This window comes from Leisingera coralii (genome assembly GCF_049056525.1).
Classification (GTDB): domain Bacteria; phylum Pseudomonadota; class Alphaproteobacteria; order Rhodobacterales; family Rhodobacteraceae; genus Leisingera; species Leisingera coralii.
This window is the reverse complement of the sequence record NZ_JBHUPT010000001.1, coordinates 1-55,580: the sequence shown is the minus strand read 5'-3', so window position 1 is coordinate 55,580 and position 55,580 is coordinate 1. Positions and strand designations below refer to the sequence as shown.

The following is a 55,580-nucleotide window of genomic DNA, read 5'->3' as shown; positions in this document are numbered from 1 at the left end:
CACTTCGGTGTTTGTCAGATCCGAAGCGGTAGAGACCTGAATCGGGACACCATTGCAGGCGGCGCCGCGGCCCTTGGCGGCGGTGTACATCAGATCCCGCTGCGGCAGGTAGATCACCGCCGCCGTCACCACGCCGTTTTCCGCGACGGCGATGGAATGCGCCCAGGTGCGGGAGCCTTCGGCAAAGCTGCGGGTGCCGTCGATCGGGTCGATGATGAACACCCGCTCCCGCGACAGCCGCGCGGCGCTGTCCTCGGTTTCCTCCGACAGCCAGCCGTAACCGGGCCGCGCCTTTTGCAGCATGTCTTCGAGCATCGCATTCACGGCCAGGTCTGCTTCGGTCACCGGGCCTGCACCGCCCGGCTTGTCCCAGCTTTTGGCTTCGGGACCTGTGAAGCGGCATGCGATGTCTCCGGCCAGTTCCGCCGCTTTTACAAGCAGGGAAAGGTCAGTTGCCGGCAAGTGTCATCCCCTCGACCAGCAGCGACGGCACCACGGTGGACAGGTGCTGTCGCGCGTCATTGGCGGGCACGATACGGCGCAGCATGTCGTGCAGGTTGCCCGCGATGGTGCATTCGTTCACCGGATAGGCGATTTCGCCGTTTTCCACCCAGAAGCCGGATGCGCCGCGGGAATAGTCGCCGGTGTTCGGATTGATGGTGGAGCCGATCATCGAGGTGACCAGCAGGCCGGTGCCCATCTGTGCGATCAGGTCTTCGCGGCTGGCCTCGCCCTGGGTCAGCGCGATGTTCCAGGTCGAGGGTGAGGGCACCCCGCCGATGCCGCGGGCGGCGTTGCCGGTGCTTTCCAGCCCCAGCTTGCGTGCGGAGGCAAGGTCCAGTGTCCAGCCGGTCAGCATACCGTTGTCCACCACGGTGCGGCGGCGGGTCGGCAGCCCCTCGCCGTCAAAGGGGCGGGAGCCGGAAATGCGCGGGCGGTGCGGGTCCTCGATGACCGAGAGCGTTTCGGGCAGCACCTGCTGACCCAGCGAATCCTTCAGCCAGGAGGAGCCGCGGGCAATTGCAGCGCCATTGGCGGCAGACAGCAGATGCCCGATCAGCGAGGAGGAGATGCGTTCGTCAAACAGCACCGGGAAGCTGCCGGTCTTGGGCTTGCGCGCCCCCAGCCGGGCAACGGCCCGTTCGCCTGCGGTCTGGCCGATGTCCTGAGCGCTGCGCAGATCGGCCTGGAAGGTGCGCGAGTCGCCATCGTGGTCCCGCTCCATGCCGGTGCCGGTGCCCGCGATCCCGGTGCAGGACAGCGACCGGCCGGTGCGCTGGTAGCCGCCGGAAAAACCGTTGGTGGCAGCCATATGAACCGCGTGACGGCCATAGCCCGCGGCGGCGGACTGCACTTGGGTGATGCCGCCGATTTCCTGGCAGGCGGCCTCGGCGGCCAGGGCATCCGCCTGCAGCGCAGCCGGTTCCGGCTCGCCGCTGGGGTCTTCCAGCTCCAGCGCGGCCAGGTCCCAGTTTTGGGCCAGCTGCGACGGATCTGCGAGGCCGGCATAGGGATCCTCAGGCGCTTCCTTGGCCATCGCCACGGCGCGTTCGGCCATCGCGGCAATGGTTTCCGGGCGCATGTCCGACGACGACACCAGCGCCTGCCGCTTGCCCACAAACACCCGCAGGCCCAGGTCCGTGCCCTCGGAGCGTTCCGCGTGCTCCAGCTTGCCCTCGCGCACTTCGATGCTGAGGGAGCTGCCCTCGGCAGCCATGGCATCAGCGGCATCCGCGCCAGCCTTGCGGGCGGCATCGATCAGGGCGTGGCAAAGCGCTTCGGGGGACTGGGTCATGGGCACCTTCTGTTCTGCTCTATAAAAGAGCTATCCAGTGAGGCGGCTTGCCGCAAGTGCGGGCTGCAAAAAAGGGGCCGCGCATGGCAGCCCCCTTAAGTAACGCGTCAGGGAATTGACGGTTATTTGATACGCTGGCCGTTGGCGTGGATCTGGCCGTCCTCGGAGATTTCGATCTTCGAAGTCAGGGTGTCCTCACCCTCGCCCGGCACTGCCAGCATGCCCATCATCATCCGCGCGCCCATGGCGTCGTTGTCAGACATCAGGCCCATCTGGATCAGCTTGTCGATCAAGGTGTTGGCGCCGGTCAGCTTGAGGTTGGCCTCACCCGAGGGGGCCGGCATGCCGTCAAAGCTGGTCAGGTCCTCGTTGTTGAAGGTGAAATCGCCGGTGCCGGTCAGCTCGGCGCCGGCAGCGGAGACCTGCAGCTGCTTCACGGTCAGCGCGTTCAGTTCGCCGGGCTGGGCCTCGCCTGCTTCCACCGATTCCATTGCTTCCGGGTCGAACATGTCGAACAGCACCTTGCCCTTGCCGACCAGATCCAGAACCACGGTGGCCGGATCGTGCGGCAGCTGGCCGGTCGGATCGACCATGCCCCACAGCATTTCCGGAACCGCAAAGTCGCGCAGGGTAACGCCCAGGGCGAAATCCTGCTCTTCCTCGGACTTGGCAAGCGGCATCATCAGCTTGAACCCGGTCTCCGCCATGCTGAGCGCCAGCGGGAAGGGGATCTCGGACCCGGTGATGTTCACGTTGGTGCCGGTCTGCGACACGTCATAGGTCAGGTGCTGCTTGTCCATCGCCACGGCGATCGAGCCGCCCTGGGAGCTGCTCTCCATGGCAAAGCTTTCGCTGCCGTCGACGCCGGAAATGGACCCGTTGCCGCCGGTGAAGGTAAAGGTGCCGTCAAAGGCAAAACCGGCTTCCAGCAGCGCTGCCATGTCGGGGCCTTCGAGGCCGGAGGGAACCGTGCTGGTGCCCTTGAAGCTGAGCCCCTGCAGCGCGCCCTTGAAGGAGCCGGTGCCGTTGCTCTCCGGGTCGTTGAAACCCATGTCGTAGCTGAGGCTGGAGGCGGAGAGCGACTGTTTGTAGCTGCGCGAGTCCGCGATCGTCATATCGGTTTTGGTGGTCACGTCGTTCAGGGTGACCAGCACACTCGCCACGCCCTCCGGCACGGCCTCGCCATCGGCGGTCAGCTCATCCAGTGTCATGGTGACCTTGGAGGAGCGGTAATCATAGCTCATGCTTTCGGCATCGCCGGCCACCTTCATCGGGGTGCCGTCATGGGCGTAGATCAGCTTGCCCGAGAAAGTCTCGCCGTCGCCCGAGAACTCAAACCCCATCGGAAATTCCGCGGGCAGCAGCACGTTGACGGTGCCATCGCCGTTTTCCACGAACTGGATTTCCGGGAAGCTCACGGTACCGGAGCCGTCCTCTTCGGGGATCGGCATGACCATCGATACATCGGAGACGGTCAGGGTGCTGCCGGAAACAGATTCAGTGCCGGACACGGTATAGCCGGTGCTGGTCAGATAGGCCTTCCAGTCGGCCCAGACATCCTGAGCGCTGAGATCGGCCAGGGCGCCCTGGGCTGAAACAACCAAAATTGCCGCTGCGGCACCGCCGCGCGCAAAAAATCGGGACATTAGAGAACCTTTCTCTGTGAGATAATTGAAATCATCGTCGGCCCGGCGGGCGGTGCCGTCAAGGGGGCCTTGGGCTGGACCGTTCCCCGTAACCGCTTTACCACTTGGGTCAGCAGCCAATTGGAGGGACAGCGGATGGATTTCAATGGAAAAACAGTTGCAATTACAGGGGCCAGCCGCGGCATTGGCGCGGATGCAGCCCGGGTGTTTGCTGCTGCCGGGGCCAACCTGGCCTTGCTGGCGAGGAGCGGGGAGGCGCTGCAGGAACTGGCGGCGGAGATTGGCGGAAACGTGCTGACCTTTGCCTGTGACGTGGCTGACTATGCCGCGGTCGAGGCGGCGCTGTCCGAGGCGCACCGGAAATTCGGCAGCCTGGATGTCCTGATCAACAATGCCGGGGTGATCGAGCCGATTGCCCGGCTTGAAGAGGCGCAGCCTGAAGACTGGGGTAAGCTGATCGATATCAACGTCAAAGGCGTTTTTAACGGGATGCGGGCGGCGCTGCCGCTGATGAAACCCGCGGGCGGCGGCACCATCATCACCGTCAGCTCCGGCGCGGCGCACCGGCCGCTGGAGGGCTGGAGCGCCTATTGCACCTCCAAGGCGGGGGCGGCGATGCTGACCAGCGCGCTGGACCTGGAGGAGCGCGGCAACGGTATCCGCGCCATGGGCTTGTCGCCGGGCACGGTGGCAACCCAGATGCAGCGGGAGATCAAGGCCAGCGGCATCAACCCGGTGAGCGAGCTGGAGTGGGAAGACCACATCCCCGCCGAATGGCCCGCGCGGACGCTCTTGTGGATGTGCACGGCCGACGCGGACGATTATGTTGGCGCGGAAGTCTCCCTGCGCGAGGACAGCATCCGTCAGCGGGTCGGGCTGGCATGATCGGGCTGGATATTGCGGACAATGGTCTGTGGACCATCACGATCAACCGTCCGGACAAGGCCAATTCGCTGACTGAGGCGATGCTGACCGAGCTGGCAGAGATCGCCGAACGTGCGCAGGAGGCACGCGGGCTGATCCTGACCGGGACCGGCAAGGTCTTCAGCGCCGGTGCCGATCTGGACGAGGCGCGGGCGGGGCTGGCGACCTCACCTGTGTGGGAGCGGCTGTCGGCGGCAATGGCTGCTGTTCCCTGCCTCAAAGTGGCTGCTCTCAACGGCACCTTGGCGGGCGGAGCCAACGGCATGGTACTGGCCTGCGATATCCGCATTGCGGTGCCGTCTGCCAAGTTCTTCTATCCGGTGATGAAGCTCGGTTACCTGCCGCAGCCCTCGGACGCTGGCCGCATGGCGGCGCTGATCGGGCCTGCACGCACCAAGATGATCCTGGCGGCGGGGCAGAAGATCACCGCGCAGGAGGCCTATGATTACGGTCTCGTGGACCGTATCGTGGAGCCGGAGGAGCTGATGGGCACCGCACAGGAACTGCTGGCGCATGCACTGGCGGCCAAGCCGGAGATCGCCGCCGGGATCCTGAGGATGTGCCGGTGAAGCGGCTGTCCGGTGTGCAGCTGCAGGTGGAAGATCCCGAACGGCTCGCCCGGTTCTATTCGGATGTGCTGGGGATGGAAGTGCGGTCCGATGACGGGACCTGGCGTGCAGGCTATGCAGGGCAGGACGCAGATCTTGTCCTGCAGCCGGGCGGCCGCCTGGTTCAGCACTCACGGGACGAGCGCTATTGGAAGATCGGTATCTGCCTGCCCAACCTGGACATCGCTTGCGAACAGCTGCGGCAGAAGGGCGTGGAAATCTCTGCCCCGCACCAGTTCCGCGACATCGGCTATATGGCGCATCTGCACGACCCCGAAGGTTTTGCCATCGAACTGCTGCAGCATGACTTCCAGGGCGACCGGCCGGATGGGACAGGCGATCCAGCGCTGCCGCTGGGCGGCGGGGCGCATCTGGGGCAGATCACCTTGCGCACCGGCGACATCGCGGCGGAGCTTGCCATGCGCGCCGACATGTCGCTGCTGTCGGTTCAGGATGTGGCGGAGTTCGGTTTTGACCTGCATTTCCTGGCCTATACGGACGAAACCCCACCGGATCCGGACTTGCAGGCCGTAGCGAACCGTAAATGGTTGTGGCAGCGCCCGTACACGACGCTGGAATTCCAGCATGTTGCCGGGGCGGACCTGCGCGACAGCCCGGCCTTCCTGGGGCTGGAGATCAGCTAACGCTTGCGCCGCTTGCCGGGCACGCGGGAGCGGAACTCCGGCGGGCGTTTCTGCACCCAGGCAATGAACTTGGCCAGCCGCGGGTGCGTTTTCAGCGCCTCAGGGGTGCTGTATTCGCGGGCCAGTTCCGCCTCGGTCAGCGTTGCGTGGATCTCGCGGTGGCAGATGTCATGCAGCAGCACGGTCGGCCCGCCCTTGCCTCCTTTCAGTTTTGGGATCAGATGGTGCAGGCTTTGCGGGGCGCCGTCCGGAATGGGACGGCCGCAAAGCGGGCAGACCGGATCGGACATGTGCGGGCCTCTTGCGGTTTCGTGCGGTGAATAGAAACGCTGGCGGCAGGCGCTGGCAAGGGGATGGCATGACGGAAACTTGGGACGCAGTGGTGATCGGTGCCGGGCCTGCCGGGCTGATGGCCGCGGAGGAGCTGGGCCGTGCCGGGCACCGGGTGCTGGTGATTGAGGCCAAGCCATCGGTGGCGCGCAAGTTCCTGATGGCGGGCAAGTCCGGCCTGAATCTGACCAAGGATGAACCGTTTGAGCAGCTGATCACGCACTATGGCGGGGCGGCGGATTGGCTGGCCCCGATGATCCGCGCCTTTGATGCACAGGCCGTGCAGGACTGGGCACGGGGGTTGGGGAGTGAGTTGTTCACCGGCTCGACAGGCCGGGTGTTCCCCACGGTGATGAAGGCCTCGCCGCTGCTGCGCGCCTGGCTGGCGCGGCTGGATGGGTACGGAGTTCAGATCCGCACCCGCTGGCGCTGGACCGGCTGGGAAGGCGCGGCGCTTGCGTTTGATAAACCCGAAGGGCCGCAGCGGATTGAGGCCGGGGCCGTGGTTCTGGCGCTGGGCGGCGCCAGCTGGGCGCGGCTGGGTTCCGACGGGGCCTGGGCGCCGTTTTTACGTGAAAGGGGTTTGGACCTCTCGCCATTCCAGCCGGCCAATGCGGGTCTGCTGGTGGAATGGTCCGATCATATGGCGCCTCAGTTCGGGCAACCATTGAAGGGCATTGCGCTGCACGCTGGCAGCCTGGCGACGCGCGGAGAAGCGGTCATTTCGGAACGCGGGCTTGAGGGCGGCGGCATCTATACTGTTTGTGCGGCGGTACGGGATGGAGCCGTTTTGCACATGGACCTGCTGCCGGACCTTGAGGCGGCGGAGATTGCCCGCCGCCTGTCGCGTCCGCGCGGCAAGGCGAGTTTTTCCAACCATCTGCGAAAGGTGCTGAAACTGGGCCCTGCGCGGACGGCGGTGTTGCAGGAATTCGGACGCCCGCTGCCGCAGGATGCGCAGGCCCTGGCGCAGCTGATCAAGGCGCTGCCGGTGAACCACGCGGGGCTGCGCCCGATGGATGAGGCGATCTCCACCGCAGGCGGCGTCTGCCGGGATGCGCTGAATGCAGACCTGATGCTGAAACAGCTCCCCGGAACGTTCTGCGCCGGGGAAATGCTGGATTGGGAAGCGCCGACGGGCGGCTATCTACTGACGGCCTGCCTTGCCACCGGGCGCTGGGCCGGGCGGGCGGCGGCGGATTACTTGGCGAGTTCTGCAACCCGCTGATAAGCCGGGCGTTCCCGCATCCGCTTGCCGTAATCCTGAATTTTCTCGCCCTCGACCGGGAACTTTGCACTGCGGGCCCAGTTCAGGCAATGGGTACAAATGATATCAGCAATGGTGAACTCTTCCCCCATCAGGAAGGGGCCGGCCATCTTGCTTTCGAGACGCGCCAGATTGTGGCCAAATTCCCATTTCAGGCTGCCTTTCACCTCCGGCACCCGCTGCTCTTCGGGCAGGATGAAGCTGTGGCGGGCCGCAGCCCACAGGACGGCGTCGATCTCGTCCAGCAGCAGATGGGTGATCGCGTCCTGCTTGGCGCGGGCCACTGTCCCGGCAGGCGCGGTCAGCGCGCCGTGCTTGTCAGCCAGATAGGTGAGGATGGCGGTCGAATCGGTGATGACCTCGCCCTCCACCTGCAGCACCGGCACCTTGCCCGAGACATTCAGCGCCTGAACTTCCGGGCTGCGGGGGCCGTGCTGGTTGAGCTCGTAAGGCTGCCCAAGCTCTTCTAGCGCCCAGAGCACCCGGAAGGTGCGGGTCAGCGGGATGCCGGTGACGGTATACATCGTCTCTCTCCTGTTCTTGTGCTGTAAAGATGGGCAGCCAGCGGAGGCGGATCAAGCGGGACGGTGCGTAGCCAGTTCAGCGGGCGCGGCCCAGCATGGCCAGCCGGATCAGGGCGCGCTCCATCAGCGCCAGTGCCGGTGCTGTCTGGCCGGCAGAGCGCAATGCCAGATCGGTGTCTGTGATGATGGTCAGCGCGGTTTCCAGCCGGTTCGCACCCCAGTTCTGCGCCTGCCGCAGCATCCGGTCGCGGCGCTTGCCGTACAGAGGCGGGCGCAATTGGCTGATGCCCTGGGCCGGGCCGCCGGGGGCACCGGCGATGGTATAAAGCGTGCGGAAATGCCGTGTCGCACCGATGCACAGCGTCACCGCATTGGTGCCTTGTGCCTGCAGGCGGCGGATCAGCGGGCCGATTTCGGCACTGCGCCCCTCGGCCACCACGTTCAGAACGTCATCCAGCGCGGCTTCGGTCGATTGCGGGGCAACGGCGCCGATGTCCTCCAGCGACAGCGGGCTGCTGTCGCCGTGCTTATATAGCGCCAGCTTCTCGATCATGCGGGAGAAGTCGCCGGGGCCGATGTCGTTGGCGATATCCGTCAGAGCTGACATGCTGTCGCCGGGCACGTCGCGGATGCCGGCCTCGCTTAGGATGCGTTCGATCTCGGCGCGCGACGGCGGGTCGTCGTAGATGCCCACGGCATAGGCGTTGCTGTGGCCTTCAAACGCCTTGCGCAGTTTGGAGGAGGCCTTGAGCTGCCCGGCAGTGACAACGATCTGAGCGTCGCCCGGCTGCCATTCTTCCAGCGCTGTTGTGATGGCGGGCGTTGCGGTGTCATTGGCGCCCTCGACAAAGACCGCCCGCACGCCGGGGAAAAACCCCACCGCCTTGACTGCGTCCAACAGCTGCGCCGGATCCTTGCGCAGGTCGCCGCCGGGCAGGCGGCTCAGGCGCATCTCTTCCTCGGCGCCGGGACCAAGCAGGGCTGCCAGAACTTGCTGCCGCTTGAGCGATACGCGCATCGCATCGGCGCCATAGATAAGGATACCGGTCTTTCCCGGATCGGGCTTGGCGAAATAGCCGTCAGCTTCGCGCGGGGAGAGCTTCATTCTGCCGGAGCGGAGAGGTCCGCAGTTGCCAGGATCTGTGCGGTGATCTGGTCCGCGAGAATCACCATCAGCCGCTCATGCGCGTCACGCTCGCCTGCCAGTGTTTCAACGGTGGAGCCGGTGGCGGAATAGCCGGTGAAGTTCCGCACGGTGCCGCTGGAGGCGATATTGCCATCTGACAATCTCGTAAGGGAATAGCTGGCGGTTCCAATCACCGAATAGCGGGTGATCTCGTTGCCTGCGGTGATCGCCTGGCCTTCTTCCTGGGTGTTGAGCGTCAAGTCCAGCTTGTAGGCCGCACTGCCGCCGCGGCCCAGCCGCTGTTCCAGGTTCTGCACCAGGAAATAGGCGTCGGTGCCAGAGGCTCCCTTGATCTCCTCCGGCGCCTGGACCTCGATCCGCCCATACAGAGCGGACCCGGTGCCGCCAGGAGCGTACACCGGGGTAAAGCCGCAGGCCGCTGCCAGCAGGGGCAGGGCCAGAAGCAGAGTTCTGCGGTTAAGCAACGACATTCACAATCCGGCCCGGAACCACGATCACCTTTTTCGGAGCGCCGCCATTCAGCGCCTTCTGCACAGCTTCATGCGCAAGGGCGAGTTTTTCAACCTCTGCCTTGTCCAGATCCTTGGCGACCTCGATTTCGCCGCGGCGCTTGCCGTTGATCTGGATCGGCAGGGTTACAGTGTCCTCGACCAGCATCGAGTCGTCGGCAACCGGCCAGGGCGCGGTGGCCACCAGGCCCTCACCGCCCTGATGGTTCCAGATGTCCTCGGCCAGGTGCGGGGTCATCGGGGACATCAGCTGTGCCAGCGTCATGATCGCCTGCTTCTGCACCTTGGCGCTGGCCTTGGATTTGGCGAGCGTGTTGGTGAAGGCGTAAAGCTTGGCAATCGCGGCGTTGAAGCCGAAGGAATCGATGCCCAGCGTCACGTCGCGGATGCATTTGTGCATCTCGCGCAGCAGCTCCTCGTCGCCTTCACCCGCTGCATCCGGATCCATTTCGCCGATCCGGTCGCACAGGTTCCAGACCCGGTTCAGGTGCTTGTAGGCCGCTTCGGCGCCGGCCGCGGTCCATTCCACATCGCGCTCGGGCGGCGAATCGGACAGCACGAACCAGCGCGCAGTGTCGGCGCCGAAGGACGAGATGATGTGCAGCGGGTCCACCACGTTGTTCTTGGACTTCGACATCTTGGCGGAGGGGATGATCTCCACCTCGGTGCCGTCCTTGAGGAAGCCCTTGCCATCGCGCAGCGCCACTTCCTCGGGGTAGTGGTAAACCGGGCGGTGATTTTCACCTGTGGTCTTGTAGATCGCGTGGGTCACCATGCCCTGGGTGAACAGCGCATCAAACGGCTCGATGGATTTCTCCGGTAGGTGGCCGCAGATCTGCATCGCGCGGGCAAAGAAGCGCGAATAGAGCAGGTGCAGAATCGCGTGCTCGATGCCGCCGATATACTGGTCGACGTTCATCCAGTATTCGGCCTCGGCCATGTCGGTCGGGGTTTCGGCGCGCGGCGCGGTGAAACGCGCGAAGTACCAGGACGAATCGACGAAGGTATCCATGGTGTCGGTTTCGCGCTGGGCTGGCTTGCCGCAGGACGGGCACGCGCAGTCGCGCCAGGTCGGGTGGCGGTCCAGCGGGTTGCCCGGCACCGAGAAGTCGATCGGCTTGCCGCCCTCATCGTAGGGCAGCGCAATCGGCAGATTCTCTTTCTTCTCCGGCACCACACCGCAGTCTTCGCAGTGGACCACAGGGATAGGGCAGCCCCAGTAGCGCTGGCGGCTCAGCCCCCAGTCGCGCAGGCGGTATTTGGTAACGCCCTGACCCCAGCCGGCCTTTTCCGCGAAGTCGACGGTAGCGTTGATCGCTTCCTCGCCGGTGGCCTCGGTCAGCCCGGCAAAGTGGTCGACCCAGCGGACCTTTTCGGTTTTCGGGGGCACAAAGGCTTCGTTGGTAACAGGGGTGTCATTGTCCAGCGCAAAGAACGTGTCGATGACCGGCAGATCATACTTGCGGCAGAAGTCGAGGTCGCGCTGGTCATGCGCCGGGCAGGCAAAGATCGCGCCGGTGCCGTAATCCATCAGGATGAAGTTGGCGATCCAGACCGGCAGTTCCCATTCCGGATTCAGCGGATGCTTCACGCGGATGCCGGTGTCGTAACCCAGCTTCTCGGCGGTCTCGATGGCTTCTTCAGTGGTGCCGCCCTTGCGGCATTCAGCGACAAACGCGGCAACCTCTTCCGATTCGGCTTCCAGCGCCTTGGCAACCGGGTGATCGGGCGAAATGCCGACAAAAGACGCGCCCATCAGCGTGTCGGGTCGGGTGGTGTAGACCTCGATCGGCTCGCCGCCGTCGGTGCGTTCAAAGGAGAACTGCAGGCCGCGCGACTTGCCGATCCAGTTTTCCTGCATGAGGCGGACCTTGGCGGGCCAGTTTTCCAGCGTGTCCAGCGCCGACAGCAGCTCTTCGGAGAAATCGGAGATCTTGAAGAACCACTGGGTCAGCTCGCGCCGCTCCACCAGCGCGCCAGAGCGCCAGCCGCGGCCGTTCTCGACCTGCTCGTTGGCCAGCACGGTCATGTCGATGGGGTCCCAGTTCACCACCGCGTTCTTGCGGTAGACCAGGCCTTTTTCGAGGAAGTCCAGGAACAGCGCCTGCTGCTGGCCGTAATATTCCGGGTCGCAGGTGGCGAACATGCGCGACCAGTCCAGCGACAGGCCCAGCGGCTTCATCTGCTCAACCATCGTGTCGATGTTCGAGTAAGTCCAGTCCTTGGGGTGCCCGCCAGAGGCCATCGCGGCGTTTTCGGCCGGCATGCCAAAGGCGTCAAAACCCATGGGGTGCAGCACGTTATGGCCGGTCGACAGCTTGTAGCGCGCGATCACGTCGCCCATCGTATAGTTGCGCACGTGGCCCATGTGCAGCTTGCCCGACGGGTAGGGGAACATCTCCAGCACATAATACTTGGGCTTGTCGCCGGTACGCTTGGCCTGGAAAATTCCGGCCTCGTCCCAGGCCTTCTGCCATCGTGCTTCGATTTCAGGAGCTATGTAACGCGGCATCAGAGCGGTCCTTTGCATGAAAACGCCGGGCAGGTGGCCCGGCGCATCTGATAATGGGGTTTGGCAGGTGATTCCAGTGCGCAGCGGGTCAGAGTCTCTTGTCCGCGATGCGTAGCTGCCGCGCGCGGGAGAGAATCGCGTCTTCGACTGCCCGGGTGGTGCTGGCGCTGACCGGGCCGCCCTTGGACTGCAGTGCTACGTTCAGGGAACGCGCGTCCAGTGCCGGGTCCTTGATATGGATGGTGGCCCGGTAGGAACGGCCGCCGCCCGGCGGGGTGCCGTAGCCGGTGACGATTACACCGGTGAAGGGATCGACAGACTGCACCGGCAGGAAGGACAGTACATCCAGGCTTGCGGTCCACAGGTACCGGTTCACCTGAACGGTCTGGTCCGGCTTGGCGTTCAGGAAGTCAAAGACGGAGGACTTGGTCGCGGCCCCTTGAATCTCTTCTTTGTGGCTGATTGTCCGGGCCGTGCTGGCTGGCGCGTCGCCGCCTCTGTTGCCGCCGCCGCACGCCGCGAGGCTGAGACAGACCGCGCCGACCAAAGTTACCCGCAGGGGTTTTCCGTATTCCATAACCGCTCCCGGAGCCATTTTCTGCGCGAACACCTAACGCAAGCCAAGCCGGCGGAGCAAGGGCTTTGGCTTCTGTAATACTGCTATAGTACTGCGCGCCCGGGCGTTTCCGCTGATAGCCGGAGCTTGTCCGGTGGAGCCGTGCACCCGGGACGGGCAGACTGTGGCAAAGCTGCACCATCCCGGCCCGCATCGTTTCGCCCGACTTTCCCAAGGCTTGCCAAAATGGGGCCGAAAGAGCGAAACCCCTTGGCATACCCACGCCGGATTCCCCGGTTTGGGCTGAGGAATAGAAAACCGAGGGAAAAACATGAAAAAGGTTCTCTTCGCGACTACCGCGCTGATCGCCACCGCAGGCATGGCCGCGGCGGAAGTCAAGATCTCCGGCTACGGCCGTTTTGGTCTGGACTGGAACGAAGCCAACGACGTTGCTGGCGCTCTGGACAACACCGATGCAACCAACATCACCAGCCGTTTCCGTCTGACCTTTGACGTGTCGACCGAAACCGACGGCGGCGTGACCGTTGGCGGCCGTATCCGCGCTCAGGCTGAAAACCGTGACGGCGCACAGGGCGCAGCCACCTTCTCCAGCCCGCAGTTCCACGTCGCATACGGCGGCCTGCGTGTGAACGTCGGCAACATCTGGGGCGCGATCGACTCCGCACCGGGCCTGTACCTGAACACCACTTCGGTTGGCACCGGCATCGACGGCATGGGCTTCAACTCCCTGGCCATCAAAGGCGCTGGCTTTGACACCTTCACCTCCGCAGGCGTTGGCCGTGGCGGCATCGAAGCCATCTACTCCGCTGGCGGCTTCACCGGCCACGTTTCCTACTCGAAGCAGAACGGTACCGCAGGCACCTCCACCGACGCGAACGGTGAAGAGCGTACCGCAATCATGCTGAACTACTCGTTCGGCGACTACTTCGTGACCGGTGCTTACCAGTCCTCGGACAACGGCCCGACCATCACCAAGAACGGCGCAACCGTTGACGCAAACGACGACGTGATCTTCGTTGCTGGCGGCGCAGACTTCGGTCAGTATGGCGCAACCCTGCAGTACGCTCAGACCGAGCGTGCGGACAGCTTCACTCTGGCAGGCGAAGCCGAAATCGGCGCAGCCTCCACCCTGATCGGCTGGGTGAACTCCACCGACATCGACACCGGCGTGACCGTTGGTCAGACCGTGACCGACGGCACCGCCTTCGGCATCAACTACGAGTACGACCTGGGCGGCGGCGTGACCTTCGTTGCTGGCTATGTTCAGACCGCAGCTGCTTCCGACGAAAACTCGGTTCAGGCAGGTCTGCACTTCAGCTTCTAAGCTGAAGCACGCCTAGCGTGACTTTCGGGGCGGGTTCCTTCGGGGCCCGCCCTTTTCTTTTGGGTCTTAACATTTGCAGGCAAACAGTGTTTTTTGCGGCCAAACAGAAATGAGGCCCAACACATGCCGCTAGACGAGATCAAATCCAGGATTGCCAAGGCTGAGGCGAAAGCAGGCCGCGCGCCGGGCAGCGTAAAGCTGATTGCGGTCTCCAAGGTGCAGCCGAACGAGCGGGTCGAAGCGGTGCTGCAGGAAGGCCACCGCTGTTTCGGCGAGAACAAGGTGCAGGAAGCGGCGGGCAAATGGCCTGCCTTTGCCGAGCGGTTCGGCGGAATCGACCTTCACCTGATCGGCCCGTTGCAGACCAACAAGGCGCGTCAGGCGATGGAGCTGTTTGACAGTATCCACTCGGTGGACCGTCCCAAGCTGGCCAAGACCCTGGCCCGGCTGGCGCAGGAACTGGGCAAATGCCCGGATCTGTTCATCCAGGTGAACACCGGCGAAGAAGAGCAGAAGGCAGGCGTGATGCCGGCGGAGGCGGATGCTTTCATCGCTGAATGCCGGGGGCTGGACCTGCCGGTCCAGGGGCTGATGTGTATTCCGCCGGTGGATGAAGAGCCAAGCCTGCATTTCGCGCTTTTGGCGAACCTCGCTGAACGCAACGGGCTGCAGGGCCTGTCGATGGGCATGAGCGGGGATTTTGAGACCGCCATTGCGCTTGGCGCCACTCATGTCCGCGTCGGCTCTGCCATCTTTGGTGCCCGGACTTACTGAAGCGCAAGAGTTTGCAAAAACTTTTGCCAAGACTTTTTTGAAAAGTCTTGGTTGCGTCAGCTTCCCGCCAATTGAGGCACAATGACCCGGGTGCCCGGCTGAATCCTGGCGGCCAGCCAGTGGAGGTGGGCGCGGGAAAAGGCGATGCAGCCTTCGGTGGGGAACCCGGGACGCCGCCATTGGTGCAGGAAGATGGCCGATCCTTTGCCGGGAACGGCGTCCGGCCAGTTCCAATCCGTGATCAGCACCAGGTCATAAAGCGGATCTGCCCGGCGCAGCCTTTCGTGGCTGAACGCATAAGGCGCCCGGACATGATGGTTGTAGCCGCTGTGCCCTGGATCATCCGACCAGAGATCGCCGGGGCCGATCGGCTCTGCCCACGGAGCGGGCCGGGGGAGGCGGTCCGGGCGGTAGAGCATGCCCGCAATGCGGTGAACGCCGGTGGGGCTGGCCCCATCGCCTTCGCGTTTGCTGCTGGAAAGCCCGCCTTTACCGATGGAGCAGGGCAGAACCCGGCCCAGGAAACGCACACCGCGCGGGGTCAGCACCAGATCTGCCGGGGACATTACAGCATGTGCCCGGACTTGCGCGCCTTGGTGGCCAGGTAATGCTGGTTGTGAGCGTTTTCACCGACTTTCAGAGCCACCCGCTCCGCAACATGCACGCCGGTTTTTTCCATCATCGCGATCTTGTTCGGATTGTTGGTCAGCAGCCGCACCTGGGAAAAGCCCATCTTCTGCAAAATGGCGGCCCCCAGGCGGAAATCGCGCTCGTCATCCTCGAAGCCGAGCCGGTGGTTGGCCTCAACCGTGTCAAAGCCCTGGTCCTGCAAGGAATAGGCGCGCATCTTGTTGGCCAGGCCGATGCCGCGGCCCTCCTGGTTGAGGTACAGTAGCACACCTGCGCCTTCCTCGCCCATTTGTGCCAGCGCGCCGCTCAGCTGCGGGCCGCAATCGCATTTGAGCGAGCCGAGCACGTCACCGGTGAAGCAGGCGGAATGTAGCCGTGCCAGCACCGGCCTGGAGCGGTCGGGGCGGCCGATTTCCACCGCGTAATGCTCCTCGGCGCCATCCTCGGGCCGGAAGATGTGCAGGCGCCCGGCCTCGGCGGCGTCCATGGGCAGACGTGCCGCGGCGACCGGGTGCAAGGGGGAGCTTTCGCTGAGCAGCGGAGCTGCGGCGGCCCGCGAAATCGTGGTCAGCCCGTGATCCGTGGCAAAGGCTGCTGCGCTGCTAAGCGGTACCAGCGCAGCGGCCGGCAGCAGGCGCGCGGACTTCACCAGTGCAATCGCCAGCCGGTGCAGGTCTGCGTTGCCGCCGCGCAGGCTCGACAGCGGGCCCTTCATCGGCGTGTTCAGATCATCCGCCGGATCCGCCAGCGCCTGGATCCACTCCAGCCCTTCGGACTTGGGGACGGTTACGCGGGCGATATCTTCGTCGTAAACCCGGGCTTTCAATGTGTCCGCTCTGCGCGCTGTCAGGGCCAGCGACAGCTCTCCCAGCGCCCGCAAGTCTGTCAAGCGCGCCTCGGTCAGCGTCTCGACGGCAATCGCCAGCGCCGCCTCCTCGCCGCGGGTCAGAACCACCGGCAGCCCCATGCGCAGATCGACCCGGGCGCGGGCCAGCAATTCGATCATGGTGGGCATCAGGCTCATGCGGGGTATCCGGTGTTATTCTGTAACAAAGGCTCGCCGTCTTTACGCCCAAATGCAACGGATGTGAAACATTTTCCATGTCATGGACACGTCGGCGTGAGAGTTTTGCAGCAAATCTTGCCGCGGGCGCAAGGGATGCGCATTTGTGGTCAGGAGAACAGGAGGGTGAGCCGATGGCGCAACTGAAGAAAATTCTGCTGGTTGATGACGATGAAGACCTGCGCGAGGCCTTGAGCGAGCAGCTGGTGATGACCGAGGATTTCGATGTTTTTGAGGCGGAGAACGGTCAAAGCGCGATGGAGCGCGCCAAGGAAGCTCTCTACGATCTGATCATCCTGGACGTCGGCCTGCCGGATACCGACGGGCGCGAGCTGTGCCGCCTGATGCGCAAGCAGGGGGTGAAGGCACCGATCCTGATGCTGACTGGCCATGACAGCGATGCCGACACCATCCTGGGGCTGGATGCAGGCGCCAATGACTATGTCTCCAAACCGTTCAAATTCCCGGTGCTGCTGGCCCGGATCCGTGCTCAGCTGCGCCAGCACGAGCAATCCGAGGATGCGGTCTTTGCGCTGGGGCCGTACACGTTCAAGCCCGCAATGAAACTGCTGATCACCGAAGACGACCGCAAGATCCGCCTGACGGAGAAAGAGACCAATATCCTCAAGTTCCTCTACCGCTCCAGCGATGGGGTGGTGCCGCGCGATGTGCTGCTGCATGAGGTCTGGGGCTACAATGCCGGTGTCACCACCCACACGCTTGAGACCCACATTTACCGTCTGCGGCAGAAAATCGAGCCCGATCCGTCGAATGCGCGCCTGCTGGTGACGGAATCAGGCGGATACCGGCTGGTTGCCTGAGTTATGTGGCGTTGAGCCAGATCAAAGAAGAACCCTGGGGTCACCTTTAATCTGTACCTGATCCCGCGCATATCCGGGTCACGATATGCACCTCCCTGTTGGACTTGGCCGGGCTTGAAGCCCGGCCTCTTTTTTTAAGGCCGCTTTGGCGCCTGACCGCACAGGCCTCTGCGCAATTCCTCTCTGGCTCTTCCCGGCCGGGGCGGGCAGTATCGCGTCCGAACCCGGATTTCATGATGAGGCGCGCGATGCCATTTACCCTTGCCACCTGGAACATCAACTCGGTCCGCCTGCGCGAGCCGATCGTGCAGAAGCTCTTGCAGGAGGAAGGACCGGATGTTCTGTGCCTGCAGGAATGCAAGAGCCCGGTGGATAAGATCCCGATGGAGGGCTTTGCGGCGCTCGGCTACAGCCACATGATTGCGCGCGGGCAGAAGGGCTACAACGGCGTTGCGATCCTGTCGCGGCTGCCGATCGAGGATATCGGCGACCAGGATTTCGCCGGCCTCGGCCATGCCCGCCACGTGGCCGGGCGGCTGGAAAACGGGGTGGTGATCCACAACTTCTATGTGCCGGCGGGCGGCGACGTGCCCGACCGGGACGTGAACGAGAAGTTCGGCCAGAAGCTGGATTACCTGACGGGCATGCGCGACTGGTTTCATGCGGAGAAGCCGGAGAAATCCATTCTCGTCGGCGACCTCAACATCGCCCCGCGGGAGGATGACGTCTGGGATCACAAGAAACTGCTGAAAGTCGTGAGCCATACGCCTGTCGAAGTGGAGCATCTGGCCGACACCCAGGAGGCGGGCGCCTGGGTCGACATCACCCGCCGCGACATCCCGGACGGCAAGCTGTACACTTGGTGGTCCTACCGCGCGCGCGACTGGGATGCAGCGGACAAGGGGCGGCGGCTGGATCACGTCTGGGCGACACCTGATATTGCCGGTGCGGGCCATTCCAGCTGGATCCTGCGCGACGCCCGCGGCTGGGAGAAGCCGAGCGACCACGCGCCGGTATTTGCAACCTTCGACCTGTGACCGCGGGCGGGATGCTACCGCCTGATCCGGGCCATCCGACGGATGACCCTCCTCAGTAGGGCATGGCACTGCGCTGCCGCGCAGTGCGGGCGCGCCGCGCGGCAGCGCGGCGCTCGGCTCAACACCGCGAGGGTTCTGGCAAAGCCAGGACCCGTCAGCGGCGGCGGGAGCGCACCGGTTTAGCGCAGCCAGGCTGAATACTCAGGGTGCGTGTCCTTCATGTCCTGATACAGCCACACCATCCGGTCCAGAAACCAGAGCTTGCCGCCAATCAGCACTGTGAGGCCAACCAAGGTGATGCCGGGGTCCAAGGCCACCAGGCCGTAAGCCCAGGGCAGCGCGCCCAGCCCGGAACCCCAGGCCAGCCCCTTGGCCCAAGCCTCGTGATGGACAGGTATAGGGACCTGCGCCCGGTTCAGAAACACCCGCTCGCCAAAGGTGCCGCGGGAGGCCCAGCCGCAGGTGCCGGCCGGGCGTCCGAACGCGCGCGGGTTCCACCAGGTCCAGATCAGCACCAGCGCCACCGGGATCAGCGCACCCCAGCCAAGCCAGACCCGGGACCATATGGCCAGGGTCATCAGCGGCAGCACCGCCATGCGGCTGTAAACGCTCCAGGGATTGGCGTGCCGGTCCCAGGCGGCCTCGTCCATGCGCATCAGCCGTTCCGATGCGGCGAAGAGGTCAAACCGCGTTCGGGCCATGGCAACTCCTCTCTTGGTTTCCGGCGCACAGGATTCCATATAGGGGAGAAGTTCCAAGCGGAGAACAAACTGATGAGCGATATTATTGGCAGCGCCGCACCGGCGGGCGATCTGATCAAGGATGTAACCGAAGCAACCTTCATGCAGGACGTTGTCGACGCGTCGATGCAGGCTCCGGTGATCGTGGATTTCTGGGCTCCCTGGTGCGGCCCCTGCAAGACCCTTGGTCCGATGCTGGAGGCGGCTGTCACCAAGGCCAAGGGCGCTGTCACCATGGCCAAGATTGACGTGGACGAGAACCAGCGCCTGGCGCAGGCGCTGGCGCAGCAGGGGCTGCCGCTGCAATCGATCCCCACCGTTGTCGCCTTTGTGCAGGGCCGCCCGGTCGATATGTTCCAGGGCGCCCTGCCGGCGTCGGAAATCGACGCCTTCCTGAAAAAGGTGATCGAAGCCGCAGGCGGCGGGCTTGGCGAAGCGCTGGAAGCCGCGGAACAGATGCTCTCTGAGGGCGCAGTTGCGGATGCGGCCCAGACTTTTGCCGCGATCCTCGGCGAGGATGACAAGAATGCCGCCGCCTACGGCGGGCTGGCACGCGCCCATATCGCGCTGGGCGAATTGGATCAGGCGGAGGCGGTTCTCAATGGCGCGCCCGCGGACATTGCTGAAGCCGCGGAAATCGAAGCGGCCTTTGCGCAGATCGAGCTTGCCCGCCAGGCGCAAAATGCCGGTCCGGTGGCGGAGCTGCGGGCTGCGGTGGATGCCAATCCCGGTGATCACCAGGCCCGCTTCGACCTGGCGCAGGCCCTGCATGCGTCGGGCGATACCGAGGCTGCCGTCGCTGAACTGCTGGAGCTGTTCCGCCGCGACCGGGAGTGGAATGATGGTGCCGCGAAAACGCAGCTCTTCACCATCTTCGATGCGCTCAAGCCCAACGATCCGGTGGTTCTGAACGGGCGGCGCAAACTGAGCTCGATGATATTTGCCTAAGATCGGGTCAGCACTACACTCTGTCCTATGATCCAGCCTGCCGATCTGCCGGACACGATTGCCGTGTTTCCCCTGCCCGGGGCGCTCTTGCTGCCCCGCTCGCGGCTGCCGCTGCATATCTTCGAGCCGCGGTACCTGCAGATGCTGGAAGACACGCTGAAAACGCGGCAGCGGCTGATCGGCATGGTTCAGCCCTGCCCGGGCCAGAACGGGCAGGGCGAAGACCTGCATTCCATCGGCTGCGCCGGGCGGGTCACCCAGTTCTCTGAAACCGAAGACGGGCGGTATCTGATCACGCTTTCAGGCGTGTCCCGCTTCCGAGTCACCCGAGAAGCCAACGGCTTTACGCCCTACCGGCGCTGCGATGTCAGCTGGGCGGGCTTTGAGCGGGACCTGGGACGGTCCGAGGCGGATGAGACGCTGGACCGGCCCGCTTTCCTGAACCTGCTGGAGCGGTTTTTTACGGCGCGCAGCCTGTCGACGGACTGGGAGGCCCTGAAAGAGGCCGACGATGAGCTGCTGATCAATTCGCTGGCGATGCTTCTGGAGTTTGATCCCGAAGACAAACAGGCCTTGCTCGAGGCGCCCTGCCTTGCGACAAGGCGGGAGACGCTCGTCACTTTGATTGAATTCGCCCTGCGCGGCGGCTCTCAGGAGGAAACCCTGCAATGACCGAACCACAGGCGCCTGCCTTTGACCGGCGGATGCTGGAAGCGCTGGTCTGCCCGCTGACGCAGACGGTGCTGGAATACGATGCCCAGGCGCAGGAACTGGTCTCGCGCGCGGCCAATCTTGCCTTCCCGATCCGCAACGGCATTCCGGTGATGCTGGTGGATGAGGCGCGCGAGCTGGACTAAGCCAGATTCGACCCCGTTGCCTTTCCGGGAAAGTACGGAGCTCTCCCGCGCCCTCAGGTGCGCCGGCGGGCCGGCACCCCTTGCAGGGCTTGGGCCCGGCGCCGCGCTGAGGCGCGGCACGGTAGTTCTGCCCTTGCGGCCTCCCGGACTTGGGGAGATGTTTCACGCAATGGCTGGCAGCTGCAGTAAACCGCTTACACGCCGGAGGCTGCCTGCGCTGCAGCACCGCGCGCCAGCGCGGTGCCGCGCCCAACTGTGCCGGGACATCCTTGGGATGTTCCGGAACAGGCGGGAGTCCTCCCGCCAGTGCCCCGTGCGGGCCGCCGCCTAAATCGCCTGGCCTTTCAGCAGCCGGGGCAGGTCGCCGGTCAGCCCTGCTGCCTCGCGCACGAAATTGCGGCGCAGCCCCGGAATCGCACCGGCCAGCCCCATGCCGATGTCCCGGCCCAGCCGCAGCAGCGGATTGTCGTTTGAGAACAGCCGGTTGAACACATCCGTGGCCGCCACCAGCGAGGCCGTGTCAAACCGGCGCCATTGCTGGTAGCGTTCCATCACCAGCGGCGAGCCGATATCTTCACCCCGGCGGGTGGCCTCGGTGATCACCTCGGCCAATGCTCCAACATCGCGCAGGCCCGCGTTCAAACCTTGGCCGGCGATGGGGTGCATCCCATGCGCAGCATCACCGACCAGCGCCATGCGGTCGCCAATGAAGCTGTTGGCGATAGTGAGGTTCAGCGGATAGGTAAAGCGCTTGCCGGCCAGGGAAATTTCCCCCAGGAAATCGCCAAACCGCGGGCGCAGGGCCTGGATATACTCTGCATCCTCCAGCGCGTGGATGGCCTTGGCGGTTTCCGTCCGCTCGCTCCACACGATCGAGGACCGGTTGCCCGGCAGCGGCAGGATCGCCAGCGGGCCTGGCGGCATGAAGAACTGATGCGCGATGCCGTGATGCGGCTTCTCGTGATCAATGGCGCAGACCAGCGCAGTCTGGCCGTAATCCCAGCCAGTCCTCTTGATGCCCGCCCGCTGGGCGGTGCCGCTGCGGCGCCCGTCGGAGCCGACCAGGACCTGGCCGCGCAGCTCTCCGCCGTCGTCCAGGGTGACGGTCACGCCGGTCTGGTCCGGGGCCTGTGCGGTCACGGTGCGGCCTGACACCAGGGTAATGCCCGGCGCGTCTTCCATCGCTTGCAGGAAGGCGCGGCGCAGGAAACGGTCCTCGACCATATAGCCCATCGGGCCTTCTTCCAGCTCGGCATGGTCGAAATGGATGAAGAACGGCGAGGGGCCGTGGCCGGCGTGCCCGTCCGTCACCTTGATCTCCAGCATCGGCTGGGCATTGTCCCCGACATGCTGCCAGACGCCGGTCTGCTGCAGCAGCCGCTGCGAGGCGAGCGCCAGCGCATAACCGCGGCCGTCGAACCCCTCATCCGCCAGCTTGTCCGGGGTCAGCGAGTCGACCACGGTGACGCTGTGGCCGGTTTGTGCCAGGGCCAGGGCCAGCGCCGGGCCATTCAGCCCGCCGCCCACGATCAGGATATCAGACGCGTTTTTCATGCCCCGCAATATGCGCCTGCTGGCGGGATTGTCCATGCAGGAAGCGCGGGATTGTGCCTGCGTCCTGCTGCCGCTACCGTCACCGGCAACTGCCAATGGGAGAGATGCTGATGCAAGACTGGCTGACGATGACGGCCGCCGATCTGGGACGCGGGATTGAAGCGGGTGAAATCGGCCCAGTGGCGCTGACCCGCTGCTATCTGGACGCCATCGACGCGCATCCCCTGAAAGAGCGGATCTACACGCAGGTGACGCATGACCGTGCCCTGGCGGAGGCGGAAGCGGCTGAGCAGCGTGCCGATCTGGGCCTGCGCAGGTCATTGCTGGACGGGGTGCCGGTCAGCTGGAAGGATCTGTTCGACAGCGCCGGCACCGCGACAGAATCCGGCTCTGACCTGCTCAAGGGGCGGGTGCCGGATCAGGACGCTGCTGTGTTGCGCAATGCGACCCTGATGGGCACGGTCTGCCTGGGCAAGACCCATATGAGCGAGCTGGCGTTTTCCGGCCTGGGCTTCAACCCGGTCAAGGAAACGCCGCCCTGCGTGAATGACCAGGGCGCAGCGCCGGGCGGGTCTTCCTCCGGCGCCGCTGCATCCGTGGCTTTTGGCTTGGCGGCGGCTGGAATCGGCTCTGACACGGGCGGTTCGGTCCGAATTCCCTCTGCCTGGAACGACCTGGTGGGGCTCAAGACCACATCGGGCAGGATCACCCTGGAAGGCGTGGTGCCGCTGTGCCTGAAGTTCGACACCATCGGCCCGCTGGCCCGCTCGGTGGAGGATGCGGGACTGCTGCTGGGGGTGCTGGAGGGAACCTCAGGCCCCGATCTGCGCAATCCCGCCACTCTCAGAGGCCGCCGGTTTGCCGATCTGCAAAATGTCGTGCACGATGATCTGGACCCGAAGATTGCGGCGGCCTACCGGGAGACGCTGGAGAGGTTGAAAAACGCCGGGGCAGAGATTGTGCCGCTGGAGGTGCCGGAGCTGGAAGAGGCCATGGGCCTTAGCCCGATTCTCTACACCACCGAAGCCTATGGGTTGTGGAAAGATGTGATCGAGGCCTCTCCGCAGCTGATGTATGCTGAAATCCTGGAACGGTTCCGCACAGGCGCGCAGTTCAGCGGCCCGGATTACGTCGCGGCCTGGGCCAAGCTGGAACAGTGCCGGATGGCCTGGGATCAGGCCGTGGCAGGCTTTGATGCGGTGCTCACCCCGGCCTCGCCGAACCTGCCGCCGAACCTGGAGCGGCTGCAAAGCGATCATGACTTCTACGTGCAGTCCAATCTGCTGGCACTGCGCAACACGCGGGTCGGCAATCTGATGGGCCTTTGCGCGCTGTCACTGCCCACCGGCACGCCCAGCTGCGGGCTGCAGATGCTGGGGCAGCCGGACTGCGAGGAAGCCTTGCTGCGCACTGGTGCCGCGATCGAGGCTGCCTTGGCCTGAAAGCCACATTCGGCCCAGCGGGCCACTCACCGGGTGGACGCATCCGCCCGCCATCTGTAACCTGAGGCGCAAACGGGGCGCCAATGATCCCGTGACTGAGGCATAAGACATGGATTTTCCTGAGCGGTTTTCGAACCTGCCAGCCTATGCGTTTCCGCGCCTGAGGGCGCTGTTGGACCATCACACCCCCGGCGGGGATGTGGTGCATATGACCATTGGCGAACCGAAACATGCGTTTCCGGCCTGGGTCACCGATGTCATCGCCGAAAACGCCGCCGGGTTTAACCAGTATCCGAACAACGATGGCACGCCGGAGCTGCGCGACGCCATTTCGGACTGGATCAGCCGCCGCTATGGCGTGACCGCAAACCCTGAGACGCAGATCATGGCGCTGAACGGCACCCGTGAGGGGCTGTACAACGCCGCGATGGCGCTCTGCCCGGAGCAGAAGAACGGTCAGAAACCCGTGGTTCTGATCCCGAACCCCTTCTACCAGGTCTACATGGTGGCGACGATTTCCGTCGGTGCAGAGCCTGTTTTCGTGCCTGCAACCGCCGCCACCGGCCATTTGCCGGATTACGAAAACCTGCCCGAAGAAGTTCTGAGCCGCACCGCCGTGGCCTATATCTGTTCGCCCGCCAACCCGCAGGGCGCGGTGGCTTCTCGCGCGTACTGGACCCGGCTGATCCAGCTGGCTGAGAAATACGATTTCCGCATCTTCGCGGATGAATGCTATTCCGAGATCTACCGCGATGAGGCGCCCGTGGGTGCGCTGACCGTGGCACAGGAGCTGGGGGCCGATCCTGAGCGCGTGGTGCTGTTCAACTCGCTGTCCAAGCGGTCGAACCTGCCGGGCCTGCGCTCTGGCCTGATTGCGGGCGGGCCGGAAACCATTAAGCGGGTCAAGCAGCTGCGCGCCTATTCCGGCGCACCGCTGCCGGAACCCTTGCAGGCCGCCGCCGCCCGAGTCTGGGCGGATGAGGTGCATGTGGCGGAGAACCGTGCGCTGTATCAGGAAAAGTACAAAATCGCAGACGAGGTCTTTGACGGCCTCAACGGCTACATGGCGCCCGAAGCGGGCTTCTTCCTGTGGCTTCCGGTGGACAATGGCGAGCAGGCCGCGCTGAAGCTGTGGAAGGAAACCGGCGTGCGGGTGCTGCCCGGCGCCTATCTTGCGCAAGGCAAACCTGGGCAGAACCCGGGCGAGAGCTACATCAGGGTGGCGCTGGTCGCCCCCGCCGAAGACACCCGCACGGCGCTGAGCACGCTGCGCGGCTGCCTTTACTGAATTCTGCTGAGCGGCCCTTGGCTGGGGGCCGCGCAGCCAAAACCAAAAACGGACAGGCCCGTGACCCTGCGGCGAACAGCAGGGCACGGGCAAATGAAACGGAACTGAGGTAGGCATGGCATTTCAAACCCGCAGCCGCGATCCGCTGCTCGACAGCAACATGCAGGCGGCCATTGAAAAGCGCGGTAAGGAGCTGATCGGGGTTGCCCTGGTCCTTTTGGGGGTGATGGTTGCCGCCATGCTCGGCTCCTACACGCCCGAAGATCCGAATTGGACCGTTTCAACCGACGCGCCGGTGCAGAACTGGCTGGGCCGTCCGGGCGCCTCTGTCTCCTTCATCCTGATCACCCTGTTCGGCAAGGCCAGCTGGGCACTGCCGCTGTTCCTGTCGGCCTGGGGCCTGCGCTTTGTGCTGCACCGGGGCGAGGACCGGGTGGTCTGGCCGATGCTCCTGTCGGTGCCGTGGCTGCTGGTGGTCGCGTTGCACATGGAAACCCTGAATGCCAGCTCCACCTGGCAGCAGAATTACGACTTCGGCCTGGGCGGCATGGTGGGCTACACCTTCCTGGGCGCGCTCTTGGCGCTGCTGCCGGTCAGCCTGCATTTCATGGTCAAGATCATGTCGCTGCTTAGCGCGGCAGGCATGCTGGCACTTGGCTGCGTGGTGCTGGGTTTTACCTGGCCCGAGGTGAAGAAAGGCCTGCACAAGGTGATGGTCGGGCTGATCCTGGGCTATGGCGCAGTTGCCGCCCTGCTGGGCCGCGGTGCCTCCAGCGGGCTGCAGGCCGCGATGACTTACCGAAAGGAGCGGGCAGAGCGCGCGCATGCCGCCGATGAGGATGCCGCTGCCTATGCCAGCGCCGAGCAAGACCCCGAGATGTTCGAGGACTACCCCGAAGATACCTATGGCGCCTACATGGCAGAAACCGCGACGGAAGAGCCGGCGGCTCCTGCCAAGGCGGGTCTGCTGTCCCGCGTTCCGGGGCTGATCCGCCGCGCGGCGCCTGCGCCTGAGGCCGAAAATGCCTATGCGCCCGAGATGCAGGATGCGGATGGAATTGAAAATTTGGCGGATGGAGAGGCTGGCGAGGACCGGATTTCCCAGAAAATCGCCAATGCCGTCCGGATCCGCCGCGCTGCCGAGGTACCGCCGGAGCAGGACCCGAATCTGCCGTTGACCAAGGGCCGCGGCCAGCGCCCCGCGCCGCTGATCTTCAACCCGGCAGCGTCCCAGGGCGGGCTGCCGCCCGAGCCGCCGCTGACCGCAGCGCAGGCCCCTGTGCCGCCGCTGCAGGAAGAGCCGCCGCTGGTCTGGCAGGCACCTGCAGACGAGGCAGCGATCCCCGCAGCACCGGTTGCAGACCGGCACGAGGATGCTGACACTGCAGATTCCGCGCCCGGTTATGAGATGCTGACACCGGACCATGTGCCCTTCGAAGCACTTCCGGATCAGGCCGCGCCGGTTGCGCCGCCCGCACCTGCTCCGGAAAAGCCCAAGACGGCGGGACCGCGCCTGACGGTTGACCTGCCGGTGGCGGAGCCGCGCAAGGCTGTTGTCGAAAAGCCGGTGCGCAAGGCTGTGCAGCCCTCCACACGCGCCAAGGCAGAAGCCCAGCCCAATCTGGCCTTCGACGACAGCAGCAGCGATTTCGAGCTGCCGCCGCTCAACCTGCTGACCAACCCGACAAGCATCGAGCGGCACCACCTCAGCGATGAGGCGCTGGAAGAAAACGCCCGGATGCTGGAAACGGTACTGGACGACTACGGCGTGAAGGGTGAGATCGTCTCGGTCCGTCCTGGCCCCGTGGTGACCATGTATGAGCTGGAGCCGGCCCCGGGCCTCAAGGCCTCGCGCGTGATCGGCCTGGCGGATGACATTGCGCGGTCCATGTCTGCGCTGTCCGCGCGGGTCTCGACCGTTCCGGGCCGCACCGTAATCGGCATCGAACTGCCGAACGAGAAGCGCGAAAAGGTCGTGTTGCGCGAAATTCTGTCGTCCCGCGACTTCGGCGACGGCAACCACGCGCTGCCGCTGGCACTGGGCAAAGACATCGGCGGCGACGCCATGGTCGCGAACCTTGCCAAGATGCCCCACCTGCTGATCGCGGGCACCACCGGCTCCGGTAAGTCGGTGGCGATCAACACCATGATCCTGTCGCTGCTCTACAAGCTGACGCCGGATGAATGCCGCCTGATCATGATCGACCCCAAGATGCTGGAACTGTCCGTCTATGACGGCATCCCGCATCTGCTGTCGCCCGTTGTGACCGACCCGAAAAAGGCCGTTGTCGCCCTGAAATGGGTGGTGGGCGAGATGGAAGACCGCTACCGCAAGATGTCCAAGATGGGCGTGCGCAACATCGCGGGCTACAACGGCCGGGTGAAGGAAGCGCTGGCCAAGGGCGAGATGTTCTCGCGCACGGTGCAGACCGGATTTGACGATGACACGGGCGAGCCGGTGTTCGAGACCGAAGAGTTCGAACCCAAGGCGCTGCCCTATATCGTCGTTATCGTCGACGAGATGGCCGACCTTATGATGGTTGCGGGCAAGGAGATCGAAGCCTGCATCCAGCGCCTGGCGCAGATGGCCCGGGCCTCCGGCATTCACCTGATCATGGCGACCCAGCGCCCCTCGGTCGATGTGATCACCGGCACCATCAAGGCAAACTTCCCGACCCGGATTTCCTTCCAGGTGACCTCCAAGGTCGACAGCCGGACGATCCTGGGCGAAATGGGCGCCGAGCAGCTCCTGGGCATGGGCGACATGCTGTACATGGCGGGCGGCGCCAAGATTACCCGTTGCCACGGCCCGTTCTGTTCCGATGAAGAGGTCGAGGAGGTGGTCAACCACCTCAAGCAGTTCGGCCCGCCGGATTATGTTGGCAGCGTGCTGGATGGTCCGGATGAGGACAAAGCCGACAATATCGACGCGGTGCTGGGGCTGAACACTGGCGGCAATACCGACACCGAGGACGCGCTCTATGACACGGCAGTTGCCATCGTGATCAAGGACCGCAAGTGTTCGACCTCCTACATCCAGCGCAAGCTGGCGATCGGCTACAACAAGGCCGCGCGTTTGGTGGAGCAGATGGAGGAAGAGGGCGTCGTCTCAGCCGCCAACCACGTCGGCAAACGGGAAATTCTGGTTCCCGAACAGTGAGCTGACAAAAATCTGCCGATGCCGGATCCCCCGCGGGTCCGGCATCTTCACATCTGCAGTGGCGCACCTATGTTGGTCTCATGAAACGGATTGCACTTGCCATTGCGCTGACCCTCGCCGCGCCTGCCTCCTGGGCGGCAGAGAAACTGAGCCTGAACGAGATCTCGGGTTATCTGAACGGGATCACGACGGCGTCTTCGCCCTTCACCCAGATCAACGACGACGGCAGCCTGTCGACCGGAAAGCTGTATATGCACCGGCCGGGGCGGATGCGGTTCGAGTATGACGGCAAGGGCGGCGGCACGGTGGTGGCCGGCGGCGGGGCAGTGGTGATCCACGACCCCAAGTCCAATCAGCCGCCGGAGACCTATCCGCTGAAACGGACACCGCTGTCGATCATCCTCGACCGCCGGGTGGATCTGGGCCGTGCCAATATGGTTGTGGGACACAGCTTTGACGGAACGTCGACCATCGTGCGGGCGCAGGATCCGGAGAATCCGGATTACGGCAGTATCGAGATGATGTTCACCGGCAATCCGGTGGAGCTGCGCAAATGGGTGATCCATGACAGCGCGGGCGGCCAGACGACCGTCATCCTGGGGGCGATGGAAACCGGCAAACCGCTGTCCTCCAGCCTGTTCACCACCAGCGGCAGATCCCGCTGAGGCAATAAGAAACTGGGGCTCCCGCGCCCGCGGCTGCTCCGGCTTTGCCGGAACCGCCTGGCGGCCTTGGGCCCGGCGCCGGGCTGGCGCCCGGCGCGCAATCGTGTGCTAACAACCGTTACGGAGCAAATGACGCGAAACCGCAGCGCGCTTCAGCGCGCTGCCCGTCCCAACGGCTGAGGGGGCGGCTTTCGCCGGAAAGCCTCCGAAGCGGGCGGGAGAACCCGCCTGCTGTGCGTCAACGGAATTTGCGGCAGGTCGCGAGTTGCGCCTGATAGGTCTGGGCGCGGGATTCGACCTGTCCAGCGACGCGCATCAGCCAGGACTTGGAGCGGTAGCTGCCGCGGGCAAAGCCGTAATGGCCTTCGTGGTAGGCCAGGTACTGGTTGCGCGCGTCATAAAGCGGAATGCCGTTTTTCTCGTAGCTCTTGCGCATGTACCAGCCCATGAAATCGGCGGCATCACCGATGCGGTTGCGTTTGGCCCGGCGCCGCCCGGTATCGCGGCGGTAATCATCCCAGGTGCCGTCCAGGGCCTGGCTGTAGCCATAGGCGCTGGATTGCCGCCCGACCGGGATCACACCCAGCAGGAACTGGTGCGGCGTGCGGGCGTCGCCGCGGAACCGGCTTTCGTGATAGATGGTTGCCATCTGCACATGCACCGGCACGCCCCAGCGGCGCTGGGTGGCGCGGAACGCCTTCAGGTATTCAGGACGCTGCTGGATGATGCTGCATGCATTATCCAGGTTGCGCGGCGGCGCTTTGTGCCCGCCTCCGCATGACGCAACCGCCAAGAGGAGAACAAGGGCGCTCAGGAATCTGCTCATTGCCTCAGCCCATTTTTGTATTGGGTTTGTTTTCGGCAAGTCTAGCGGATTGCGGCGGGTGTGAAAATCAAATTTCCAGAAGCTGGCTCAGCAGCAGCGGCAACAGCAGCGCGGACATCAGGGTCGAGACCACCACCAGCCCGGCCACGGCGCTGGAATCGGCCTCGAATTTCTCAGCCAGAAGATAGGCTGTCACGGCGACGGGGGTGGCCAGCTGCAGGATCAGCACACCCGAGGCTGTTGGATCCAGCCCAAAAGCCACCGCGAGACCCCAGCCCGCGGCGGCACTGACCAGGAACTTTAATAGCGACAGCGCAACCGCCTTCCCGGTTTCACCGGGTGTCAGCCGGGCCACGGCGGTGCCCAGCGTAATCAGCATCAGCGGCACTGCCATCTGCCCGGTCAGCTCCAGCGCGTTGGTCAGAAAGCGCGGGGTTTCCCAGTCCTGCCACAGGAACAGCCCGCCCAGCAGCGTTGCCCAGACCATAGGTTCCCGGATTACCTTGCTGCCGGCGCTGTGCCCGGCCACCAGGTAGATGCCGTACGTAAAGGACAGGATCGCTGAAACGGCGAGCATGACGACGGCATATCCCAGCCCGGCCTCGCCAAAGGCAAACATCGCCAGCGGGATGCCCAGGTTGCCGGTGTTGCCGAAGATGAAAGGCGCCAGGTAGGTCCGCCGCTCCAGCCCGCTGATGCGGCAGAGGGCCTCGCCCGCCACCGCCATCACCGCGTGGCCCGCCAGCGCGGCAAGTACAAATGTTCCCAGCGCAGCCTTGTCCAGGCTGGTGTTCATCAGCGCTGTGAAGATCAGGCAGGGCACCGCCAGCGTCATTGCCAGCCGGGTGACAAACTGGGTCCGGAACTCAAATCCAAGCTTCACCCAGATGAACCCGGCAGAGGCCAGAAGGAACACCGGAGCGGTGATTTCGAGCACTGTCAAAGCGAGGTTCACAATCTGTTTCCCCGAAAATTTGCGTCAAGAGTTGGACAATTGCTGCGCGGGCGCGCTATTTACAAGGAACGGGGGCTAACATGACCATGTTGAGAACACGAGCAAAATACAATCTTGGGCAGGTCGTCCGCCACCGGAAGCACCCCTTCCGCGGGGTGGTTTTCGACGTCGATCCGGAATTCTCCAACACCGAGGAATGGTACGAGGCGATCCCTGAAGACAGCCGTCCGGTAAAGGACCAGCCCTTCTACCACCTGCTGGCGGAGAACGATCAAAGCTACTACGTGGCGTATGTCTCGGAGCAGAACCTGGTCGCGGATTATTCCGGGGAACCGGTCGGCCACCCGGACGTGCCGGAAATGTTCGGCAATTTCGATGGCGGCGCCTATGCGCTGCACTACCAGCTGAACTGAGCGCTGCAGCTGTCCGCGCGCTGACCGGACCAGTAGCGGATTTGCCCATCAGTACCCCAGCGCACAGCCATCCTTGCGGGGATCGCTGGCACCCTCCAGAACCCCTGAGGCATGGATCTGGATCGCCTGCGCCCCGCCCAGCGGCGTGTCCGGCACCTCTATCTTATGCCCCATATCCGCAAGGGCCTGAAGAACCGGCGCCGCATATCCGCGCTCGACCTTCAGCACGCCGCCATCGGCAAAGCAGCGCGGGGCGTCGATGGCGGATTGCAGGTCCATGCCGAAGTCCAGCAGGTTCGAGACAAGCCGGGCGTGGCCCGCAGGCTGGAAGCCGCCGCCCATCACGCCGAAGGGCATGATCACCTCTCCATCCTGCTGCAGCATGGCGGGAATGATCGTGTGCATCGGCCGCTTGCCGGGTCCAAGTTCATTCGGGTGGCCTTCCTCCAGGGTAAAACCTGCGCCGCGGTTCTGCAGCAGGATGCCGAACTTCTCCGACGCGATGCCGGATCCGAAGCCGTGGAAGATCGAGTAGATCAGCGAAACCGCCATCCGGTCCTTATCCACGACGGTGATATAGACCGTATCCTTGTGCACCGCTTCGGTGAGCGGCGCCGCGGCTGGCATGGCGCGTTTCGGATCGATCAGCGCCGCGAAGCTGGCCGCGGTTTCCGGGGCCAGCATATGCGCCAGCCGCGTGGTGTGGTCCGGGTCGGCGAGAAATCTGTTGCGCGCATCATAGGCCAGCTTGGCGGCCTCGGCCTCGATATGCGCGCGTTCGGCACCGAGCGGGTCCATTCCGGCCAAGTCGAAGTTCTTGAGGATATTCAGCAGCAAGATGGCCGTGGCGCCCTGGCCGTTCGGCGGGTGCTCGGCCAGTTCGCGCTCCTTGTACTGGCCTGTCACCGGCTGCGTTGCAAAACTCTTTGCGCCGGCAAAATCCTCCAGCGTGTGAACGCCGCCCAGGGCCGCCAGGGCCTGCGCCATGTCCTCGGCCACTTCGCCGGTATAAAACGCATCCCGACCGTGCCTGGCGATGCGGCGCAGGACTTCGGCTTGACCGGGTGCCCGGAACACCTCGCCGCTGCGCAGAGGCTGGCCGTCCCGCAGGTAATGGCGCCGGGCTGCGCCCTGCAGTGTGCCGGCGCCGTTTTTCCAATCAAAAGCCGTGCGCGGTGCAACTGGCACGCCCTCCTCGGCATAGTTGATGGCGGGCTGAAGCAGCGTGTCGAGCCCGAGACGGCCTTCGCTTTCCGCAAGGCGGCAAAAGGCATCTATTGCGCAAGGTGTTGTAACGGCCTCGGGGCTTCCCAGCGGCACTGCGCCCAGCCCCTGCGCCCGCAAGGCGGCCGCGCTGACCGCCGCTGGGGCGCAGCCGGATCCGTTCAGCGCCTGAACCCCGGTGCCCGGCCGCGAATACAGCACAAAGCAGTCGCCGCCGATCCCGGTCATCTGCGGCTCGCAAATTCCCAGCAGCACAGCGCCGGCCAGGGCCGCGTCCATCGCGTTGCCGCCGCGCTTGAGCATATCCACCGCCACGCTGGCCGCCAGCGGGTGGGAGGTGGCGCACAGGCCGTTGCCGGCGAAAACGGCTGACCGCCCGGGAAGATGAAAGTCGCGCATGGTCCGGCTCCTTGCTGTCACCGGACAAAGCCTAGGCAGGCGCTGCGGGAAGGCAATTAAATTCCTCGGCCAGTTGGGCAGGACGGAACGTAACGGAACGAAAAAGCGGGAGGACAGTCAAAACGAGGTGTCCCCGGTGCCGCGCACTGGTGGGGGCTAGGATACACGGCACCAGGGGAAGCTCGTTTCAGCTACAGGTAAGGTTTCGCATATCTATTGGGCTGCGGTGTGCCGGGAATGCGGCGCCGGTGTGGCGAAGCATTAAAAATGCAGCTAACCGGCGGGCTGCCCGCGGGCCGGGGCAGTTTTTGGCTCAGGCATCGGGAGAGGGGCTAATGACCTGGATTTCAAAGCAGAGCGAAAGGTTGTTGTTTCCCTCCGAACGCTCATACTGGACCTGGCTTGCCAGTTCCCGGATCAGGAACCAGCCAAAGCCGCCTTCGGGCAGGCTGTCGGTGGGCACGCTGATGTCGGCGGGTTTGCCTTCAGGCAGCTCGCCCTTTGGAAACGGGCTGCCGGCGTCCTGAATGCTGATCCACAAACGCTCGGGGGACAGCTCGCCCCTGATCCGGACGTCGCCCGGGGCGCTTTCCTCATAGGCGTGTTCGACGACGTTGTTCACGGCTTCGGTCAGGGCAATTTGCACCTCGTCCACGCGGGCACCCGGGACCCCCAGGGACCGCAATTTGCTGACCACGGACTGGATCCCCCTGCGGGCATCCAGATTTGTGGCCGTGAACGAGCAGGCAAAGGTTTTTACCATCAATTTCTCGCTTTGCGCCGCCAGCGCGTTCGTCATCAGGAATTAGCGTCAGCAGGCGCGGTTGCTTCGCTAAGCGAACCGTAAAGGTCAAAGACCGTATCCATCCGGGTCAGCCGGAAAACCTTCTCCACCATCGGGGTCAGCCCGGCGAGATCCAGCCTGCGGCTGCCGCCCAGCTGCTTCATCGCAGCGACAATCGCGCCAAGCCCGCTGGAATCGATGAACTGGACCTCGGACAGATCCAGGATCACACGCTCCGGACCGCTTTCGGTCTCCGTCCGCATGTCCTCTTTGAATTGGATGGCCATGGCGGCGTCAATACGCTCGGCATTGACTTTGACGATCTGCGCATCGTCCGTCATGGTGGTCGTCAGGCTCATTTCTTCCCCCGGGATGTAACGTCATTTGGCTGCACTCTAGACCGCAAAGCTTACTTTTCTGTAGGTATAATTTTGACGATTGGAGGAAAATTGCATGAAAGATGTTGTTATCGCCGGAGCAGCCCGGACGCCGATGGGCGGGTTCCAGGGAATGTACGACGGGGTGACGGCTTCGGAGCTGGGCGGCGCGGCCATCCGGGCGGCCCTCGATGGGGCCGGCGCTGCCACTGTCGATGAGGTTCTGATGGGGTGTGTGCTGCCCGCGGGCCAGGGCCAGGCGCCTGCGCGCCAGGCCGGGTTTGCGGCGGGCCTGGGCGAAGACGTCCCGGCCACCACACTCAACAAGATGTGCGGTTCCGGCATGAAGGCGGCGATGATCGCGTTTGATCAGATCGCGCTGGGCCACGCGGACACGATGATTGCCGGCGGTATGGAAAGCATGACCAATGCTCCCTACATCCTGCCGAAAATGCGCGGCGGCGCCCGCATCGGTCATGGCCAAGTCATCGACCACATGTTCCTCGACGGGCTGGAAGACGCCTATGACAAGGGCCGCCTCATGGGCACCTTTGCCGAGGACTGCGCTGAAAAATACCAGTTCACCCGCGAAGCTCAGGACGAATATGCCCTGAAGTCCTTGTCCAACGCGCTGGAAGCGCAGGACAGCGGTGCCTTTGACGGGGAAATCGCCCCCGTGACCGTGAAAACCCGCAAGGGCGAAGTGGTGACGGATGCGGATGAGCAGCCGAAATCTGCGCGTCCGGAAAAGATCCCCACGCTGAAACCGGCGTTCCGCAAGGACGGTACCGTGACCGCCGCCAATGCCTCCTCCATTTCGGATGGAGCCGCGGCGCTGGTTATGGCCTCCGCCGAGGCTGCCGAGGCGCGGGGCCTGACCATTCGCGCCCGCATTCTGGGTCACGCCAGCCACGCCCAGGCGCCCGGCTGGTTCACCACCGCACCGGTTCCGGCCGCGCGGAAACTGCTGAAATCCATCGGCTGGACCGTCGAAGACGTCGATCTGTGGGAGGTGAACGAGGCCTTTGCCGTGGTGCCGATGGCCTTCATGCACGAAATGGGCCTGCCGCGCGAAAAGGTGAATGTGAACGGCGGCGCCTGTGCGCTGGGCCACCCGATCGGCGCCTCCGGCGCGCGGATCATGGTGACCCTGCTGAACGCATTGGAAAAGCGCGGCCTCAAGCGCGGCGTCGCCGCCATCTGCATCGGCGGCGGCGAAGGCACCGCGATCGCAATCGAGAGGGTGTGATCTTCACCTTTGCAAAATACTCTCGGGGGTGAATTGACCGTCAGGTCAAGAGGGGGCAGACAGCCCCCTCTGTTACGTTGAAGGAGGGCTGCCCATGCGGGCCGATTACGAAACCCTTGCCAAGACCATCGCGGCACTGACCGAAGGCGAGACGGATGAGGTGGCGCTGATGGCCACTGTCGCCTGCGAGGTGCATCACGCCGACGACCGGTTCGACTGGACCGGCTTTTACCGCGCCGTTGCGCCGGAGCTGCTGAAGATCGGCCCCTATCAGGGCGGCCATGGCTGCCTGCAGATCCCGTTCTCCCGCGGTGTTTGCGGTGCGGCAGCGCGCAGCGGAGAGGTGCAGCTGGTCGCGGATGTGGATGCCTTTCCCGGCCATATCGCCTGTGCGTCGTCTACGCGCTCGGAGCTGGTGCTGCCTGTCTGGAACGGCAATGGGGAGCTGATCGGGGTTTTTGACATCGACAGCGACCAGCCGGATGCTTTCACTGAGGAAGATGCTGACCAGCTGGCCGCAATCCTGCGTCAGGTATTCGGCCGCAGCTGATTCGTGAAACAAGGGGCTTTGCCCCTCGGCCTTGCGGCCTCACCCCAGGGTATTTTTAACCAGAAAGAAGCCGCCCGGCGCCTGAAGGCGCTGGGTTTTTTCATGGTACCCGCCCGTCTCGTGAAAAAAAGCTTGGAAATTTCACGAACTCGGGGCATCGTGAAAAACGAGAGGAATTTTTCACGAGCGGGGAGAGAGGCTGTGAACGATCAGACCCTGGCAGCAGCGACACTCGGGGCTGACATCCGGGCCCTGCGCAAGGCGCGCGGGCTGACGCTGTCGGATATCGCCGCGATGCTGAACCGCTCGGTCGGCTGGCTGAGCCAGGTTGAACGGGACATGTCCGAGCCCTCGATCTCCGACCTGCGCCAGATTGCAGAGGCGCTGGGGGTGCCGATGTCGATGCTGTTTGCCCATTCCGGCGCCCCGGCGGACGAACATGGGTATATCGTGCGCGCTGGCTCCCGCCGCCCGATGGGCTCCGGCGAGGAAGGGCTGATCGAAGAACTTCTGTCCCCCGACCTGACTGACGACTTCGAGATGGTGCATTCCACCTTCCAGCCCAATTCGCGGATGCAGACGCCGGCCAACCGGCCGACGCAGGAGGTCGGCTACATGATCTCGGGCAAGCTGGACCTGCTGATCGGCGGCCGCAGCTTTACCGTTGGTCCCGGCGACAGTTTCCGGATCAAGCATGAGCCGTATCAGTGGTCGAACCCCTACGACGAGCCTGCCGTGGCCGTCTGGGTGATCGCGCCGCCGGTTTACTAGGAGGGAACGATGATCAAGGGATCCTGCCTTTGCGGCGATGTCCGCTTTGAAACCGCGGCACAGCCGCAGGGGGCCTCGATGTGCCACTGCAGCCAGTGCCGTAAGCAATCGGGCGGTATCTGGGCCTCGGCTCAGGTGCGCGATGAGGACCTTGCTGTCACCGGCCCGGTGAGCTGGTTCGAGGCAACGCCGCAGGCCCGCCGTGGCAGCTGCCCGCGCTGCGGCTCCTTCCTGTTCTGGAAGGGCAAGGGCGAGGACACCACGAGTTTTGCTTTGGGCGCTGTCGACGGGAACACCGGCCTCCGCGTCGAAAAACACATCTTTACCGCCTCCAAGGGCGACTACTACGAAATCGCGGACGGCGTGCCGCAAGAGGACTGAGACTAGGGAGCGAACATGTCTGATTTTCCAACCAAGGCCCGTGTGGTCATCATCGGCGGCGGCGTCGTCGGCTGCTCATCGCTTTATCATCTGGCCAAGAAAGGCTGGACCGATTGTGTGCTCTTGGAAAAGAACGAGCTGACCGCCGGCTCGACCTGGCACGCGGCCGGCAACGTGCCGACCTTCTCGACCTCCTGGGCGATCATGAACATGCAGCGCTATTCGACCGAGCTGTATTCGCGCCTGGCAGAGGAAGTCGATTATCCGATGAACTATCACGTCTCGGGGTCGATCCGTCTGGCGCATAGCAAAGAGCGGATGCAGGAATTCGAGCGCGCGATGTCCATGGGCCTGTACCAGGGCATCCCGATGGAAATGTGGACCCCGGAGCAGGCGAAAGAGCGGTATCCCTTCCTGGAAACCCACGATCTGGAAGGTGTCCTGTATGACCCGACCGACGGTGACATCGACCCGGCGCAGCTGACCCAGGCATTTGCCAAGGGCGCCCGCGACATGGGGCAGAAAATCCTGCGGTTTACCCCGGCCACCGGCGTGACCCAGCACGAGGACGGCACTTGGACCGTTCACACCGAAAAGGGCGATATTGCCTGTGATTATGTGGTGAACGCGGCTGGGTATTATGCGCAGCGCGTGGGTGAGATGTTCAAACCCTACGGCGGCCGCATGGTGCCTGCGATGGTCATGAGCCACCAGTATCTGCTGACCGAGGAAGTGCCCGAGGTCGAAGCCTGGTCGAAGGAGCATGGCGGCAAGCTGCCGCTTCTGCGTGACGTGGACGTGTCCTACTACCTGCGCCAGGAAAAGAACGGTTTCAACCTTGGCCCCTATGAGCCCAACTGCAAGGGCGAATGGATGACCGAGGACGACCCGATGCCGGAAGACTTCTCGTTCCAGCTGTGGAATGACGATCTGGACCGCATCGAAGACATCGTGACCGACGCCATGGAGCGTGTGCCGCTGATGGCGACCTCGGGTGTTGGCAGCGTCATCAACGGGCCGATCCCCTACGCGCCGGACGGCCTGCCGATGATCGGCCCGATGCCGGGTGTGAAAAACGCATTTGAAGCGCACAGCTTCACCTTCGGCATTGCCCAGGGCGGCGGCGCCGGCAAGGTGCTGGCAGAGTGGATCGTCGATGGGTTCACCGAGTGGGATATGTGGGCCGTCGATCCGCGCCGCTATACCGACTATACCGACCAGGATTACTGCAACAAAAAGGGCATGGAAGTTTACGGCAACGAATACGCCATGCACTTCCCGCATCACGAATGGCCCGCTGCGCGCGACAAGAAACTGTCGCCGGTGCATGCCAAGGTCAAGGAACTGGGCGGCCAGATGGGTGTCTACAACGGCTGGGAGCGCGCCAACTGGTTTGCGCAGCCGGGTGACGACACCTCGGAAGAATCGACCCACACCTGGGGCCGTTCGGGCCCGTGGGAGCAGCGGATCAAGGAAGAGTGCGAAGCCGTGCGCGATGGCGTTGGCGTGCTGGACCTGCCGGGCTTCTCGCGGTTCCTGGTCAAGGGGGAGGGCGCAGCCGAAGCACTGCGCTGTCTGGTCACCGGCGGCCTGCCCAAGATCGGCCGGATCAACCTGGTCTACATCGCGGACAGCCGCGGCCGCATCCTGACCGAAATGTCCTGCATGCGTCTGGGCGAAGACGACTTCGTGATGATCACCGCCGCAACAGCGCAATGGCACGACCGTGACCTCCTAGTGAACGCGATGCCCGCAACCGTGTCGGTCGAGGACGTCACCACCACCCGCGACACCCTGATCGTGACCGGGCCCAAGTCGCGCGACCTGCTGGCGGCGATCTCGGATGCGGATCTGCAGGCAGGCTGGCTGACCCATCAGGCGGCAACCGTGGCAGGCAAGCCCGCGCACCTGGTGCGCGTGTCCTTTGCCGGCGAACTGGGCTGGGAAGTCCACGCGCTGAACGAGGACATGCCGGCCATCTACGAGGCCATCCTTGCAGGCGGCGCCAAGCCGTTCGGCATGTATGCCCTGAACTCGCTGCGCCTGGAAAAAGGCTATCGCGCCTGGAAAGGCGATCTGAGCACCGATTACTCGCTGCTCGAAGGCGGCCTGGAGCGTTTCGTGAAACTGGACAAGCCGCAGGACTTCCCGGGCAAGGCTGCGATCCAGAGGGAAAAGCAGCAGGGGGTCAAGAAGGCCTTTGTCACGCTGACGGTTGAGGCCGGAGATGCGGATGCGCCTTATATGTCCTGCATCTGGAACGGCGACGAGATTGTCGGCGAGACCACCAGCGGCGGCTGGGGCTACCGTGTGAACCAGTCGATCGCGCTGGGCATGGTGCGCACCGATCTGGCCGTGCCGGGCACCGAGCTGGAGGTCGAGATCTACGGTGAGAAATACCGCGCCGTGGTTCAGAAAGACGAACCGCTGTGGGATCCGGCCAACGAGCGCCTGCGCGCCTGATAAACCGGCCTGAGCCCGGGCGGTGATCTGCCCGGGCTGAAGCCTCACTGAAAGACAGCCTGCGCCGCCGGACCGTTTCCTGTATCCTGGCGGCGCATGGCACCCGGTATAAGGACGGTTCGGTATGGCTGAGATCACGCTTCTGGATGGCTCGATCGGGCAGGAGATTGTCAAACGCTCCGGCGACCGGGCAACGCCTCTGTGGTCCACCTCCGTGATGATCGAAAAGCCGGACGTGGCGGGCAGCGTTCACGCCGACTACTTTGCCGCCGGTGCCACGGTTGCCACCATGAACACCTACGCCGTGCTGCGCGACCGGCTGCGCCGTGCGGGTATCGAGGATCATTTCGAGGAACTGCTGGAGACGGCCGCCAGCCAGGCCGCCGCCGCGCGCGATGCCCACGGAACGGGCCGTATTGCCGCCGCGCTTGGGCCGCTGATTGCCTCCTACCGGCCGGACATCTGCCCGCCGGCTGAGGAAGCCCAAGGCGTCTATGCCGAACTGGTCAAGCTGCTGGAGCCGAAGGCGGATCTGTTCCTGATCGAGACCGTCTCATCGCTGGAGCAAGCCAAGGGCGCATTGCTGGGCTGTGCCGGAACGGACAAACCCGTCTGGCTGGCTGCCTCTGTCACGGATGAGGACGGCACTCTGCTGCGGTCCGGCGAGCCTCTGGCGGCGCTTGCCCCGCTGATCGAGGAATTCCAGCCGGACGCTGTGCTGCTCAATTGCTCCCGGCCCGAGGTCATCGGCAGCGGGCTGGAGATCGTCAAGGCATTCGGCAAGCCCTTCGGGGCCTATGCCAACGGCTTCACCCGGATCTCGGAGGGCTTCCTGCAGGACGCCCCCACCGTGGACGCCTTGGAACAGCGCCAGGATCTGGGGCCCGCTCCTTACGCGGAATTTGCGATGGGCTGGGTCGCGCAGGGCGCCACCATCGTCGGCGGCTGCTGTGAAGTCGGCCCGGATCACATTGCCGAACTGGCCCGCCAGCTGCGCGCGGCCGGGCATCGGATCGTCTGACATCGTCTGCCCAGGGGAGGGGGGATCAGCATGGCAACTCCGGAAAAACTCAAAGCCGCGGATCCGGCCCGGGTCTGGAATATCGACATCATCGTGACCGAAGGCTTTGTCCTGATCGAAATGTCGGCGATCCTGGAGGTTCTGCGGATCGCCAACCGGGTGCTGGCCCAGCCGCCGTTCAAATGGACGGTGCGCTCACTGCAGGGCGGACGGGTCGGCTGCCGGGCGGGCCTCAGCCTCGATACCGAACCCTTTGCGGCCAAGCCGGATGCGGATTTCGCCTTCTTCCTTGGCAATTCCGACCCGGACCATCCGGGCCTCAGCCTGGGCCGGGTGATTTCCAGCTACACTTGCCGCGGCATCAAGGTCTACCTGCTGGCGGAGGCCGCGGCCCGCTACATCCGCGACCAGGGCGGCGCGTCCGGGCGGCTGACGACCCACTGGGAGAACTCCGCCCTTCTGCGCGAACGCATGGGGCTGAACGATTCCAGCCATGCGCTGGCCAGCGAGGACGGGCTGGTGGTCACCTGCGCGGGCATGGGCTCCACCGTCGATATCGCACTGGCGCTGGTCGGGCGGCTCACCTCGGCTGCGGCGCAGATGACCGTGGCCAACATCATGCTGCACGAACAGGTGCGCGATTTCTCCTCGCTTCAGCCCTTTGCCGGCGCCAAGCCGACGATCACCGGCGACAGCGACCTGGACCACTGCATCCGCATCATGCAGGACAATATCGAGGAACCGGTGCCGATCGGCGATATCGTTGATGAACTTGGCATTTCCACCCGCTCGCTGGAACGCAAGTTCAAGACCTTCCTGGGCACCACCCCCAACGGCTTTTACCGGGAAATGCGCCTGTCCAAGGCCAACAACCTGTTGCTCAACACCACCATGAGCGTGCGGGAAATCGGCCTCGCTTGCGGCTTCCCAAACGGTTTTTCCAGTCTTTACAAGAGCTTCTTCGGCATCACCCCCTTTGCCCTGCGCAAGCGCCGCAGACTGGGAGAGGACGGTCCGGAAAATATCCTCAAGGCCGGAGAATAGCCCCGGGAGTCTGACGTTTTTGGTGCATTTTGCGCCGCCTATCCGTGATAAATCGGCCCAAACACTGAATGTGGAGCGATGACATGAGCGATCTTCCCAACAAGGCCCGCGTGGTCATTATCGGCGGCGGCGTGATCGGCTGCTCGGTGGCCTATCACCTGACCAAGCTCGGCTGGAAGGATGTCGTGCTGCTGGAACGCAAGCAGCTGACCTCCGGCACCACCTGGCACGCCGCGGGCCTGATCGCCCAGCTGCGCGCGACCGCCAACATGACCAAGCTGGCGAAATACAGCCAGGAACTCTACGGTTCGCTGGAAGAGGAAACCGGCGTCGCCACCGGCTTTAAGCGCTGCGGCTCGATCACCGTCGCCCTGACTGAAGAGCGCAAGGAAGAGATCTTCCGCCAGGCCGCCATGGCGCGCGCGTTTGGTGTCGAAGTTGAGGAAATCTCCCCCGAGGAAGTCAAAGCCCGCTACGAGCACTTGAACGTGGGCGACGTGACCGCCGGCGTGTGGCTGCCCAAGGACGGGCAGGGCGATCCGGCCAACATCGCGCTGGCCCTGGCCAAAGGCGCCCGCCAGCGCGGCGCGCTGGTCAAGGAGCGCATCAAGGTCACTGGCATCTCCAGGCAGGGCCGCCGTGTCACCGGCGTTGACTGGGTCAGCGACGACGGCCAGTCCCAGGGCCACATCGAGGCCGACATGGTGGTGAACTGCGCCGGCATGTGGGGCCACGAGGTCGGCCGCATGGCTGGCGTCAACGTGCCGCTGCACGCGTGTGAGCACTTCTACATCGTGACCGAAGGCATCGAGGGCCTGACCCAGATGCCGGTGCTGCGCGTTCCGGACGAATGCGCCTACTACAAGGAAGACGCCGGAAAGATCCTGCTGGGCGCGTTTGAACCGAACGCCAAGCCCTGGGCAATGAACGGTATCCCCGACAGTTTTGAGTTCGACCAGCTGCCCGAGGACTTCGACCACTTCGAGCCGATCCTGGAAGCGGCCTGCAACCGGATGCCGATGCTGGCCGAGGCGGGGATCCATACGTTCTTCAACGGCCCCGAGTCCTTTACCCCGGACGATGCCTACCACCTGGGCCTGGCGCCGGAGATGGACAATTTCTGGGTTGCCGCAGGCTTCAACTCGATCGGCATCCAGTCCGCCGGCGGCGCCGGCATGGCGCTGGCGCAGTGGATGGAAGACGGCCAGAAACCGTTCGATCTGGGTGACGTGGACATCTCCCGCATGCACCCGTTCCAGGGCAACAAGCACTATCTCTTCGAACGCTCGAAAGAGACCCTGGGCCTGCTTTACGCCGACCACTTCCCCTACCGCCAGAAGGCCACCGCCCGCGGCGTGCGTCGTACCCCGTTCCATCACCATCTGAAGGAACAGGGCGCAGTATTCGGTGAACTCGGCGGCTGGGAGCGCGCCAACTGGTTTGCCAATGAGGGCCAGGAACGCGAATACCAGTACAGCTGGAAGCGTCAGAACTGGTTCGAAAACTCCGCCGCTGAACACAGGGCTGTACGCGAAAACGTCGGCATGTACGACATGTCCTCCTTCGGCAAGATCCGCGTCGAAGGCCCGGATGCCGAGAAGTTCCTGAACTACATCTGCGGTGCCAACGTCTCGGTGCCCGCCGGCAAGATCGTCTACACGCAGTTCCTGAACTCCCGCGGCGGGATCGAGGCGGATGTGACCGTCACCCGCCTGTCCGAGACCGCCTATCTGGTGGTGACCCCGGCGATCACCCGTCTGGCCGACCAGACCTGGATGATGCGCCATGCCGGTGACCACCGCGTGGTGATCACCGATGTGACCGCAGGCGAGGGCGTGCTGGCGGTGATGGGTCCGAACTCCCGCGAGCTGCTGCAGAAGGTGTCGCCGAGCGATTTCTCCAATGACGCTAACCCCTTTGGCACCGCGCAGGAGATCGAGCTGGGCATGGGCCTCGCCCGTGTGCACCGGGTGACCTACGTGGGTGAACTTGGCTGGGAAATCTATGTTGGCGCCGACATGGCCGGCCACGCGTTTGAAACCCTGTGGGAAGCGGGTCAGGACATGGGGCTCAAGCTCTGCGGCATGCACATGATGGACAGCTGCCGGATCGAAAAGGGCTTCCGCCACTTCGGCCATGATATCACCTGCGAGGACAACGTGATCGACGCAGGCCTCGGCTTTGCGGTTGCTACCAGCAAGGACGATTTCATCGGCAAGGCTGCGGTGCTGGAGCGCAAGGAAACCGGCCCCAAGAACCGCATGCTGCAGTTCAAGCTGACTGATGCCGAGCCGCTGCTGTTCCACAACGAGCCGATCATCCGTGATGGCAAGTACGTGGGCTATCTCAGCTCCGGCAACTACGGCCACACGCTGGGTGCCGCCATCGGCATGGGCTATGTGCCGTGTGAGGGGGAAAGCGCCGCCGATGTGCTGGGCTCCACCTACGAGATCGACGTCTGCGGCGTGAAGGTGAAGGCCGAGGCCTCGTTGAAGCCGATGTACGATCCGAAATCGGAGCGGGTGAAGGCCTAAGCACCTCTCCAGTGCTTTCACCAGCCCGTACCGCGCCCCGGCCGCACCGCCGGGGCGTTTTTCCGTTCTGTCCCCGCGGGGACACGTGCCGGTTCTTTAGCCATGTCCCCGCCGGGACAGTTCAGGGTTCTGCTGCAACGTTTCCCCGGGTTTGGCGCATATGCCGCCCGCCGCCTCTTGACCCCGCCTGAAATCCCTTGGAGAAATCCATAAAAAGCCTTGTATGGCAGGGGTAAACAGGTAGGTTGCTTGTCCCGGCCACTGACAGGGGCCTGACGAAGAGGATTTGGGACATGAAGATCAGCATCGAACGCGGCACGCTTCTCAAGGCTGTGGCTCAGGCGCAGTCTGTGGTCGAGCGCCGCAACACCATTCCGATCCTGGCGAATGTGCTGATCGAAGCCGAGGGCGACAGCGTTCAGTTCCGCGCAACCGACCTGGATATCGAGGTGGTCGACAAGGCCCCCGCACAGGTGGAGCGCGCCGGTGCCACCACCGTGGCCGCCACCACCCTGCACGAGATTGTCCGCAAGCTGCCTGACGGCGCGCTGGTCACCCTGAGCGCCGACGCCGCAACCGGCCGCCTGACCGTTGAGGCCGGCCGCTCCAACTTCTCGCTGGCGACCCTGCCGCGCGAGGATTTCCCGGTGATGGCCTCCTCGGAATACCACTCCAACTTCGCTGCCAAGGCCGCGGTGCTGCGCCGCCTGTTCGATAAATCGAAATTCGCGATCTCCACCGAGGAGACCCGTTATTACCTGAACGGCGTTTACCTGCACGTCTCTGCGGGTGCCGAGGGCGGCAAGGCCCTGCGCGCCGTTGCCACCGACGGCCATCGCCTGGCCCGCATCGACGCCGAGCTGCCGCTGGGCGCCGAGGACATGCCGGGCGTGATTGTGCCGCGCAAGACCGTGGGCGAGCTGCGCAAGCTGCTGGATGATGACGACATGGACATTGCGGTGTCGGTCTCGGAAACCAAGGTGCGCTTTGCCACCCCGAATATCACCCTGACCTCCAAGGTGATCGACGGCACCTTCCCCGACTACACCCGCGTGATCCCGGCCGGCAACACCCGCCGCCTGGAGGTGGATGCGGCAGAGTTTGCCCAGGCTGTTGACCGGGTTGCCACCGTGTCGTCGGAGCGCTCCCGCGCGGTGAAACTGCAGCTGGAAGAGGACCGCCTGATCCTGTCGGTGAACGCCCCCGACAGCGGCGCCGCCGAGGAGGAGCTGGCGGTTGCCTACAACGACGAGCGGCTGGAAATCGGCTTTAACGCCAAGTACCTCTTGGAGATCGCCAACCAGGTGGACCGCGAAAACGCCGTGTTCATGTTCAACTCCTCCGGCGACCCGACCCTGATGCGCGAAGGCAACGACGAAAGCGCCGTTTACGTCGTGATGCCGATGCGGGTCTGAAGCGCCTGACGGCGCTGCCTCCGGCGGGGATATTTTTGGCCAGAAGAACAGGGGAGCTCCCGCGTGCTGGCTCTGACCTCACTTGTATTGTCCCATTTCCGCTCGCATTTGCGGGCGGAATTGCGTTTGGACGGGCGTCCCGTTGCGATTTACGGGGACAACGGGGCGGGCAAGACCAACATCCTGGAAGCGGTGTCGCTGTTTTCGCCGGGCCGCGGCCTGCGCCGGGCCAGCGCGGCAGAGATGGCACGCCAGCCCGAAGCGCTCGGGTGGAAGCTGAAGGGCGAGCTGCGGGCGCCCTCGCAGGCCTATGAGGTGGAAACCTGGTCCGAGGGCGGCGCTGCCCGGCAGGTGAAGATCGACAACAAGTCCGCCAGCCAGTTGGCACTGGGGCAGGTGGCGCGGGTGGTCTGGCTGATCCCGGCGATGGACCGGCTGTGGATCGAGGCGGCCGAGGGGCGGCGCCGGTTCCTGGACCGGATTGCGCTGAGCTTCGAGCCCGGCCATGCCGAGGCCTCGCTGGCTTATGAAAAGGCAATGCGCGAGCGCAACCGCCTGCTGAAGGAGCAGATCCGTGACGCCGCCTGGTACCGGGTGCTGGAGGACCGGATGGCATCCGCCGGGCACCGGATTCATGCCGCGCGGGTCCAGGCGGTGGATCTGCTGCAACTGGCGCAGGCGGAGGCGGAAACCGCCTTTCCCGCGGCTGAGCTGGAATTGCTGCAGTCGGAGGGCAGCATGCCCTCGACCGAAGCCGATTTCAAAGAGGCGCTGGAGGAAAGCCGGTTCCGGGACCTGGCGGCGGGCCGCACCCTGGTGGGGCCGCACCGCACCGACCTGATCGGCACCTACCGGGCCAAGGGCATCCCGGCCAAGGATTGCTCCACCGGCGAGCAGAAGGCGCTGCTGGTGTCGCTGATCCTGGCCAATGCGCGGGCGCTGGCGCAGCGCGAGGGCGCGCCGCCGATCCTGCTGCTGGACGAAGTGGCCGCGCACCTGGACGCGGGCCGCCGGGCCGCGCTTTATGACGAGATCTGCGCGCTTGGCACCCAGGCCTGGATGACCGGCACCGGGCCGGAGCTGTTTGCCGGACTGGGCAGCCGGGCCCAGGTGCTGGAAGTCTCTGACAGCGGCGGCACCTCGGAGGTTCTGCAAAAATGACCGTCACACCTTGGGATCTGATCCTCTACGCGGGGGCCCTGCTGATCCTGTTTCTGACCCCCGGCCCGGTCTGGCTGGCGCTGATGGCGCGGTCGGTCTCGGGCGGATTTCAGGCCGCCTGGCCGCTGGCGGTGGGCGTGGCCTGCGGCGATATCCTGTGGCCGCTGATCGCCGTTGCGGGCATGTCATGGGTGGTGTCCGAGTTCACCGGCATCATGACCGCGCTGCGCTGGGTGGCCTGCCTGATGTTCCTTGGCATGGGCTATCTGCTGATCCGCCATGCCGGCGACGCGGTGGAGGAAAACCGGGCGCTGACCCGCCCCGGTGTCTGGGCCGGGTTCATGGCGGGGATTGCCGCGATCCTGGGCAATCCCAAGGCGATCCTGTTCTACATGGGGGTGCTGCCGGGGTTCTTTGACTTGTCCGGCACCTCCTGGCCGGATGTGGCTGCGATCGTGACCCTGTCCTTCGTGATCCCGCTGGTCGGCAACCTGGCGCTGGCCGGCATGGTTCACCGGGTGCGCCGCGCGGTGACCTCCACGCGGATCCGGCGGCGTATCAACCTGGTGTCGGGCGGGCTGCTGATCGCGGTGGGGCTTGTGATTCCGTTCACCTGAGCGCTGACCTTAGCCAGGCGGCAGAAGCCAGGCCCGCAGATAGGGTTCGAGCGCCTCGGCCGGTGACGCGTCGTTTTTGTGTTCGGCGCAGAACCACACCCCCAGCACATGGTTGAGGAAGCCCTGGATGCCCTCTGCCAGCAGTTCCGGCGGCTGGTCCTTGCGGGCCTTGCCCGTTGCCTGCAGAGTTTGCAGCCAGCCTGTCAGCATGGTGACCTGCCGGATGAAGCTTGCCGCCACCACTTCGTCCGGTTCCGCGGCCGTGGTGCCGGAGTAGCGCAGCAGCAGGTCAAAGATCACCCGGTCCTGGGCAACATAATCCAGATGCGGCGCCAGCCGGGCGGTCAGGGCGGCAACGTCAGCGGGGGGGGCGCCAGCCTCCATCCCGTCGAGCAGGCGCGTCACCTCCGCGCCGATCAGGACTGCCAGAAGCCCGTCCTTGTCCTTGAAGTGGGAAAACAGGGTGCCCTTGGCCACTCCGGCCCGGGCGACCACGTCTTCGACCCGCAGGCCGCTGTAGCCTTGCTCCCGCACGATGGCCGCTGCCACCTCCAGCAGCTTTGCCCGCGTTTCCAGCCGCCGCTTCTGGGGTGCACGTGTCATGTCTCAGCCTCACGATCTCGTTATTGACCGCGGTCACTTTTATAATTGACCGCGGTCATTTTTGATTCAATAAAGTGACCATGGTCAACTTAACTTGCGGAGCTCCAAATGTCTTCCCGGAAAATCCTGATCCTGAACGGCCACCCCGGCCAAACCTCGCTGTCGAAATCCCTTTGCGCCGCCTACCAGGCCGCGGCTGAGGAAAACGGCCACCAAGTGCGCTGCCATGACATTTCGCAGATGCAGTTCGACATGGATTATGGCCAGAGCGGGTATAAGGACCCGAAGCCGTTGGAGCCGGATCTGGCCGCCTTTCTGGAGGATCTGGAATGGGCGGAGCATGTGGTGATGTCTTCACCGCTGTGGTGGGGCGCGGTGCCGGCCAAGCTGAAGGCGGTGTTCGACCGGGCCCTGCTGCCGGGGCGTGCCTTTGACACCCGCAACGTCAATTTCATGGGTGTGCCGGCGCCGATGCTGACGGGCAAGACCGCCCGGGTTCTGCTGACTTCGGACACCCCTGCGCTGTGGCTGCGTTTGTTTTACGGCAATGCGGTGAAGAATTTCATCAGCCGCCAGATCCTCGGCTTTGTCGGTATCAAACCCACGCGGTTCACCACTTTTGCGCCGGCCTCGGATGCGCCGCAGGCCAAGGTCGAAACCTGGCTCAGAACGGCGGGCGGTCTGGGGGCCAAAGCGGCTTGATTCTGCCAAGAAAAAAGGGGGCTTGCGCGTGACATTCCCGGTCAGGTTTCGTATAAAATCCCGAAGCTAAGACAGGAAGATGTGAATGTCCGGAAACGAGCAGGCCCCCGCAGAATATGGCGCGGATTCCATCAAGGTTCTCAAGGGGTTGGAGGCGGTTCGCAAACGCCCTGGCATGTACATCGGGGACACGGATGACGGCTCGGGCCTGCACCACATGGTGTATGAGGTCGTGGACAACGGCATCGACGAGGCGCTGGCGGGCCATGCCGACCATGTGACCGTGAAAATCCATGCCGATTCCAGTGTCTCGGTTAGCGACAACGGCCGCGGTATCCCGGTGGATATCCATGCCGAGGAAGGTGTGTCCGCAGCCGAGGTCATCATGACCCAGCTGCACGCCGGCGGTAAGTTTGACTCGAACTCCTACAAGGTCTCCGGCGGTTTGCACGGTGTGGGTGTGTCGGTGGTGAACGCCTTGTCCGACTGGCTGGAACTGCGCATCTGGCGCAACGGCAAGGAGCATGTGGCCCGGTTTGAGCGCGGCGATACCGTCAAGCATCTGGAAGTGGTCGGAGAGTGCGGCGACCAGACCGGCACCGAGGTCCGGTTCATGGCGTCGACCGACACCTTCTCGAACCTGGAATATTCTTTCGAGACGCTGGAAAAACGCCTGCGCGAACTGGCCTTCCTGAATTCCGGCGTGCGGATCATTCTGGAAGATGAACGTCCGGCAGAGAAACTGACGGCTGAGCTCTTCTACGAGGGCGGCGTCAAGGAGTTCGTCAAATACCTTGACCGGCACAAGACCCCGGTGATGGAGGCTCCGGTCTACATCGTGGGGGAAAAGGACGACATCGGCGTCGAGATCGCGATGTGGTGGAACGACAGCTACCACGAGACGGTGCTGCCCTTCACCAACAACATTCCGCAACGCGACGGAGGCACCCATGTGGCGGGCTTCCGCGGCGCGCTGACCCGGACCATCAACAACTACGCGCAGACTTCGGGCATCGCCAAGAAGGAGAAGGTCTCCTTCACCGGTGACGACGCCCGCGAAGGGCTGACCTGTGTTTTGTCGGTCAAGGTGCCGGACCCGAAATTCTCCAGCCAGACCAAGGACAAGCTGGTATCCTCCGAGGTGCGTCCGGTGGTCGAAAGCCTGATGGGCGAAAAGCTGGCCGAATGGTTCGAGGAAAACCCCAACCAGGCTAAGCAGATCGTCGGCAAGATCGTCGAGGCCGCGCTGGCCCGAGAGGCCGCCCGCAAGGCGCGCGAGCTGACCCGCCGCAAGACCGCGATGGACGTGAACTACCTGGCCGGCAAGCTGAAGGACTGCTCCGAGAAAGACCCCTCCAAGACCGAAGTCTTCCTGGTTGAGGGGGACTCGGCCGGCGGCTCCGCCCAGACGGGCCGGGACCGGATGACCCAGGCGATCCTGCCCCTGCGCGGCAAGATCCTGAACGTGGAACGGGCGCGGTTCGACCGGATGCTGTCCTCCCAGGAGATCGGCAACCTGGTGATGGCGCTGGGCACCGGCATCGGCCGGGATGAGTTCGACATCTCCAAGCTGCGCTACCACAAGATCGTCATCATGACCGACGCCGACGTCGACGGCGCCCACATCCGCACCCTGCTGCTGACCTTCTTCTACCGGCAGATGCCGGAGCTGATCGAGGGTGGCTACCTCTACATCGCGCAGCCGCCGCTCTATAAGGTCGCGCGCGGCAAGTCGGAGGTCTACCTCAAGGACCAGGCGGCGCTGGACGATTACCTGATCAACCAGGGCGTCGACGGCGCGTTGCTGAAACTGGGCGACGGGTCCGAGATCGCCGGCGCCGACCTGACCCGCGTGGTGGATGAGGCGCGCCAGCTCAAGCGTGTTCTGGATGCCTTCCCGACCCACTACCCGCGCCACATTCTGGAGCAGGCCGCGGTGGCCGGTGCCTTTGTTCCCGGCGCGGTGGATGCCGACCTGCAGGGTGTTGCCGACAAGGTGGCGGCCCGCCTCGACGCCATCGCGCTGGAGTATGAGCGCGGCTGGCAGGGCCGGATCACCCAGGACCACGGCATCCGACTGGCCCGTATCCTGCGCGGGGTGGAGGAAGTGCGCACCCTGGACGGCCCGATGCTGCGCTCCGGCGAGGCCCGCAAGACCGGCAGCTTCACCAAGAGCCTGCAGGAAGTCTACGGCACCACCGCCCAGCTGGTCCGCCGCGACCGCAGCCAGATCATTCACGGGCCGCTTGGTCTGTTGCAGGCGATTCTGGAAGAGGGCGAGAAGGGTCTCACCCTGCAGCGCTACAAGGGCCTGGGCGAAATGAATCCGGACCAGTTGTGGGAAACCACCCTGGACCCGGATGCGCGCACGCTGCTGCAGGTCCGCATCGACGACATGGTCGAGGCGGATGACCTGTTCACCAAGCTGATGGGGGATGTTGTGGAGCCCCGCCGGGAATTCATCCAGAAGAACGCCCTCAGCGTCGAAAACCTGGACTTCTGATACCATGTAGGATCGCCCAAAAGCGTGTTTTGACCCATACTTTTGCGCAAGTTGCCCATAGTTTTGGTTCTCGCACACGCTAAGGAAGAAGTGGAAGCCGAAGGCTGCGAAAATCTCCTGCTTGAGTTGACAGCTGGGTTTCTTGCTCTACTGGATTTTTGTGACTTCTGTTCCGGCTGCTGTACTCGCCATGAGCGGGGCGAACTGTGGATTGTCGGTGGGTTAAGGGTTCCAGGCGCAATGCAGGCCCTATAGGGCGCTCAGGACGCCCTATAGGGTGAGATGGAGTTTCCCGCCGCACCACGACTGTTTGGCGCCTTCTCAGAGCACCTGGCCGTGGTCGGTTGCCAAGCAAACCTTAGCAAGCCCACCAGGGGATCAGAGTAACAACACGAGCGTTCGGGGCCCGTCGACCTAAAGGTTGCTGAGCGGACTTTGCGGACACTCGCCGCGCCAGCAGCATTGGCTTACAGCAACGGCAGCTTTGTAAAGTTTGCGATCTGCTGCACATGCGAACCTCAGCATTGTGGTGAATCCCTGGATAGGCCCCGACACGCCCGTCAGTTTTCAGCGCGACGAGATGAGCCAAACTCTCTCGTAAGTTATACGACCCGTTGACAAAAGACCTCTGCCGACGCCAGGCTTCAAGCACAAAATCCTGTGCGACGCTCACCTACTAGGGAGAAGCGTAAACACATTAAGCCTGCCAGTTGGCGCAACTCCGCATTGTTCCTGAAGTGGGTTGTCGAGTTCACCAATGCACTCCATGTCGAAATCGGTCCATGAAGCGCCGCTGACCAATCCAATCAGGATCAGCGATTTGCCGTCGTCGTCCAGGGCAAAAACAGGGCCGCCAGAGCCTCCAACTCGGGTGTCGAGGCTTGTGCAACCGAAACCGCCGAAGGTCTCCGCGTTGTTGCCAATCTCAGACTTGAGCTTGGAAATTCCTGCCTTTCGCTCTGCATCAGTCGAGCCGACGTCGTAGTAGCCCATGAGCCCGGCCAAGGTCTCCACACAGTGTTCCATGCCCATCAGGCGCCCTCCAGAAATGTCCATCAAAACTGGTGTGTGTGGGTAACCGGAACCAAAGAGGCGCCTTCCCCTCTTCAATAGGCTATTCAACTCGCCTGGGTCGGGCCAGCGCCACGCGCTGAAAACGACATCGTCCACCGGTGCCCAAGGTAAGGGTTCTTTCAGGCGGACCCTAACGACATCCGGACTGAAAAATTGAATTGTCTCACAAGAAGACATGTACTTGGAAGAAACAACATAGTCACTCTGTGTCAAACCAAGCAGTGAAATGGCTCTGAATTTGGTGTCTTCCGAGCAGGGTTTCTCGCTGCCTATCCCCAAAGACCTCAGAGTTTCATCTACAAGGTCGAGTTTTGCATTCCTTAGACAGTGCGCTGCTGTCCAGACGGTTTTCCCACCAGGCTCAACAATGCCCGAACAATGCAGTACTTTCTTTATTGCTACATCCGCAGAACATGTTTGGTGACGGTACACTAAACCGCCGCCATCGCTTGGTTTAATGACTTTACCCATGGAAGCGAGGAGGACGGTTTGCAGTCTTGCGGAGTTTACTGAGCGCCCAACGGCTTCTTTGTCTACTTCAGGCGGTTGATAGCAACTAGTGTCGCCTTGCAGACCACCGTTCCAATCAAGGCTCGTAGGGTCCTGCAGGCGTACCAGCGCCCCATCTCGTACGACGGAAGTCCCAGTCACCGGATTAATTGATGGCGTGTTGCCATCAGGACCAACGGGCATAATAAAGGGGGTGATGCCTTGAATGTCTTCCCAAAGTTCTTCGTCTTCAACGAAGTCGTTGCCGTAGGAAACGGATCGACCATCGAAATCCCGCCAGGTTGTCACGCTGTCTGGGCCTTCGGCCAACCAATCGCTCGCGCTTTTTTGTCCGTATACTGATCCATGATCCTTCAAAAGTTCCTTGATGTCATTTGAAGTGAGATCTAATCCCTCAATGGACCAATTGTCGCCTATTGCATTTGGCGCAATGTCTGCGGCTGTATTTGGCAAGGTCTTGAAGGTACTTACGGAATTCCCAAAGTCTCTTTGCAGGTCAACGCCGGTTCCGCTCGTTTCTGCCCCCAACAGGTCACTAAATGAGCCCATGTCGGTCGTACTGCCAAACGTGCTGGGGCCCGGAAATGAATGGCTGCCTTCAAATGATCCGCCGCTTGGTATCATGTTTTGGCCGTGCCCAACGGCGGCATAAAACGAAATGAGCGTTGCTAAGCAAACTCTAGTTTTGAAGTTTTTCAATTCCAGCATTGATAAAATCCATGTTCCCCAAGATTCCGACAAGGTAGCTGACGTTACCAGGCTTTGCGCATGCTTCTGGAGCTAAACCGTATAGAACGGCGTGGTTTACTCCTGCAATCAGAACGCTTGATGATGGATGTTCTGGATTCGCAACCAAAAACGGACCTCCACTATCGCCGTTGCACAACGCCACGGACACCTTATTTCCACCAATCTCAGCTTCGCCAGCCACAAGGAAGGATCGTTTTGCATAGTTTCCAGACGTAATTTTCATCGGAACCACATCGCTGGTTATCCATCCTAATGCTCGACTTCCCCCAACCCTTTCAGTCTGGTAGTTTATGTATTGCATCCCATACCCTACGAACATCTTTAGCGAGTGACTGTTGATCTGGGATTTTTGAAGCAACGGAATAATTCTGTTTTCCGCATCTGGAACTGGTTTCTCCAAACGCACCAGTGCTAGATCGCTTGTCTGGCTCCACCTCAGTGTTCCATCGGTCCTTTTTTCTAACCCCCCGATGTGCAAAGCTGTGTTGGAACTCGACAGTTTCACCTCTTGTGTATGGGAGCCAGAAGAATTGCTCTTCGGAAATTTGGCCTTGATATATTTATGGAGTTTTCCGTCAATATTGCGCACGCAATGCTGAGCGGTCAGGAGAATCTGCGGAGCAATCAATGTGGCAGAGCACCCAAATTCACCTGACCTACCTTGCTTTTTGTAAAGCAGCCTTGCTACGCCCGAAAACAAACCCTTCGGTGCTTTCTCAAAAACAGTGACCGTATACCCGGGGTCGGGTTCGGGAATTTCTTCTTCGGTGGTTTCTTCCGGGTCGTCGTAGGCAGCTTGCGGTACAGGTTCTTCGATTGGGATGTCATCAGTAATTAGCAGAGTATCTGACAGAGCAGGGCCAAGGGACCAAAAAACAAAGGCTACTTGGGTGACCAATAAAGCAGGCAGTTTTGGCATTATAATTCTCACATCTTCCCAATTGGCATCAAAGAAATTGTCAGCAGCGCGCTTCCAGGCCGCGCAACTTTTGATGGCCTCATCAGTTTGAAAGAAAGGCTTTCAAACACGCCCCTGGCTCGACATTGTCGATGAAACCAAAGACCTGAGGGTTAGACAATTCGACCATGTATTCCATAGCCTGGTTGGCAACGGCATATGCTTTACTCGCCTCAACCAATCCTTCGTAGGTAACTTGACTTCCAGTTGCGCCAACGACTTGGGTGAGGGTTTTTGCGTTGCCAAGCCCCACCTGATCCGCCTGAATGGTGCCGTTTACTTTGTTCTTGCTTGCAGTTAGAGCGAGTTCGGTAAGTCCGATGGAGAATGACCCGTTCTTGAACTTTGCATCGATTTCAATTCGCACGCCCACACCGACCATCACGGCGCCAATGTGCGGGTTTGTGGTAGTGCAAGGATAGGATTTGTACCGAAAGTTGTGATAGGTCAGAAGAAAGTTTCCCTTCTTTGCAGAAAAATTAAGTCCCGCAGGAATAGAAAATTCAGCGCCCGTTTTTCTGTCAGTAATTTCTGTCTGAACAAAATTGTTTTGAAGTTCCCGTCTCCATACGTCAGGGCTTAGGGCTTTCCAATATCTTTCGACCTTCTGCCCGCCTTCAATAACCCAAACCTTTTCGATTTCGGTTCCCTTCCAAGGTGTGAAAAACTGTGTGCCCGCGACTGGAACCGGAGCGTCATCCGGCACATCGTCTAGCATGACCGTTGCGGAAAGAACTTCACTAGAAGACAATTCCAAACTTTTGTTTATGCGTTCCAGGTCCGTTGCGACGAATTCTCCTAAAGTTTGTTCGGCAACACTGGCGTTCGCCCAAAGAGCAACTGCAACGGTCGTTAATAGGACATCCTTGGTTGACATTCTCTATACCCATCTGTTTTCAAATAGCAGTACTGATCCAACCGTAGATTGAAGAGGAAATTTTCACAAGCCTTTTGGGAGACACGAAATGTGGACGAGCCCCCGACGAGGATCTGCATGAATAGGGCACTTTCGACAAGTTTAGTCGAGCCCGTCGCCAAAGGCGGCCTTCGAGGCGACGCTCCAAAAAGAGTCGCTTCTTAAGCGAATGCCTGAGTCGATCAGCGTGACTGCTTTGGGGCTGTCTGCAACCATCGGGAGGCAAGAACCGAATGGCGGTTCCGTCCGCAGGTTGGCTGCCCGACCAAACTGCGGCGAAAGTACTGTCTCGGATATAGGTAGGCCCGCGCCATCGACTTTCGCAACGTCGCAACATTCGAACGGCTGCCGCTGCGAAAGAATGCTGCGCCAGTAGTAGCCGCAGCAGCACAAGTCCGCTTTTTCCCGCTGAGCGGTCTTGCTGTTGCCGAACGTTAAGCGTCCGCTTAGCGCTGTTCATTGCCTTGTGCAGTTGCGAGGCCCTGCCTGGTGGCCAGTGACCGCAAAGGGCTTCTTGCTGCCGAGGCTGTGTGGAAACTCGCCGTTATCAGCGGCCTTCGCCTCGTTCCCGAGCGATCTCGGCGTTGATCCTGC

51 protein-coding genes (1 of these 51 running past the window's edge) are annotated in these 55,580 nt (G+C 63.2%); 29 read left to right on the top strand and 22 right to left on the bottom strand.

Annotation, left to right across the window (positions count from 1 at the left end):
• The 3 genes from ACFMBG_RS00255 to ACFMBG_RS00245 form a co-directional block, all read right to left on the bottom strand.
• A protein-coding gene (locus ACFMBG_RS00255) for an inositol monophosphatase family protein (RefSeq protein WP_421052733.1) crosses the window boundary here: on the bottom strand, positions 1 to 462 show its 5' portion. The gene continues 342 nt to the left of window position 1, outside the view; the window shows 462 of its 804 coding nt (coding positions 1-462); the start codon lies at positions 460 to 462; the stop codon falls past the left edge of the window.
• Positions 449 to 1,795, bottom strand: a complete 1,347-nt coding sequence (locus tag ACFMBG_RS00250; protein ID WP_421052732.1) for a TldD/PmbA family protein — start codon at positions 1,793 to 1,795, stop codon at positions 449 to 451. The genes ACFMBG_RS00255 and ACFMBG_RS00250 overlap by 14 nt, the downstream gene beginning before the upstream one ends.
• Positions 1,796 to 1,917: 122 nt before the next feature.
• A complete protein-coding gene (locus ACFMBG_RS00245) occupies positions 1,918 to 3,441 on the bottom strand; it encodes a DUF2125 domain-containing protein (RefSeq protein WP_421052731.1) in 1,524 nt (507 codons plus the stop codon).
• 135 nt (positions 3,442 to 3,576) lie between these two features.
• Here ACFMBG_RS00245 and ACFMBG_RS00240 point away from each other — a divergent pair, with 135 nt between their 5' ends.
• From ACFMBG_RS00240 to ACFMBG_RS00230, 3 genes are read left to right on the top strand one after another with little or no spacing between them, the layout of a single operon-like run.
• On the top strand, positions 3,577 to 4,326 hold the full coding sequence (locus tag ACFMBG_RS00240; RefSeq protein ID WP_421052730.1) for an SDR family oxidoreductase: 750 nt from the start codon (positions 3,577 to 3,579) through the stop codon (positions 4,324 to 4,326).
• Positions 4,323 to 4,934, top strand: a complete 612-nt coding sequence (locus ACFMBG_RS00235; protein WP_421052729.1) for an enoyl-CoA hydratase/isomerase family protein — start codon at positions 4,323 to 4,325, stop codon at positions 4,932 to 4,934. The genes ACFMBG_RS00240 and ACFMBG_RS00235 overlap by 4 nt, the downstream gene beginning before the upstream one ends.
• Positions 4,931 to 5,617 carry a VOC family protein gene (locus tag ACFMBG_RS00230; protein ID WP_421052728.1) on the top strand — a complete coding sequence of 229 codons (687 nt, stop codon included), beginning with the start codon at positions 4,931 to 4,933 and terminating at the stop codon, positions 5,615 to 5,617. Before ACFMBG_RS00235 ends, ACFMBG_RS00230 begins: the two co-directional genes overlap by 4 nt.
• Here ACFMBG_RS00230 and ACFMBG_RS00225 read toward each other — a convergent pair.
• Positions 5,614 to 5,907, bottom strand: a complete 294-nt coding sequence (locus ACFMBG_RS00225; protein ID WP_421052727.1) for an HNH endonuclease — start codon at positions 5,905 to 5,907, stop codon at positions 5,614 to 5,616. The two genes, ACFMBG_RS00230 and ACFMBG_RS00225, sit on opposite strands and share 4 nt — an antisense overlap.
• A 68-nt stretch (positions 5,908 to 5,975) precedes the next feature.
• Here ACFMBG_RS00225 and ACFMBG_RS00220 point away from each other — a divergent pair, with 68 nt between their 5' ends.
• Positions 5,976 to 7,175: a TIGR03862 family flavoprotein gene (locus ACFMBG_RS00220; protein ID WP_421052726.1), complete on the top strand. Its 1,200-nt coding sequence runs from the start codon at positions 5,976 to 5,978 to the stop codon at positions 7,173 to 7,175.
• Here ACFMBG_RS00220 and ACFMBG_RS00215 read toward each other — a convergent pair.
• From ACFMBG_RS00215 to ACFMBG_RS00195, 5 genes are all read right to left on the bottom strand, one after another.
• The gene (locus ACFMBG_RS00215; protein WP_421052725.1) at positions 7,148 to 7,738 is read right to left on the bottom strand and encodes a glutathione S-transferase family protein; all 591 of its coding nucleotides are present in this window, start codon (positions 7,736 to 7,738) and stop codon (positions 7,148 to 7,150) included. The genes ACFMBG_RS00220 and ACFMBG_RS00215 overlap by 28 nt on opposite strands.
• Positions 7,739 to 7,814: 76 nt before the next feature.
• Entirely contained in the window at positions 7,815 to 8,843 is a 1,029-nt protein-coding gene (holA, locus tag ACFMBG_RS00210; protein ID WP_421052724.1) for a DNA polymerase III subunit delta, read from the bottom strand.
• Entirely contained in the window at positions 8,840 to 9,355 is a 516-nt protein-coding gene (gene lptE, locus ACFMBG_RS00205) for an LPS assembly lipoprotein LptE (protein ID WP_421052723.1), read from the bottom strand. Before lptE ends, holA begins: the two co-directional genes overlap by 4 nt.
• Positions 9,342 to 11,906, bottom strand: a complete 2,565-nt coding sequence (leuS, locus tag ACFMBG_RS00200) for a leucine--tRNA ligase (RefSeq protein WP_421052722.1) — start codon at positions 11,904 to 11,906, stop codon at positions 9,342 to 9,344. The genes lptE and leuS overlap by 14 nt, the downstream gene beginning before the upstream one ends.
• 88 nt (positions 11,907 to 11,994) lie before the next feature.
• The gene (locus tag ACFMBG_RS00195; RefSeq protein ID WP_421052721.1) at positions 11,995 to 12,483 is read right to left on the bottom strand and encodes a DUF3576 domain-containing protein; all 489 of its coding nucleotides are present in this window, start codon (positions 12,481 to 12,483) and stop codon (positions 11,995 to 11,997) included.
• Between the two features lie 310 nt (positions 12,484 to 12,793).
• Here ACFMBG_RS00195 and ACFMBG_RS00190 point away from each other — a divergent pair, with 310 nt between their 5' ends.
• On the top strand, positions 12,794 to 13,807 hold the full coding sequence (locus ACFMBG_RS00190) for a porin (protein ID WP_421052720.1): 1,014 nt from the start codon (positions 12,794 to 12,796) through the stop codon (positions 13,805 to 13,807).
• A 123-nt stretch (positions 13,808 to 13,930) separates the two neighbouring features.
• Positions 13,931 to 14,581, top strand: coding sequence for a YggS family pyridoxal phosphate-dependent enzyme (locus tag ACFMBG_RS00185; protein ID WP_421052719.1), 651 nt, complete (start codon positions 13,931 to 13,933; stop codon positions 14,579 to 14,581).
• A 56-nt stretch (positions 14,582 to 14,637) separates the two neighbouring features.
• Here ACFMBG_RS00185 and ACFMBG_RS00180 read toward each other — a convergent pair whose 3' ends face one another.
• Positions 14,638 to 15,147: a L,D-transpeptidase family protein gene (locus tag ACFMBG_RS00180; RefSeq protein ID WP_421052718.1), complete on the bottom strand. Its 510-nt coding sequence runs from the start codon at positions 15,145 to 15,147 to the stop codon at positions 14,638 to 14,640.
• Positions 15,147 to 16,235 carry a GTP cyclohydrolase II gene (gene ribA, locus ACFMBG_RS00175; protein ID WP_421052717.1) on the bottom strand — a complete coding sequence of 363 codons (1,089 nt, stop codon included), beginning with the start codon at positions 16,233 to 16,235 and terminating at the stop codon, positions 15,147 to 15,149. Before ribA ends, ACFMBG_RS00180 begins: the two co-directional genes overlap by 1 nt.
• A 173-nt stretch (positions 16,236 to 16,408) precedes the next feature.
• Between ribA and ACFMBG_RS00170 the strand changes: the two genes are divergently transcribed.
• On the top strand, positions 16,409 to 17,095 hold the full coding sequence (locus ACFMBG_RS00170) for a response regulator transcription factor (protein ID WP_027236048.1): 687 nt from the start codon (positions 16,409 to 16,411) through the stop codon (positions 17,093 to 17,095).
• A gap of 248 nt (positions 17,096 to 17,343) precedes the next feature.
• Positions 17,344 to 18,132: an exodeoxyribonuclease III gene (locus ACFMBG_RS00165; protein WP_421052716.1), complete on the top strand. Its 789-nt coding sequence runs from the start codon at positions 17,344 to 17,346 to the stop codon at positions 18,130 to 18,132.
• A 179-nt stretch (positions 18,133 to 18,311) separates the two neighbouring features.
• Here the strand turns inward: ACFMBG_RS00165 and ACFMBG_RS00160 are convergent, their stop codons facing one another.
• Complete coding sequence (locus ACFMBG_RS00160) at positions 18,312 to 18,833, bottom strand: DUF6653 family protein (RefSeq protein WP_421052715.1); 522 nt, start codon at positions 18,831 to 18,833, stop codon at positions 18,312 to 18,314.
• A 72-nt stretch (positions 18,834 to 18,905) separates the two neighbouring features.
• On the opposite strand from ACFMBG_RS00160, the gene ACFMBG_RS00155 reads away from it, so the two are divergent.
• The 3 genes from ACFMBG_RS00155 to ACFMBG_RS00145 are packed head-to-tail and all read left to right on the top strand — an operon-like array spanning position 18,906 to position 20,677.
• Positions 18,906 to 19,820, top strand: a complete 915-nt coding sequence (locus tag ACFMBG_RS00155) for a tetratricopeptide repeat protein (protein ID WP_421052714.1) — start codon at positions 18,906 to 18,908, stop codon at positions 19,818 to 19,820.
• Positions 19,821 to 19,847: 27 nt separating this feature from the next.
• The gene (locus tag ACFMBG_RS00150) at positions 19,848 to 20,492 is read left to right on the top strand and encodes an LON peptidase substrate-binding domain-containing protein (protein ID WP_421052713.1); all 645 of its coding nucleotides are present in this window, start codon (positions 19,848 to 19,850) and stop codon (positions 20,490 to 20,492) included.
• A complete protein-coding gene (locus tag ACFMBG_RS00145) occupies positions 20,489 to 20,677 on the top strand; it encodes a Trm112 family protein (protein WP_421052712.1) in 189 nt (62 codons plus the stop codon). Before ACFMBG_RS00150 ends, ACFMBG_RS00145 begins: the two co-directional genes overlap by 4 nt.
• Before the next feature lie 327 nt (positions 20,678 to 21,004).
• On the opposite strand, the gene ACFMBG_RS00140 is transcribed toward ACFMBG_RS00145, so the two are convergent.
• Entirely contained in the window at positions 21,005 to 22,231 is a 1,227-nt protein-coding gene (locus ACFMBG_RS00140; protein ID WP_421052711.1) for an FAD-dependent monooxygenase, read from the bottom strand.
• 110 nt (positions 22,232 to 22,341) lie between these two features.
• Here ACFMBG_RS00140 and ACFMBG_RS00135 point away from each other — a divergent pair, with 110 nt between their 5' ends.
• The 4 genes from ACFMBG_RS00135 (at position 22,342) to ACFMBG_RS00120 (ending at position 28,786) form a co-directional block, all read left to right on the top strand.
• Positions 22,342 to 23,673 (top strand): amidase, encoded by a 1,332-nt coding sequence (locus tag ACFMBG_RS00135; protein ID WP_421052710.1) that lies wholly within the window; start codon positions 22,342 to 22,344, stop codon positions 23,671 to 23,673.
• 109 nt (positions 23,674 to 23,782) lie between these two features.
• The gene (locus ACFMBG_RS00130; RefSeq protein ID WP_421052709.1) at positions 23,783 to 24,961 is read left to right on the top strand and encodes an aminotransferase class I/II-fold pyridoxal phosphate-dependent enzyme; all 1,179 of its coding nucleotides are present in this window, start codon (positions 23,783 to 23,785) and stop codon (positions 24,959 to 24,961) included.
• Between the two features lie 115 nt (positions 24,962 to 25,076).
• The gene (locus ACFMBG_RS00125) at positions 25,077 to 28,121 is read left to right on the top strand and encodes a DNA translocase FtsK (RefSeq protein WP_421052708.1); all 3,045 of its coding nucleotides are present in this window, start codon (positions 25,077 to 25,079) and stop codon (positions 28,119 to 28,121) included.
• 80 nt (positions 28,122 to 28,201) lie between these two features.
• Positions 28,202 to 28,786: a LolA family protein gene (locus tag ACFMBG_RS00120; RefSeq protein WP_421052707.1), complete on the top strand. Its 585-nt coding sequence runs from the start codon at positions 28,202 to 28,204 to the stop codon at positions 28,784 to 28,786.
• A 238-nt stretch (positions 28,787 to 29,024) separates the two neighbouring features.
• On the opposite strand, the gene ACFMBG_RS00115 is transcribed toward ACFMBG_RS00120, so the two are convergent.
• Positions 29,025 to 29,612, bottom strand: coding sequence for a transglycosylase SLT domain-containing protein (locus ACFMBG_RS00115; protein WP_421052706.1), 588 nt, complete (start codon positions 29,610 to 29,612; stop codon positions 29,025 to 29,027).
• Between the two features lie 67 nt (positions 29,613 to 29,679).
• On the bottom strand, positions 29,680 to 30,567 hold the full coding sequence (locus ACFMBG_RS00110) for an AEC family transporter (RefSeq protein WP_421052705.1): 888 nt from the start codon (positions 30,565 to 30,567) through the stop codon (positions 29,680 to 29,682).
• Positions 30,568 to 30,653: 86 nt separating this feature from the next.
• On the opposite strand from ACFMBG_RS00110, the gene hspQ reads away from it, so the two are divergent.
• Positions 30,654 to 30,980, top strand: a complete 327-nt coding sequence (hspQ, locus tag ACFMBG_RS00105; RefSeq protein ID WP_027236060.1) for a heat shock protein HspQ — start codon at positions 30,654 to 30,656, stop codon at positions 30,978 to 30,980.
• Positions 30,981 to 31,028: 48 nt separating this feature from the next.
• On the opposite strand, the gene ACFMBG_RS00100 is transcribed toward hspQ, so the two are convergent.
• The 3 genes from ACFMBG_RS00100 to ACFMBG_RS00090 form a co-directional block, all read right to left on the bottom strand.
• Positions 31,029 to 32,603, bottom strand: a complete 1,575-nt coding sequence (locus ACFMBG_RS00100) for a gamma-glutamyltransferase family protein (RefSeq protein ID WP_421052704.1) — start codon at positions 32,601 to 32,603, stop codon at positions 31,029 to 31,031.
• A gap of 313 nt (positions 32,604 to 32,916) precedes the next feature.
• Positions 32,917 to 33,366, bottom strand: a complete 450-nt coding sequence (locus tag ACFMBG_RS00095; protein ID WP_421052773.1) for an ATP-binding protein — start codon at positions 33,364 to 33,366, stop codon at positions 32,917 to 32,919.
• A gap of 35 nt (positions 33,367 to 33,401) precedes the next feature.
• Positions 33,402 to 33,746 carry an STAS domain-containing protein gene (locus tag ACFMBG_RS00090; RefSeq protein WP_421052703.1) on the bottom strand — a complete coding sequence of 115 codons (345 nt, stop codon included), beginning with the start codon at positions 33,744 to 33,746 and terminating at the stop codon, positions 33,402 to 33,404.
• A gap of 94 nt (positions 33,747 to 33,840) precedes the next feature.
• Between ACFMBG_RS00090 and ACFMBG_RS00085 the strand changes: the two genes are divergently transcribed.
• The 11 genes from ACFMBG_RS00085 (at position 33,841) to ACFMBG_RS00035 (ending at position 46,970) form a co-directional block, all read left to right on the top strand.
• Positions 33,841 to 35,013, top strand: coding sequence for a thiolase family protein (locus ACFMBG_RS00085; protein ID WP_421052702.1), 1,173 nt, complete (start codon positions 33,841 to 33,843; stop codon positions 35,011 to 35,013).
• A gap of 94 nt (positions 35,014 to 35,107) precedes the next feature.
• On the top strand, positions 35,108 to 35,563 hold the full coding sequence (locus ACFMBG_RS00080) for a GAF domain-containing protein (RefSeq protein ID WP_421052701.1): 456 nt from the start codon (positions 35,108 to 35,110) through the stop codon (positions 35,561 to 35,563).
• 201 nt (positions 35,564 to 35,764) lie between these two features.
• Positions 35,765 to 36,334: a helix-turn-helix domain-containing protein gene (locus tag ACFMBG_RS00075; RefSeq protein WP_366662693.1), complete on the top strand. Its 570-nt coding sequence runs from the start codon at positions 35,765 to 35,767 to the stop codon at positions 36,332 to 36,334.
• Between the two features lie 9 nt (positions 36,335 to 36,343).
• The gene (locus ACFMBG_RS00070) at positions 36,344 to 36,715 is read left to right on the top strand and encodes a GFA family protein (protein WP_421052700.1); all 372 of its coding nucleotides are present in this window, start codon (positions 36,344 to 36,346) and stop codon (positions 36,713 to 36,715) included.
• Positions 36,716 to 36,730: 15 nt separating this feature from the next.
• Positions 36,731 to 39,178 (top strand): GcvT family protein, encoded by a 2,448-nt coding sequence (locus tag ACFMBG_RS00065; protein ID WP_421052699.1) that lies wholly within the window; start codon positions 36,731 to 36,733, stop codon positions 39,176 to 39,178.
• Positions 39,179 to 39,302: 124 nt separating this feature from the next.
• A complete protein-coding gene (locus tag ACFMBG_RS00060; RefSeq protein WP_421052698.1) occupies positions 39,303 to 40,199 on the top strand; it encodes a homocysteine S-methyltransferase family protein in 897 nt (298 codons plus the stop codon).
• 30 nt (positions 40,200 to 40,229) lie between these two features.
• Entirely contained in the window at positions 40,230 to 41,243 is a 1,014-nt protein-coding gene (locus tag ACFMBG_RS00055; RefSeq protein ID WP_421052697.1) for a GlxA family transcriptional regulator, read from the top strand.
• A gap of 83 nt (positions 41,244 to 41,326) precedes the next feature.
• Positions 41,327 to 43,777 (top strand): GcvT family protein, encoded by a 2,451-nt coding sequence (locus tag ACFMBG_RS00050; RefSeq protein WP_421052696.1) that lies wholly within the window; start codon positions 41,327 to 41,329, stop codon positions 43,775 to 43,777.
• A 293-nt stretch (positions 43,778 to 44,070) separates the two neighbouring features.
• Positions 44,071 to 45,192, top strand: a complete 1,122-nt coding sequence (gene dnaN / locus ACFMBG_RS00045) for a DNA polymerase III subunit beta (RefSeq protein ID WP_421052695.1) — start codon at positions 44,071 to 44,073, stop codon at positions 45,190 to 45,192.
• A gap of 63 nt (positions 45,193 to 45,255) precedes the next feature.
• Positions 45,256 to 46,353: a DNA replication/repair protein RecF gene (gene recF / locus ACFMBG_RS00040; protein ID WP_421052694.1), complete on the top strand. Its 1,098-nt coding sequence runs from the start codon at positions 45,256 to 45,258 to the stop codon at positions 46,351 to 46,353.
• Entirely contained in the window at positions 46,350 to 46,970 is a 621-nt protein-coding gene (locus ACFMBG_RS00035; RefSeq protein ID WP_421052693.1) for a LysE family translocator, read from the top strand. The genes recF and ACFMBG_RS00035 overlap by 4 nt, the downstream gene beginning before the upstream one ends.
• Positions 46,971 to 46,979: 9 nt before the next feature.
• Here ACFMBG_RS00035 and ACFMBG_RS00030 read toward each other — a convergent pair whose 3' ends face one another.
• Entirely contained in the window at positions 46,980 to 47,573 is a 594-nt protein-coding gene (locus ACFMBG_RS00030) for a TetR/AcrR family transcriptional regulator (RefSeq protein ID WP_421052692.1), read from the bottom strand.
• 108 nt (positions 47,574 to 47,681) lie between these two features.
• On the opposite strand from ACFMBG_RS00030, the gene ACFMBG_RS00025 reads away from it, so the two are divergent.
• Positions 47,682 to 48,275, top strand: coding sequence for an NAD(P)H-dependent oxidoreductase (locus ACFMBG_RS00025; RefSeq protein ID WP_421052691.1), 594 nt, complete (start codon positions 47,682 to 47,684; stop codon positions 48,273 to 48,275).
• 85 nt (positions 48,276 to 48,360) lie between these two features.
• Complete coding sequence (gyrB, locus tag ACFMBG_RS00020; RefSeq protein ID WP_421052690.1) at positions 48,361 to 50,778, top strand: DNA topoisomerase (ATP-hydrolyzing) subunit B; 2,418 nt, start codon at positions 48,361 to 48,363, stop codon at positions 50,776 to 50,778.
• Positions 50,779 to 51,447: 669 nt separating this feature from the next.
• On the opposite strand, the gene ACFMBG_RS00015 is transcribed toward gyrB, so the two are convergent.
• The 3 genes from ACFMBG_RS00015 to ACFMBG_RS00005 all read right to left on the bottom strand — a co-directional run bounded on the left by ACFMBG_RS00015 (position 51,448) and on the right by ACFMBG_RS00005 (position 54,947).
• Positions 51,448 to 53,070, bottom strand: coding sequence for a hypothetical protein (locus ACFMBG_RS00015; protein ID WP_421052689.1), 1,623 nt, complete (start codon positions 53,068 to 53,070; stop codon positions 51,448 to 51,450).
• The gene (locus ACFMBG_RS00010; RefSeq protein ID WP_421052688.1) at positions 53,042 to 54,031 is read right to left on the bottom strand and encodes a trypsin-like serine protease; all 990 of its coding nucleotides are present in this window, start codon (positions 54,029 to 54,031) and stop codon (positions 53,042 to 53,044) included. Before ACFMBG_RS00010 ends, ACFMBG_RS00015 begins: the two co-directional genes overlap by 29 nt.
• Before the next feature lie 82 nt (positions 54,032 to 54,113).
• Entirely contained in the window at positions 54,114 to 54,947 is an 834-nt protein-coding gene (locus tag ACFMBG_RS00005; protein WP_421052687.1) for a hypothetical protein, read from the bottom strand.
• Positions 54,948 to 55,580 lie beyond the last annotated feature (633 nt).

What these genes read in the sequence shown, in the direction of transcription:
- ACFMBG_RS00030 (WP_421052692.1), bottom strand. Translation starts at nt 47,573, where the DNA reads ATGACACGTGCACCCCAGAAGCGGCGGCTGGAAACGCGGGCAAAGCTG.
- ACFMBG_RS00245 (WP_421052731.1), bottom strand. Translation starts at nt 3,441, where the DNA reads ATGTCCCGATTTTTTGCGCGCGGCGGTGCCGCAGCGGCAATTTTGGTT.
- ACFMBG_RS00170 (WP_027236048.1), top strand. Translation starts at nt 16,409, where the DNA reads ATGGCGCAACTGAAGAAAATTCTGCTGGTTGATGACGATGAAGACCTG.
- ACFMBG_RS00190 (WP_421052720.1), top strand. Translation starts at nt 12,794, where the DNA reads ATGAAAAAGGTTCTCTTCGCGACTACCGCGCTGATCGCCACCGCAGGC.
- ACFMBG_RS00220 (WP_421052726.1), top strand. Translation starts at nt 5,976, where the DNA reads ATGACGGAAACTTGGGACGCAGTGGTGATCGGTGCCGGGCCTGCCGGG.
- leuS (WP_421052722.1), bottom strand. Translation starts at nt 11,906, where the DNA reads ATGCCGCGTTACATAGCTCCTGAAATCGAAGCACGATGGCAGAAGGCC.
- ACFMBG_RS00025 (WP_421052691.1), top strand. Translation starts at nt 47,682, where the DNA reads ATGTCTTCCCGGAAAATCCTGATCCTGAACGGCCACCCCGGCCAAACC.
- ACFMBG_RS00060 (WP_421052698.1), top strand. Translation starts at nt 39,303, where the DNA reads ATGGCTGAGATCACGCTTCTGGATGGCTCGATCGGGCAGGAGATTGTC.
- ACFMBG_RS00140 (WP_421052711.1), bottom strand. Translation starts at nt 22,231, where the DNA reads ATGAAAAACGCGTCTGATATCCTGATCGTGGGCGGCGGGCTGAATGGC.
- ACFMBG_RS00050 (WP_421052696.1), top strand. Translation starts at nt 41,327, where the DNA reads ATGAGCGATCTTCCCAACAAGGCCCGCGTGGTCATTATCGGCGGCGGC.
- ACFMBG_RS00010 (WP_421052688.1), bottom strand. Translation starts at nt 54,031, where the DNA reads ATGCCAAAACTGCCTGCTTTATTGGTCACCCAAGTAGCCTTTGTTTTT.
- ribA (WP_421052717.1), bottom strand. Translation starts at nt 16,235, where the DNA reads ATGAGCCTGATGCCCACCATGATCGAATTGCTGGCCCGCGCCCGGGTC.
- ACFMBG_RS00115 (WP_421052706.1), bottom strand. Translation starts at nt 29,612, where the DNA reads ATGAGCAGATTCCTGAGCGCCCTTGTTCTCCTCTTGGCGGTTGCGTCA.
- ACFMBG_RS00150 (WP_421052713.1), top strand. Translation starts at nt 19,848, where the DNA reads ATGATCCAGCCTGCCGATCTGCCGGACACGATTGCCGTGTTTCCCCTG.
- ACFMBG_RS00095 (WP_421052773.1), bottom strand. Translation starts at nt 33,366, where the DNA reads ATGGTAAAAACCTTTGCCTGCTCGTTCACGGCCACAAATCTGGATGCC.
- ACFMBG_RS00145 (WP_421052712.1), top strand. Translation starts at nt 20,489, where the DNA reads ATGACCGAACCACAGGCGCCTGCCTTTGACCGGCGGATGCTGGAAGCG.
- ACFMBG_RS00130 (WP_421052709.1), top strand. Translation starts at nt 23,783, where the DNA reads ATGGATTTTCCTGAGCGGTTTTCGAACCTGCCAGCCTATGCGTTTCCG.
- ACFMBG_RS00215 (WP_421052725.1), bottom strand. Translation starts at nt 7,738, where the DNA reads ATGTATACCGTCACCGGCATCCCGCTGACCCGCACCTTCCGGGTGCTC.
- holA (WP_421052724.1), bottom strand. Translation starts at nt 8,843, where the DNA reads ATGAAGCTCTCCCCGCGCGAAGCTGACGGCTATTTCGCCAAGCCCGAT.
- dnaN (WP_421052695.1), top strand. Translation starts at nt 44,071, where the DNA reads ATGAAGATCAGCATCGAACGCGGCACGCTTCTCAAGGCTGTGGCTCAG.
- ACFMBG_RS00165 (WP_421052716.1), top strand. Translation starts at nt 17,344, where the DNA reads ATGCCATTTACCCTTGCCACCTGGAACATCAACTCGGTCCGCCTGCGC.
- ACFMBG_RS00250 (WP_421052732.1), bottom strand. Translation starts at nt 1,795, where the DNA reads ATGACCCAGTCCCCCGAAGCGCTTTGCCACGCCCTGATCGATGCCGCC.
- lptE (WP_421052723.1), bottom strand. Translation starts at nt 9,355, where the DNA reads ATGTCGTTGCTTAACCGCAGAACTCTGCTTCTGGCCCTGCCCCTGCTG.
- ACFMBG_RS00195 (WP_421052721.1), bottom strand. Translation starts at nt 12,483, where the DNA reads ATGGAATACGGAAAACCCCTGCGGGTAACTTTGGTCGGCGCGGTCTGT.
- ACFMBG_RS00085 (WP_421052702.1), top strand. Translation starts at nt 33,841, where the DNA reads ATGAAAGATGTTGTTATCGCCGGAGCAGCCCGGACGCCGATGGGCGGG.
- ACFMBG_RS00185 (WP_421052719.1), top strand. Translation starts at nt 13,931, where the DNA reads ATGCCGCTAGACGAGATCAAATCCAGGATTGCCAAGGCTGAGGCGAAA.
- ACFMBG_RS00235 (WP_421052729.1), top strand. Translation starts at nt 4,323, where the DNA reads ATGATCGGGCTGGATATTGCGGACAATGGTCTGTGGACCATCACGATC.
- ACFMBG_RS00120 (WP_421052707.1), top strand. Translation starts at nt 28,202, where the DNA reads ATGAAACGGATTGCACTTGCCATTGCGCTGACCCTCGCCGCGCCTGCC.
- ACFMBG_RS00015 (WP_421052689.1), bottom strand. Translation starts at nt 53,070, where the DNA reads ATGCTGGAATTGAAAAACTTCAAAACTAGAGTTTGCTTAGCAACGCTC.
- ACFMBG_RS00080 (WP_421052701.1), top strand. Translation starts at nt 35,108, where the DNA reads ATGCGGGCCGATTACGAAACCCTTGCCAAGACCATCGCGGCACTGACC.
- ACFMBG_RS00100 (WP_421052704.1), bottom strand. Translation starts at nt 32,603, where the DNA reads ATGCGCGACTTTCATCTTCCCGGGCGGTCAGCCGTTTTCGCCGGCAAC.
- ACFMBG_RS00070 (WP_421052700.1), top strand. Translation starts at nt 36,344, where the DNA reads ATGATCAAGGGATCCTGCCTTTGCGGCGATGTCCGCTTTGAAACCGCG.
- ACFMBG_RS00240 (WP_421052730.1), top strand. Translation starts at nt 3,577, where the DNA reads ATGGATTTCAATGGAAAAACAGTTGCAATTACAGGGGCCAGCCGCGGC.
- hspQ (WP_027236060.1), top strand. Translation starts at nt 30,654, where the DNA reads ATGTTGAGAACACGAGCAAAATACAATCTTGGGCAGGTCGTCCGCCAC.
- ACFMBG_RS00155 (WP_421052714.1), top strand. Translation starts at nt 18,906, where the DNA reads ATGAGCGATATTATTGGCAGCGCCGCACCGGCGGGCGATCTGATCAAG.
- ACFMBG_RS00035 (WP_421052693.1), top strand. Translation starts at nt 46,350, where the DNA reads ATGACCGTCACACCTTGGGATCTGATCCTCTACGCGGGGGCCCTGCTG.
- ACFMBG_RS00160 (WP_421052715.1), bottom strand. Translation starts at nt 18,833, where the DNA reads ATGGCCCGAACGCGGTTTGACCTCTTCGCCGCATCGGAACGGCTGATG.
- ACFMBG_RS00125 (WP_421052708.1), top strand. Translation starts at nt 25,077, where the DNA reads ATGGCATTTCAAACCCGCAGCCGCGATCCGCTGCTCGACAGCAACATG.
- ACFMBG_RS00055 (WP_421052697.1), top strand. Translation starts at nt 40,230, where the DNA reads ATGGCAACTCCGGAAAAACTCAAAGCCGCGGATCCGGCCCGGGTCTGG.
- ACFMBG_RS00180 (WP_421052718.1), bottom strand. Translation starts at nt 15,147, where the DNA reads ATGTCCCCGGCAGATCTGGTGCTGACCCCGCGCGGTGTGCGTTTCCTG.
- gyrB (WP_421052690.1), top strand. Translation starts at nt 48,361, where the DNA reads ATGTCCGGAAACGAGCAGGCCCCCGCAGAATATGGCGCGGATTCCATC.
- ACFMBG_RS00005 (WP_421052687.1), bottom strand. Translation starts at nt 54,947, where the DNA reads ATGTCAACCAAGGATGTCCTATTAACGACCGTTGCAGTTGCTCTTTGG.
- ACFMBG_RS00090 (WP_421052703.1), bottom strand. Translation starts at nt 33,746, where the DNA reads ATGAGCCTGACGACCACCATGACGGACGATGCGCAGATCGTCAAAGTC.
- ACFMBG_RS00135 (WP_421052710.1), top strand. Translation starts at nt 22,342, where the DNA reads ATGCAAGACTGGCTGACGATGACGGCCGCCGATCTGGGACGCGGGATT.
- ACFMBG_RS00225 (WP_421052727.1), bottom strand. Translation starts at nt 5,907, where the DNA reads ATGTCCGATCCGGTCTGCCCGCTTTGCGGCCGTCCCATTCCGGACGGC.
- ACFMBG_RS00065 (WP_421052699.1), top strand. Translation starts at nt 36,731, where the DNA reads ATGTCTGATTTTCCAACCAAGGCCCGTGTGGTCATCATCGGCGGCGGC.